We start from the raw sequence: 57,671 nt of genomic DNA, 5'->3' as shown, positions 1-57,671 counted from the left end.
AAAATAATCATGTTTTATTTTCTCTGACATGCTTTTTATAGACATCATTTCTGTTTGTTTCCTCATCAAGGATCCGATAACCTGCGGGCTTGATTTCAATGAGGCCAGATACAGAACGATATGATCGGGTATAGATGGTGGGTGAGTATCCTTAGTCTGCTTCTTATTCCATTATATGGATTGGCAGCAAAATCAGAGGCAGAAAAGCCTATTAGTTTTAGTAAGGCAAAGCAACTGGCTATAAATATCCACCGTGATACCAGTCAGAGTTTTTATTGTGGCTGCTCCATTCAGTGGTTCGGCCGTAAAGGCATCCCCGATCTGGAAGAATGTGGATATCAAATTAGAAAAAATGTTGAACGGGCTGGTCGTATAGAGTGGGAGCATGTAGTGCCTGCCTGGCAGTTTGGTCATCAGCGTCAATGCTGGCAAAATGGTGGTAGAAAAAATTGCACACAAGATCCGATATATAACGTAATGGAAACCGATCTGCATAATTTACAGCCTGCCATTGGTGAAATTAACTACGATCGCTCTAATTTTCAGTTTGGTCAGTGGAATGGTCCTGCCACCCAATATGGTCAATGCCAAATGAAGGTTGATTTTAAGAACAAAACTGTGGAACCACCGGAAAGAGCGCGAGGTATGATTGCCCGAACCTATTTTTATATGCGCGATCGTTATCACTTCCGTTTGTCAAAGCAACAAACAGAATTGTTTGAGGTTTGGAATATGTTTTATCCCGTGACGGAGTGGGAATGCAAAAGGAATCAACGCATATTAAAGGTGCAGGGTAATGACAATCCATATGTCTCGAAATTATGTGAAAATGCGAGATAAAATTACTTAAATGGCTTATCGATAGTGTTTAGTTTTTACTTTTAAAAACGAAGTAACATTTTGTTTTATTAAGCTATATTAAAAAAACAAAAATAGAATATCAGTGTGTTGCATTTTCTTTTTTGTCACGTAGTTAAAAACTACTCATAGATATTTTTTGGTGGTACAATTTGGGCTGAACAATCACGATGTTGTTCCAAGTTGTTGTTATTTTTATAATTAAATTTCAAGGAAATGAATAAATGAAACCTTCCCGCGTTCTTCTTTCTTCTGTTGTTGCTTTTTCTTTACTGGCTTTAAGTGGTTGTGGTGAAAAAGAGCCTGCTAAGGCTGCGGATAATGGTTTACCAGCTGAGTGTAATGAGTATGTTAATACCATTACTACTTGTGTAAACAAACTGGGTAAAGACAACAAGGCTATGGCCGATCAGTTTAAAACTCAGATGGATGCTGCAACTGAATCCTGGAAACAAATGAGTGACAAAGAAGCTCTGAAAAACAGCTGTAAAGCTGCAATGGATGCTTTCAAACCTACTCTGTCTCAATTAGGTTGTTAATCTAATTAATACTCACGCCGTAATGATATAATTACGGCGTGGTATTGTAGAAATTAATGACTTAATAGTTCTATTAATTCCACTTTCTTCTATCTTAAATCATCATATTTTTTATCGGTTTTTATATTTCAATTATACCGATTTAAAAGTCATTCCTTTAAACGTTCGTAGGGGATTTCCCCGTTCTATCTGATGATGGAACATACGGCGTTCCGCTTTTAATTCAGCTCCAGCTTGTTGATGCAACTGTTCCAGACGATGTGCGATCAATAATATTGCCAGTCGTTTATTAGCATGTTGACTTCTTTCTGATTGAACTTTAACACTGATGCCTGTAGCAAGATGAGTTGCCCGAATTGCTGAATCAGTCTTATTAACGTGTTGTCCGCCAGGACCTGAAGCACGCAATGACTCAAATTGAATTTCACTTTCCAGGTCTGGATTGTTTTGTTCAAATCGGGCAACACCAATAAACCAATTCTTACGTCCATGGTTAGATCGATAGGGGCTATTACATATCCATAATATCGAACCGCACCAGTTATCCGCTAACTGTACTGCAGCCGTACCTCTGAGGGAAATCAGTACCGAGCGAAATCCATCGGGTTGTCTGGCGGGTTCAGTTTCCAGACATTCAACCAGCACGTTTGCCGCATTAGCCTCTTTTATTAACTGTTTTAACGCCTTGCCAACGGCCAGACAGCATTCATCTGGCCCCTGAGCAGAAGAGATCTGCAATAGTATCATTCGCTTCTCCCTCCACTGGTTTTATAGGTTAAAACGGGTTTCAGGCGAGCCAAAATTTTGATTAATCCGGCTCCAACCATGCTATCAATTACAGTCTTAATCGATTTATAAGCTTGTGGCGCTTCTTCATAGATCAGTTGACGATCCTGACAGATAACCCTACCTCCTAATTCAGTACGACTTAACTGAACCGGAGATAAACGCTCAGACAAACGGCCTTTACATTCCGTTCGCATCCATTTTCTGCCGGCACCGTGAGCCAGTGACTGAAGACTGATATCTGATGATATTGGCATGACCAGATAGCTATAGTCCCCACGTGAGCCAGGTATAATCACCGCTCCCTTATTGGCTGGGCTGGCACCTTTACGGTGTAGCCAACCATCTATGTCATTAACCTGTGCGGGTTCAACCAGATTATGGTTAATATCTAACAGGCATTCTCCGGTCGTCTTTATTTGCTCCAGCAACCGCTGGGCAATAAGGCGACGATTTAGTTCGGCAAAGCATAGCGCCTGATGATGCTCTCTCAAGTATTCTTCTGCCTCAGGAGTACCCGCTATCAGCCCGCTATGGCTAAAACGTTCAACATGATGGCGTAAAATTGCCTGACCTAATCCTCGCGATCCGCTATGAACTAACAGTTGAAGCTGTTGTGGATTCAATCCTAATTGATTGACAGCATCAGGTTGATAAACCTGATCTACCTGTTGTAGTTCTGCAAAGTGATTCCCACCACCAACGGAGCCAAGTGAATCAGAAAAAACAGAGCCCATCATTTCATCAGGGAGGTGCTGCTGTAACCATTCTGAGCTGGCAAAATCCCCCATGCGAGAGATGCTTTTTTCTAATTTATCCAGATTCGGCCGTTTGATCGGTATGGCGGTTTGCCATAGACCCATGCCGCAGCCAATATCATTACCGACTAAAGCCGGATAAAAACGGTTGACCGAAAAAAATGCTGCACCAACCGGATAACCTCTACCGGGATGCAGATCAGGCATACCTACTACCTGAACCATATCCGGCAGTGAGGCGGTGGTGTTTAATTGCTGGATCGCGTTGCTTTCGATCCAGGTGTCATCCGACGCGATATAAGAGACGCGTTCAGATAAAGGACGAATAAAATTGCCCATATACCAATCCATATATTGGAGAAAAGATAAAATCGAATTGGCAGGCCGAAGCCAGGGAGTGTAACGGGTAGGGTTAGTCCTGGATACGCCTGCAAAGGGTATTTAATTGAATTTGTTGCATGATATACCTCCTTTGTCAGTGAATAGTGGGTTGAATAAAAAACGGCGGCATCATAGACCGCCGCCTAATAAATAGCAATATCTATTATTTTTAATTTATAAGGTTATTTCTTTCCCACTAGCGTTAAAAGCGGTGAGTCAAATATTGCATCGGGAGATATGACTGTCTCATCCAGTGGAATCGATGAGCCATATCGTTCTGCCAGTTTCTTTTTCACCGGGGAGGAGGTGAGATCAAACTCTCGTAATTTTTGCAGATTGCCAATTTTTATTCCAAGCGCATTAAAATAGATTTTCCACACCAGTTCAGAACAATATTGCCTTTCATCTGACCATGAAAAGCTCAAGTCATAGGGTGCATTGGCATAGAGCTGCGCGGTTTTTTGTATCTGTTGCTGCTGTGCGGTTGTTAACGGTTGCTTGAGTCTTTTTACTACATATTTACCGTTAGTACCTCGTTCAATCCATTGATTTAACGGCGTGTATTGCACACGTTTGGAGGCTTCATACACATAAGGTTTGTTATTCCTAAACAGAATAATTCCCATATGGCTATAAGGAGAATGAGTCGCTAACTGGATAGCCTGACTTTGAGATGAACGAGAGGTGTGAAATATGATGTCGCCTGACTGTGGCTGATAACCATAGCTTTTCGGTAGAAAGATAAACAGTGACGCGACAATGATAATGGCTAATGCTGTCAGTAAGATGGGAAGTCTGGTTCTGTTCATAGCTTAACGAGGGTCAGTAAAACGATAAGTTCAGCATAACGGGGGTTAATGAAGTGAGTGTGAAGTGATTTATGGGGCTTATAACCTGCCCAATGCAGAGAAATGTTACAAATTAAATTATGCTACAACATAAGTTCCGGATAGTTTTTGGTTGATTAGCATCAGGGGGTGCTGTAGCGTGACTCACACATAGTAAGGTGTTGCTTTTAGCGGTCACAGGGATTTATGACTCTATACGATCTTAAGCCACGGTTTCAGGCCTTATTGAGACCTCTGTTAAAACGTCTTTTTCGTGCAGGTGTAACGGCTAATCAGGTTACGCTGGCTGCCTTGATAGCATCGGTTGCTATTGGCGTTCTGCTCTTCTTTTTTCCTCGTCCCGCTCTATTTCTGATTCTGCCAATATTCCTGTTTATTCGTATGGCGCTAAACGCTATTGATGGGTTATTAGCTCGGGAATATAACCAAAAATCAAAGCTGGGTGCATTGCTAAATGAAACCGGCGATGTGATCTCTGATGCCGCGCTTTATTTGCCTTTTGCGTTATTGCCGGGAGCAACGCAGTGGCTGGTTTTACTGGCGGTATTACTGTCCATTTTGACCGAATTTTGTGGTGTACTGGCTCAAACCATTGGCGCCTCCCGGCGCTATGATGGGCCAATGGGAAAAAGTGACAGAGCGCTGATTTTTGGCGCTTATGCATTGGCTATTTTTATTTGGCCGGTATGTATGGAATGGAGTTGGATACTGTTTTCTTTGGTATCTGTTTTATTAGCATGGACCTGCCTGAATCGCTGTCGCAGAGCATTGGCAGAGGTTAACTCATAGTCGGGGAGCCATAATATGAGCCCAATCTTGATTCGTGCGTTAATCATCATGTTTGCGCTGCTGATTATCGCCAGTATTACCATTCGAGTAATGTCACTGCGTTCACCGGAACGTGACTGGACAGAACTGCGTCAGAGAATTAACACCTGGTGGTGGATTGTGATTGTCTTTGCCCTGGCAATTTCTACTCCCAGGGCAATTTCGCTGACAATTTTTGCCATTATTAGCTTTCTGGCGTTAAAAGAGTATCTGACGCTAATACCAACCCGACGCACCGATCATATGCCTTTGCTATGGGCTTATATTGCGATCCCGATTCAGTATTACTGGATAGGCATTGAATGGTACAGCATGTTCCTGGTATTTATTCCGGTTTATGTGTTCCTGTTCCTGCCGATGCGGATGGTGTTGATTGGTAATAATAAGGATTTCCTCCATTCAGCTTCGATGCTGCATTGGGGAGTAATGACTACGGTGTTTGCGATTAGCCACGTAGCCTATTTGACGGTACTACCCGGAAAGCCTGAAACCGGGCCTTTATTGGTTATTTTTCTGGTGGTTTTGACGGAATGTAACGATATTGCTCAGTACTTATGGGGCAAATCATTTGGCCGCATCAAAGTGATTCCAAAAGTCAGCCCGAATAAAACGCTGGAAGGCTTAGTGGGTGGGGTGGTAACCACCATGTTCCTGGCCTGGTTACTGGGGGGAATATTAACGCCGCTAAGTGGTTGGGAATCGCTGCTGGTTGGGTTATTAATTGGTATAACCGGCTTTATTGGTGATGTGGTGATGTCCGCGGTTAAACGTGATATTGGCGTAAAAGATTCAGGTAAATTGCTGCCGGGGCACGGTGGTATTTTGGACCGTCTGGATTCATTGATTTATACCGCGCCGCTGTTTTTTCACGTTTTATATTATTTACACTATTAATTCGCGATGGAGGTCAGAATGAACCGACTATTGCGTTTGCTGTTTGTGGTGTTAATCGCCTATCCGGTAGTGTTGGCATGGTTGGGGGTTTCCGTTGCCAATCGCAAACGACTGCCGATAAAAGGGCCGGGAATTATCATTGCTAACCATAATAGTCATCTGGATTTACTAACGTTATTAACACTGTTTCCTCTATCAAAGGTGCATCTGGTACATCCGGCTGCGGCAGCTGATTATTTCCTGAAAAACCGCTGGGTGGCTTGGTTTGCTACCCGAGTGGTTGGCATTATTCCCGTTGTGCGGGGGGGCGATCCAAAACAGAGCGACCCTCTGGCTGGATGTGTTCAGGCGCTGCAGGAAGGAAAAATATTAGTTTTGTTTCCTGAAGGTACTCGTGGGGAACCTGAACGGTTATCTGAATTTAAGTCCGGGCTCTGGTATTTGTGTCAGCAATTTCCAGAGGTACCGGTAACGCCAGTATTTATGCATGGACTGGGGCGCGCTATGGGAAAAGGGCAATGGATACCTGTTCCTTTTTTTATTGACGTCTATGTTGATGAGCCTGTTTATTGTCGCTCAGACAAATCAGTCTTTATATCGGATTTAAAACAGCGATTTGAATCGCTGCAAAATAATGCACAAGGGAGAGATTCATGAGTTTAGCGCAACCTCGTACTGCGACGGAGAATTGGTTTAAAACCTCTGATGGAACGGAGTTATTCTATCGTTGCTGGCCTCAGGATGAAGGAACAGCCGATAAAGTGATTGTGCTTTTTCACCGTGGACATGAACATTCTGGTCGTTTGCAACACATCGTTGATGAATTGAATATGCCAAATGTGCCTATGTATGCGTGGGATGCCCGTGGTCATGGTAAAACAGCAGGAGAGCGGGGCTATAGTCCAAGTATAGGAACATCGGTGCGGGATGTGGATGAGTTTGTTCGCTATGTTTCTGCTGATAGTGGTGTGCCGATGGAAAACGTGATTGTGATTGCACAGAGCGTTGGTGCGGTGCTGGCAGCCACCTGGGCCCATGACTATGCTCCAAAAATTCGCGGACTGATTCTGGCTTCTCCGGCGTTTAAGGTCAAATTGTATGTTCCGTTTGCCCGGGCAGGTTTGGGGCTGATGAAGAGTTTCCGCGGTTTGTTCTATGTGAACTCTTATGTTAAAGGAAAATATCTGACTCACGATCAGGAGCGGGTTGACTCTTTTAATCAGGATCCACTGATTACCCGTGCTATTGCAGTCAATATACTATTGGAACTGTACAGCACTTCAGAACGCATCGTGGCGGATGCCTCTGCGATTACTATTCCAACTCAATTACTGATCTCCGGGGATGACTATGTGGTGCATCATAAGCCTCAGCATCAGTTCTATCAGCAATTGAATACCCCGGTTAAAGAGAAACATATTTTGAGCGGTTTTTATCACGATACACTGGGTGAGAAAGATCGCCATCTGGCATTTGATAAAATTCGGGCGTTCATCGATAAGTTATTTACTATGGCACCTCAACGCCATGATTATAGTGAAGAGGATCGCTGGAGTGCTAATGCGGACAAGTATCGTGAGTTAATGGCACCATTGCCGCATTACTCGATAAAACGTTACTATTATCATGGGCTCACCTCTGCTATGTCCTCGTTGGGGAAAGCATCAAAAGGTGTACGCCTCGGTTTTGAAACGGGTTTTGATTCGGGCAGTACTCTGGATTATGTTTATCGTAATCATCCTGAAGGCAGCAACAGCTTCGGGCGCTTCATTGATAAGCAGTATCTGAATAGCATTGGCTGGCGTGGAATTCGTCAACGTAAGGCAAATATTGAAACCTTAATTCGCCAGGCCATTAGCGACCTTAAGCAGCGTAATATGCCGGTACGTATTGTCGATATTGCTGCAGGGCACGGCCGTTATGTGTTGGATGCGATAGGGGATGCACAGGATATTGAGTCCATCCTTCTACGGGATTACAGCGAACTGAATGTGGAACAGGGCAAAAAGATGATTGCTGAGCGTCATCTGTCAGAGAAGGCAGAGTTCGTTGTGGGTAATGCTTTCGACCGTCAGAGTCTGGCTGAGCTGAATCCAAATCCAACGCTGGGAATAGTTTCCGGATTATATGAGCTATTTCCTGAGAACAAAGATGTTCAGGCTTCATTATTAGGATTAGCGGATACCATTCCTGAAGGCGGCCTACTGGTATATACCGGTCAACCCTGGCATTCGCAGCTTGAAATGATAGCCCGTTCCCTGACCAGCCATCAGAGCGGAAAACCTTGGGTGATGCGCTGTCGTACACAGGGAGAGATGGACAGTATGGTGGAACATGCCGGATTCGAGAAAAAAATTCAGTTGATTGATGACTGGGGTATTTTCAGTGTTTCAATTGCGGTGCGGGTTAAATAGTCTTTAAATAATATTTTTTCTGAGGCCCTTATTTAAGGGCCTTTTTTATTGCTTAATGCTTATTTTTAATAAGTAATGGTAATTTTTATTGTTATTTGGCTTATTAGAATTAGGTGTTTATTCATTTCAATTTATTTGTTAAGACTATTATGTGCATAACTTAACAAAAAACATTATTTTGTGAAAAAATGTTTATCTTAATGTGCTTCATGTGTTAAAAAATAAATATACAAAACGAAGATTGCTAACTTAATTAAAAGAATTATTTGTTGGTTATATTTCCCTCAAATAATAACGGATGATTATTTATATTAGATAATCATTAATATTAAATAAATAGTTAGTAACTAAGATAGATCGCATACAGCGATTTTGTATATGAAAGGAGATTTACCATGAGAGAATTAACAGTAGCAGAAATTGAATCTGTATCCGGCGCAGGAATCTTTACTGATGCTTTTCGTGATTTTGGTCAGGGGATTGGCGATGCTATTGATATCGGTAATACTCCAGGAAATAAAGGTGAATACGGTGCCGCTATTGGAAGTGCAATTGGAGCATTAGCAGACGGTGGATTGAATTTAATCAAAGGTATTGGTGATTTTGGTGTGAATAGTATTGCTCAAGTAGGCGCACCCGTTATTGATTCGGTTTTCAATGGTATTGCAGCTATTATTAAAGCGATCAATCCATTAAAAATTGGGTAATTAAATAACCAGGACTCTCACCGGGGAAATGTTTTTTATTTCCCGGTGGGGGCAAAATAATATTTTCCTTTCTCTTATTACTTTCTTTTTATGACGATGTCAATTCTGTTATTTTTCATTTTTTTCTTTAATTTTACGTAAGATATTATTGTTATAAATAATATGTACCATCTTTCATTCCTAAAGTTAAAAACAGAATATGATGCTATTGAGATGATAGCTGCGTGAAATATTTTCTGACAAAGCAAAGCGATAAACATTATCGAAAGCACTTTCTAAATCAGCGTGATTAGTTATGATAACGTCAGAACAACGCGATAAAAGCGTTGAGAATGCAAACGATAGTGCCGGATGACGGCGTATCATGGACTGAGTGCGTCGAATGAATGAACTAACGTTAAATCCTGATTCTCGCCGGCAGCTTTGGTTAAGGGCTGGTATCTGGCTGCTATTTTTAGCACCTTTCTTCTTTTTAACCTATGGACAGGTGAATCAATATACAGCAACACGGGATGATGTTGCTGTACTGGCATTTAGCTGGGAGTCATCAATTCCTTTTTGGCCATGGACCATTGTTCCTTACTGGAGCATCGATCTGTTGTATGGCATTTCACTGTTTATTTGTACTTCTCGTCGAGAGTTAATGGTGCATGGCTTGCGTCTGGCCGTTGCTTCCGTTGCCGCTTGTGTCGGTTTTTTGCTTTTTCCATTAAGATTTAGTTTTATCAGGCCAATAAGCGACGGTATGTTCGGCTGGTTGTTTCAGCAACTGGAGATGTTCGATCTTCCCTATAATCAGGCGCCATCGCTGCACATTATTTTGCTTTGGCTACTCTGGTTGCGTTTCTATCCCCATACTTCTTCAAAGTGGCGTTGGCTGTTACACGGTTGGTTTACCTTAATCGGTATCTCTGTGTTGACCACCTGGCAGCATCATTTTATTGATGTAGTTACCGGATTATTTGTTGGCATTATTATTAGTTATGCCTTGCCTGTGGCTACCCGTTGGCGCTGGCAACCAAGTCAGGATCCCTTTGCCCGGCGGTTAGCGCTTTACTATTCTTCAGCCGCCTTGGTTTTAGCCGCTCTGGCTTACTGGTTGGGAAGTGGTTTTTGGATACTGATATGGCCTGCGGTTGCATTGCTGATGGTAGCGTTAGGTTATAGCGGGTTAGGGAGTGCGATTTTTCAAAAGAATGCAGCGGGTAATATGTCTCCTTCAGCGCGTTTTCTGTTAGCGCCTTATCAAATTGGTGCATGGTGCTCATTCCGTTATTTCAGTGCTAAATACGATCGAAATAATCAGATTACGGAGGGTATCCTTCTAGGCAGTTACCCACGCCATGCGGTATCGGTAAAGGCGGTACTGGATATGACTTCAGAATGGCAAAGGAGCACTCGTATTCCTGCTGTTGCTTACATTGCCTGCCCACAGCTTGATTTACTGGCGCCGAGTGAGGAGGAACTACAGCATTCCGTACAGGCGCTCAATGAGTTATGTTCCCATGGGCAAGTGTTAGTTCATTGTGCATTGGGATTATCGCGTAGTGCGATTGTGGTGGCGGCCTGGTTGTTACAGCAGCAGCGAGTGACCAGCATTGAAGAGGCTGAAGCGATGATTCGTCAGGCTCGTCCAAAGATTATTTTTAGAGAGTCTCATCTGAAAGCCCTGAATTGCTGGGCTAAGCGTTACTTAGTTTAATAACCAGAAAGGGAACTGAATGATAACCGAGCATCCGATCGCCGGAAAAGTGTTAATCGCTACGCTGAATAGCTGGCGTTATTTTGCGGCGCTTTCTGCATTTGCCATGTTATTTGCATTGCTTATGTTATTTTTCGCTGACTATTCCGTGGTGATGCTGGCTGTTTCTTTAATGCTTGGGCTTGCATGTCACTACTATTGCTGGCGCTTGTGGATGGACTCTCACCTGTTCAATATCCTTTATCGTTTTCCCGAAAAAACTGAGATTTTTGATACGGCGATCAATATGTGCTGGGGGAAGAAAGGGGAAAATAACCGTAGTCTGGATTCTCGCTGGGCAGGTGCTCGTCAATTGCTGCATCGGGCTGGACTTTCAGTGTTGGTACAGTGGGGCGTGGTTATTCTGACGGTGTTATTTTCGGGTTTTGAGTAAATATCAGCAAGTTGATAAGTATGGATTGTTTTAATCTGTTACATTTCAAAATTGTGCTTGTCTGATATTTATCGTACAAAGAAAGTAGGGTTAATTATGTCGAAGAAATCGACAGCAGATAAAGTAAGAAGGTTTATATGGCTGGTATAAGCATTACTAAATTGTTGATCATCGGTGCGCTGATCGTTCTGTTATTTGGCACGAATAAGTTACGTACTTTAGGTAGTGATTTAGGCGCGGCAATTAAAGGTTTTAAAAAAGCGATGGATAATGATACGCCATCCACAGATGTAACCAATGAAGCTGCTCCACAGGTAGAGAATAAAAAGTAATTATCTGATTAGCCTGCTTTCCAGGTTTAATAAATGAAAAAGCGTGCAATGAACTGCACGCTTTTTTATGAAATTAATTTACTGGCTAAATACAGCAGGTTCTTAGTTCAGTTATTTTACTTCTTCACCTTTTGCTTGCATGTCGGCATGGTATGACGAGCGAACAAAAGGCCCACAGGCTGCGTGAGTGAACCCCATAGCCATGGCTTCAGCTTTCATTTCATCAAACTCAGCAGGGCTAACATAGCGCTGAACCGCGAGATGGTGGCGACTTGGCTGCAGATATTGTCCCAGAGTTAACATCGTGACGCCATGAGCGCGTAAATCACGCATGACTTCGATGATTTCCTGATTAGTTTCTCCCAGACCTACCATCAATCCTGATTTAGTTGGAATATCAGGGTGGGCTTGTTTAAAGCGTTCTAACAGCTTTAGTGACCAGCTATAGTCAGCGCCCGGACGTACCTGCCGGTAAAGACGCGGGATATTTTCCAGATTATGGTTGAACACATCTGGTGGTGTTGCGGTAAGTATGTCTAATGCCCGATCCATCCGGCCGCGGAAATCAGGGACCAGCGTTTCAATCTTAATGGTTGGGTTTTTATCACGGATAGCGCTGATACAATCAGCAAAGTGTTGTGCTCCACCATCCCGCAGATCGTCACGGTCAACTGAAGTGATAACCACATAACGTAACCCCATATCCTGTATGGTTTGCGCCAGCTTCTGTGGTTCATTAGCATCCGGTGCCATTGGGCGACCATGGGCCACATCGCAGAAAGGGCAGCGGCGAGTACAAATTGCGCCGAGAATCATAAAGGTTGCAGTGCCATGGTTAAAACATTCGGCCAGATTAGGGCAGGAAGCCTCTTCACAAACGGAATGTAATCCGTTTTTGCGCATTGCGGCTTTGATTCCCTGAATGCGGCTTGAATCTGCGGGTAACTTAATTTTCATCCATTCAGGTTTGCGTAGCATCTCCTGACGCTCAGTCTCCACCGACTTCACCGGGATTAGTGCCATTTTGTCGGCATCACGATATTTGATGCCGCGTTCCATCTGAATTGGTTTACTCATAGTCGTTAATATTCCAATAGCTTGGCTCGGGGAGTTGATAACCGAGTAATTGTGTAAATTCCTGTATCAGAACAGGATGAACATGTTCAAAGCGGACTGATTCAGCTAACTGTTTTACCTGCGTCATTTGCATACCGGCATAGCCACAGGGATTAATGCGGGTGAATGGCTCAAGGTCCATATCAATATTCAGGGCTAATCCATGTAAAGAGCAACCCCGACGGATGCGTAATCCGAGAGAACAGATCTTATCATGATTTACATAAACACCGGGAGCATCCGGGCGGGCCTTTGCCTGAATATCAAAGTGAGCCAGCGTCCTGATCACTGTCTGTTCAAGGGCGGTAACTAACTCTCTGACACCCATCTTTTTTCGCTTCAGATCAATCATGATATACATCACTTGCTGGCCTGGCCCGTGATAGGTGACCTGGCCCCCGCGATCGCTCTGAATTACAGGAATATCACCGGCAGCCAGAACGTGCTCGGCTTTGCCGGCCTGACCCTGAGTAAATACTCGCGGATGCTGGACCAACCATAGCTCATCAGATGTCGTACTTTCTCTACGATCGGTAAAGGCATGCATCGCCTGAGATACGGGCAAATAGGGCTGTACCCCAAGTTGACGTAATATAATGGTGTCTTGTTGCAAGGAGGTCATCATAACGTTGCAAAAATGGTAAAAACATTATACCCACCGTTTCAGGAGACCACCAGACGAAATCGGAAGATTCAGTCTTTTAAAGCAATAGGAGAGAGCCACTCTATTGAAGTGTTGGATATCATTGATGTTAATACGACACCAATCAGGTGCCGATTTCGCTCATTATCATCCAGCCAACGCCATACCGGTCGGTGAGCATGCCAAAACCACTGGACCAGAAAGTGCGTTGAAAAGGCAAGTTAACCTTTCCCCCGGAAGCGAGTGACTTAAACAAGCGTTCAGCATCGATCTTACTGTCCGCTTTCAGAGAGAGGCTAAAACCGTTGAATTCAGGATGTATGCGGTCACACTGACCATCCGAAGCCATAAATTGAGAATGGCCTACGCTGACGTTGGCATGCATAATCTTATCTTTCCATTCATCGGGAACCGGGGTAAGTAGCGCGTCGGGCGATTCGCTGTAACGCATGATCATGGTGATTCTGGCACCAATGCTACGCTGGTAAAACTGCAATGCCTCTTCACAGTTACCGGCAAAAAACAGATAAGGTTGGACTTCCATCATATAGCCTCTCTCTTAATAATCGGAAGTAAAACGGTCGATGGTTTTCCTTATTTCAAGAATAGTGTCGACGACCCAGTTCTGCCACTGGCAGCTGAAGTAGCCATAACAAGATATTTAACAGAGTAATAAAACACTTAATCTGAAGGCGGAGGGAAATCGTCACGAAGGGTTACACAATGGATTATTTAGACCAATAAAAAACGGACAGAAGAAATCTGTCCGTTTTATTTATTACGTATTTTTGTTGGCTAATTACAGCACCATACGCACAATTTCGATATCACCCAGCTCTTCATATAGCGTTTCTACTTGCTCAATATGCGTTGCGTTAATAGTGATAGAGACGGAGTGGTAGTTTCCTTTGCTACTGGGTTTAACCTGAGGGTTATAATCGCCAGGCGCATGGCGTTGTACCACTTCCACTACCTGGTCGACCAGCTCAGGTTGTGCCTGGCCCATCACTTTATAAGTAAAAGAACATGGGAACTCGAGCAGTTCATTCAGTTTCGTTTTCATGGTTGCTCCAACAAAAATTAAAAAAGAGTATGGCCTATAAAAATTATAGCTCCCACAGTGAGGGGAGCTATCGATCATCAGGCTTATTTATTAAATGGGGCCTGAAATTTGTTTTTCAAGGGGACTAGCCAAACCAGCGATGGAACAGCAATTTGATATGATCAACCATGCGACCAAAGAAACCGCCTTCCTGTACTTCGTTTAATACCACCAATGGACGTTGTTCGATGGTCTTGCCATCCAGTTGGAAATTAATGGTACCAACCGCCTGTCCTTTCGCCAGAGGGGCATTAATTTCACTGTTAGTCAGCGTATAACTGGCCTTCAGATCGTTAAGACGTCCGCGAGGGATGGTTAATGAGGCATTTTTATCGACGCCTAATTGAACGCGATCGGTATCACCGAACCAGACAGGTTCTGAAGCAAACTCTTTACCTACCTGTAGAGGAGTAACGGTTTCAAAGAAACGGAAACCCCAGGTCAGCAGTTTTTTACTTTCAGCTTCACGGCCTTTAAAGGTACGTCCACCCATAACCACCGAGATTAAACGCATATTGCCTTCGGTGGCAGAAGCCACCAGATTATAACCTGCCGCTGAAGTATGGCCGGTTTTTATACCGTCAACATTCAGGCTGGTATCCCACAGTAAACCATTACGGTTTGGCTGTTTGATATTGTTGAAGTAGTACTCTTTCTCTTTATATACCGCATACTCTTCCGGTACATCACGAATCAGCGCCTGACCGATGATGGCCATGTCTCTGGCTGAGCTAAACTGACCGGCAGCATCTAAACCATGTACGGTACCAAAGTGGGTATTTTGTAATCCCAGCGCCTTTACGTAGTTGTTCATGATATTAACGAAAGCATCCTGACTGCCGGCGACATGTTCAGCCATGGCTACACAAGCATCATTTCCTGATTGAATAATAATGCCGCGATTAAGTTCAGAAACTTTAACCTGAGTACCAGGTTGTAAAAACATCAGAGAAGAACCTTTAAATACTGGGTTTCCAGTAGCCCAGGCTTCCTTACTGATGGTGACATTATCATTCAGGCTGATTTTTCCCGCTTTAATGCTTTGACCGATAACATAACTGGTCATCATTTTAGTCAGGCTGGCTGGGTCCCTGCGGGTATCCGCATTCATTTCTGCCAGTACCTTACCTGAGTTATAGTCCATCAGGATATAGGCTTCAGCATCAATTTGCGGAACGGCTGGAATGATAGTAGTAAGATTTACATCATCAGCTTTAACGACGGAAGTCGTACCCAGAGCGATGAATGCGCCCAAAGTCAGACTTTTGAGCAGAGTATGGCGAAATGGTTTTGTAGATAGCGTCTGTTTCATAAGCGGGACAACAATATCCGTAGAAAGTTAATAACGGCCACAGTATAACAGGTGGCCAACCAAGGGGCACCCAACGCGTGTTGTTTTATGGGTATCCGGTGCCGCTGAATTTTTCCATGTCTGTGAGACGAAGAGGTGACGACTCGCTTATTAGCGCGCTGCCACCAAAATAATACTATTAGGCTGTCCCTGGCTTGCTAAACGTTGTTGCAATTCTTGAGCTTGTTCTCTGGTACTGAAAGGGCCTAACTGGATACGATAGTACGCTCCGCCATCAGACACCATTCCAGGTACGTTCAGTTGACTGCTTAATCTTTTTTGTACTTCAATGGCTCTCTGGCGGTCATTCACTGCACTAACCTGAACCAGAAAACCGGTAGATGTTGCGTTGACCGATTGCGCATTATCCCTGTCGGGAGAGGCTGGCACACTGACGGTTGAATTTGGCGTCGCGGGAATATTTACCCTTTCAGCCTGGCTTGGTGCACTGAGCAATACATTATGGTTATTATCTGCGGGGGTAGGTATTGCTATCCGATTGTCCGGTTGTGCAGGAATATTTACGCGCACTTCTTGCTGAGCGCTCAGGCTTTGTTGGGGAGTAGATATCACCTGATTGCCAATTAATGGACGACTCTGGAGCTCATAAGAGCGCTTTGCAACGGTTGAACCGATAGTTCCCGGGCCTGATAGTTGACCGTTTGGTGACACAACGATCGCATCCAGTCTCACTTTAGTCTGGCCGGTAATATTCAGGCGATCGGCAGCAGCTTTGGATAAATCGATGACCCGGCCTTTGGTAAAGGGACCACGATCGTTCACGCGTACTACTAATTGACGACCATTACTTAAATTAGTCACACGTACATAACTGGGAAGAGGCAGAGTAGGATGAGCTGCACTTAACTCGTAGGCATCAAAGATTTCGCCGGTTGCCGTTTTATTTCCATGTAGCTCCTGACCATACCAGCTTGCCAGACCCTCTTCGCTAAAGTTTTCAGGCTGAGTGATAATACGGTAGCTTTTTCCTCTCACCTTATAATCTTTCATCGTGCCAATATTATAAGGTTCATAACGGGGTTCTACACCGCTAATTTCAGTTGCCGGTCCGGAATGAGGTAAAGGTGGCAATGTTGGTGTTTTAGGTGGGGGAGGCGTTGACTCACAAGCCGCCAGCATGAAACCCATTGCACAAATCCATAGCCACTGTTTACGCATCAACTCGTCCTTAAACGTTTTTCGAAAGTAGTTTTCTGTGGGTATGTATTGACATAACAATACCCATCCCGGCCATCAGCACAATTAATGCTGAACCGCCATAACTGATGAACGGTAACGGTACGCCAACTACTGGCAAAATTCCACTAACCATACCGATATTGACAAAAACATACACACAGAGAATCATCACTATTCCGCCAATCAGCACTCGGCCAAAACTGGTCTGGGCATGGGCTGCCAGCATGAAACCACGGATAATGACGCATAAATAGAGTGCTAATAGTACCAGTACGCCAATCAACCCCAGCTCTTCGGCCAGAACGGCAAAAATAAAGTCGGTGTGGCGTTCAGGTAAAAATTCTAATTGTGATTGTGTTCCATGTAACCAGCCTTTGCCCCACAAGCCACCGGAACCAATGGCAATTTTCGACTGAATAATATGATATCCGGCTCCCAGAGGGTCGCTTTCCGGATCGAGTAACATCATTACTCGCCCTCGCTGGTAATCATGCATCAGGAAGAACCAAAGAACCGGAATAAAAGCGGCTACGCCAAGGGCTGCAACAAAGATCAGTCGCCAACTCATACCTGCCAGAAACAAAATAAATAACCCGGATGCGGCAACCAGTATTGATGTTCCTAAGTCAGGCTGAGCAGCAACCAGCAGAGTAGGGAAGAAAATGATTACCAGAGCAATACCGGTATTTTTCAACGAGGGGGGCAAGAGTCACGGTTTATATAACGGGCAACCATCAGTGGAACCGCTATTTTAGCAATTTCCGATGGTTGAAATCGTACTACACCTAAATCTAGCCAGCGCTGTGCCCCTTTGCTGATCTGGCCAAATACATCCACCAGAATCAATAAGATAACACAAAAGATATACAGATACGGAGCCCAGTTTTCATACACTCGGGGAGGAATTTGAGCCATGACCAACATCACGCCAAATCCAAGGATAGTCTGGCTGATTTTACGCTCCATCATCTCCGGGTCTTGCCCACTGGCGCTCCACAGTACAAAAAAACTATAGGCGAGCAGAACCATCAGAAAGAAGGTCATAATGGGGTCAATATGGATTTTGGTCCATATGGTTGGTTTTTTGTTATCGCTCATGGGTTATTCATCAGCCACTGTCAGTCACCATCACTGTGTGATGCATTAAGTTCAGGCATTGCTGTGTTCTGATCGTTCAGCAATATATGGTCAAGAATGCGGCGTACAATTGGACCAGCATTACCGCCGCCACCGCCGCCGTTCTCAAGAATCATGGAAACCGCGACTCTCGGGCTGTCATAAGGGGCAAAGCCAACAAACAGTGCGTGGTCACGCAGGTGCTCTGAAATCTTTTTAGCATTATAGACTTCATTTTTCTTCAGACCGAAAACCTGCGCGGTTCCTGATTTACCCGCAGCTTTATAAGGCGTACCAGCAAATACACGACGAGCCGTACCGTTAGGGCGAGACACCACACCATACATACCGTCTTTAGCAATTTCCCAGAAACCAGATTTTATGTCGCCAATATGAATGTTTTCTTTCTGCTGATAAGGCACCAATTTACCATTAATCTTTGTACCACTAAGCAAATGAGGTGTTTTAACTAAACCATCATTAATCAGCGTCACCAGTGATTTGGACATTTGAAGTGGAGTGGCGGTCCAGTAACCTTGACCGATACCAACCGGTATAGTATCTCCCTGATACCATTGTTTTTTGTGGCGCTTCATTTTCCACTCGCGAGTAGGCATCACGCCAGGATACTCTTCAGCAATATCAATGCCGCTATATTCACCATAGCCAAATTTTCTCATCCAGCCTGATAAACGATCGATTCCCATATCATAGGCGACCTGATAGAAATAGGTATCTGCCGATTCTTCCAGGGCACGGGTAACATCCAGATGACCATGGCCAGAACGTTTCCAGTCGCGATAGCGTTTGTCGGTGTTAGGGAGTTGCCACCAGCCGGGATCGTAAATTGAGGTTTTCTTGGTGATAACCCCTTCAGATAGTGCAGCAACGGCAATATAGGGTTTTACCGTTGACGCAGGAGGGTAGGTACCCTGAGTGGTACGGTTGATAAGGGGTCTGTCCGGATCGTTTAACAGTTTTTGATAATCACTGTAGGCAATACCATCAACAAACATATTCGGGTCATAGCTTGGACTGGAAACCATCGCTAATATTCCACCATCGCGTGGGTCGCTTACTACCACGGCCGCACGGCGAGTACCCAGTAATTCTTCAATATATTTTTGCAGACTTAAATCGACAGTCAGATAGATATCTTTACCCGCCTGAGGAGGCTGTTCATTTAGCTGGCGAATCACCCGTCCACGGCTGTTAACTTCGACCTCTTCATAACCGGGTTTACCATGCAGTACTTCTTCGTAATACTTCTCAATACCCTGTTTACCAATATCGTGTGTAGCGGAGTAATCTTGCAGCTGGTTGCTGGCAGCCAGACGTTCTAAATCTTGTGTATTTATCTTTGAAACGTAGCCAACAACATGGGTTAGGGCAGAACCATAAGGATAGTAGCGGCGCTGATATCCTTTTATCTCAATGCCTGGGAAACGATATTGATTAACGGCAAAGTGAGCAATTTGTAACTCTGTAAGCTTAGTTTTTAATGCAATTGGTGTGAAACGACGTGAGTTCTTACGTTCTTTTTCGAAGTTGGCAATATCATCATCATCTAAATCAACAATTGAACGCAACTCTTCCATTGCGCCTTTCAAGTTGCTGATTTTTTCTGGTACCAGTTCAAGCTGATAGATCGTTCGGTTTTCTGCCAGCACCACACCATTACGGTCATAGATTAATCCGCGAGTAGGGGCAATAGGGACCAGCTTGATACGGTTATCGTTAGAACGGGTCTGATAGTCTTCAAAACGTTTAATTTGGATGTTATAGAGGTTAGCAATAAGAACAGCAATAAGAATAAGGACGCCAACAAGAGCAACCAGTGCCCGGCGTATAAATAAAGCAGATTCTGCCGTGTGGTCACGGAAGGCGTTAGGTTCTTTTTTCATCCAAAAACTATTTCATTCAATTTGCTATTCACGGTGATAAGGATGATTTGTTGTGATGCTCCATGCACGATAGAGACTCTCAGCCACTAAAACCCTCACTAATGGATGAGGTAAGGTTAATGGTGATAAAGACCAACTTTGCTCGGCAGCACTTTTACAAGCGGGGGCTAAACCTTCCGGCCCACCAATCAGTAAACTCACATCGCGTCCATCCTGCTTCCATAACTCCAACTGTTGTGCCAGTTGTGGTGTCTCCCAAGGCCTGCCGGGAATGTCTAACGTGACAATCCGGTTACCTTTACCCACAGCAGCCAACATGAGTTCACCTTCTTTTTCCAGAATGCGTTTAATATCCGCATTTTTACCGCGCTTTCCAGCGGGGATTTCTATTAATTCAAAGGGCATATCTTTGGGGAAACGACGAATATAGTCATTAAATCCAGTCTGCACCCAGTCGGGCATTTTTGTCCCTACTGCGATAAGCTGCAGTTTCACCCGTTAACTCCAGAGTTTTTCTAGTTCATACAGCTGGCGACTATCAGCCTGCAATACATGAACTATGACATCGTCCAAATCGACTACAACCCAGTCACCGGCATTTTGACCTTCAATACCAAGAGGTAGCATACCCGCCTGACGAGCAGATTGAACAACATGATCGGCAATAGACTGAACGTGTTTGCTGGAAGTACCAGTACAGATAATCATACAATCAGTAATACTGGATGTTTTACTGACGTCAATTCTGACAATATCCAGACCCTTCAGATCTTCTATTTTATCAATAACAAATGATTGGAGCTCATTACCTTGCAAAGGTTCCCCTCCTGATAAAAATCTCTTCATATTATACGGAACATTTTACTATCTTACGGACATGACAACATCAGTGTTAATCACCGCAATATAATAAAGTGAATTTAACGAATTTTTGTGTTTTTAACCGATGGCGGATAATAGCATGATTCCAGCCTTAGCGGTATAAGCCCTGTTGTTCTATATACTGTTGTACCGTTGGTGGTAATAGATCATCGAGACTGATGCCATTATGCTTGCGTCGGCGAATATCGGTGGCTGAAATATCCAATAGCGGTGTATGGGCAAGATAGATCAAACCGTTGGCTTGTTGTTTCAAATCATCAATATTGGTGGTGCGATGCTGTTCCAACCAACTCTCCAGTTCTGGCGTGTCCAACTTATCGGTATAGCCTGGACGGGCACACACTAAGAGATGACAATAATCCAGTAGTGATTGCCAGCGGTGCCAGTAGTGCAATGTCAGCAGAGAGTCCTGGCCAATAATAAAGGCTAACGGAATCTTTTCCCTTTGCTCCAGGCGAATTTCTTCCAGAGTATCAATGGTATAAGATGGGGCGAGTCGATGTAACTCTCGCTCATCAACGGAAAACAGTGGGTTACCTGCTACTGCCAGTTTAACCATTTCCAGTCGTTGTTGAGTATTCGCTTCTGGCTGTGGTCGATGAGGCGGTACATGGTTAGGTAATAACGTAATACGATTAAGACCGACTTCTTTAGCTAAAGCTTCAACCGGTTTTAAATGCCCGTAATGGATGGGATCAAAGGTACCACCAAATAAGGCGTGAATAGCCTCACCGCTTTCTATCCTGTCAGACATCTAAACGCGCCTCAGATAAAGGTTTGCCACATAGCAGCATCATAAGACTTTCCAGACCATCCCAGATAGACTGACCAAAGTCCTGTTTTACGATTAACTCAAGCTGGGTGAGCAGGGCAACGGCCTGATTCAGTTGAACCGCCGTTAACCGTTGTAACGCTTGCGTTAACAAAGGGCGCCGATTTTGCCATATCTTTTGTTGATCGAATAGTGTTCTGAGCGGGGTTTGTCGCATTTTTCTTTGTAAATTCAGAAGATGCAGCAATTCTCGTTGCAAGGTACGAATCAAAATCAAAGACTCAGTCTCTTCCAGACGTAACTGGTGGAGAATATGAAACGCTCTTTTGGCTTTTCCGGCCAGAATTGCATCAATCCAATGGTAGGGGGTAAAGTGAGCAGCATCGTTAACCGCCTGCTCAACCCTTGGCAAAGTGAGCTTTCCATCGGGGTAAAGCAGAGAAAGGCGTTCAAGTGCCTGAGAAAGTGCCAGCAGGTTACCTTCATAGCAGTAACACAAGAGTTGTATGGCGGCTTCATCGATTGTTAGCTTAAACGTTTTTGCTCGTTGAGCAACCCAGCGAGGTAAATGAGCCTGCTCTGGCGTTAAACAACTGACATAAACGCTATGTTCTCCCAATGTTTTAAACCAGGCGCTGTTTTCCTGAGCTTTGGTAAGCTTAGGCCCGCGTAAAATAAGTAAAATATCAGGATTTAATAACGTTGCTAATTGTTTTAGCTGCTCACCAATAGCGGCATTAGCGCCGTTTTCTGGAAACTGAAGGATAAATATTTTTCGGCTGGTGAAAAGACTAAGAGACTGACATTCGGTGAAGATAGATTCCCAATCGGTCTGGGGGCCAAGGTCGTAGCTAAAGCTTTCACTGAAGCCTTGCGCTAATGCCGCCCGGCGGATGGCATCCTGGCTCTCTTCCAGCAATAAGGGCTCGTTGCCGTACAGTTGATAGCAACTGCGCAGCTCCTCATGAAGCTGCGCGTTAAGTTGCTCAGGATAGAGTCGAATCATTGAACCGTAACAGCACCGTGAGCCGGTACGACAGGCTGGCTGTCTGATTCCTCTTCAGGCTGTTCGGTAGTTTGAACCGTAATCAGTTTACGTACCAACTGTTGTGCCAGCTGTTCTCTCATTTCCTGATAAAGCATCTCCTGTTCCGCATCTTTTGCCAGTGCAGTTAATGGGTTATCGAAGAAAGAACGGAATACTTTTGCTCCAATCGGATAAATGCCTTTTCCTGGGATCATTACTTGAGCATTTGCAGCCATAACCATTTGATACTCAGCGGTGGTACCATTTTGGAAAATAGAAACAGTATCCTGACTTGAAGCTACTCCACCCAGCCGTAATGATGGTGTAGTTTTTAACGTTTCTTTGTCAGTCGTTGAACTATCAACAATGGTCACACCACTCTGGCGTAACTGACTACGTACAGCCCTGGTCATTGGGCCATAAGGGTCGGATGTATCCAGAATCAGCGTATTTAACTCGCCAGGAACACTGGTAGTACCGCGTAAGTTAAAGCCGCATCCAGCAGTGACCAGCACTGCCATAGCAACGATGATTGTTACAATAGGATGTCGCACATATACTCCTTGGCTTAACCTACAACCAGATTTAAAAGTTTTCCTGGAACATAAATCACTTTACGAATAGTGACGCCATCCAGATATTTAGCAATTTGAGGATCGGCCATCGCAATCGCCTTAACCTGTTCTTCAGTAATATCGGCGGCTACGGTGATTTTGCTCCGGACTTTACCATTAACCTGAACCACTACCAACTTCTCGTCTTCAACCATAGCGGCTTCGTCCGCAACTGGCCATGGAGATGAATCAATATCACCCTGACCACCCAACGATTGCCATAGAGTGAAACAGATGTGTGGAGTGAATGGGTAAAGCAAGCGAACAACCGCCAGTAGTGCTTCCTGCATTAGCGCACGATCTTGTTCGCTCTCTTGCGGCGCGCGGGTTAACTTATTCATTAACTCCATCACGGCAGCAATCGCAGTGTTAAAAATCTGACGGCGGCCAATGTCATCATTCACTTTAGCGATAGTTTTATGCAGGTCACGACGCAGTGCTTTTTGCTCATCGTTTAGAGCGGTAACATTCAGTTCGGACACAGCACCTTTTGACAGATGATCATACGCCAGACGCCATAAACGTTTCAGGAAGCGGTTAGCACCTTCAACCCCAGACTCTTGCCATTCCAGTGTCATTTCTGCAGGTGAAGCAAACATCATGAACAGACGTACGGTGTCAGCACCGTATTTTTCAACGATATCCTGCGGATCGATTCCGTTATTCTTAGACTTCGACATTTTAGCCATGCCACTGTAGACCAGTTCACGACCCTCTTTATCAAAGGCTTTAATAATACGCTGTTTATCATCACGTTCTACGGTGACTTCACTTGGAGCAATCCAGATACGCTCACCGGTACCGGAGGTGTAGTAGAAAGCATCAGCCAATACCATTCCCTGACACAGCAGTCGTTTAGCCGGCTCATCAGAGGTAACCAGACCGGCATCACGCAGCAGTTTGTGGAAGAAACGGAAATACATCAGGTGCATGATGGCGTGTTCAATACCACCAACATATTGGTCAACTGGCAGCCAATAGTTTGCTGCAGCCGGATCCAGCATACCTTTATCATATTGTGGGCAGGTATAGCGCGCGTAATACCAGGATGATTCCATAAAGGTGTCAAAGGTGTCAGTTTCACGCAATGCTGGTTGACCGTTATAGGTTGCTTTTGCCCATTCAGGATCGGCTTTAATCGGGCTGGTGATACCATTCATGGTGACATCTTCCGGCAGAATAACCGGCAGTTGATCGTCTGGCGTAGGTACAACCGTACCATCTTCCAGCGTCATCATTGGAATTGGTGCCCCCCAATAACGCTGACGGGAAACGCCCCAGTCGCGTAAGCGATAATTGATTTTACGCTCACCGACGTTCATGGATACCAGTTTATCGGCAATAGCATTGAAACCGGCATCAAAGTCCAGTCCGTCAAATTCACCGGAGTTAAACAGTACGCCTTTTTCAGTGCTTGCCTGTTGGCTTAAGTCTGGTTCTGTGCCTTCAGCGGTTAGAATTACTGGCTTGATCGGCAGGTTGTATTTGGTAGCAAATTCCCAGTCACGTTCGTCATGGCCCGGAACCGCCATAACGGCACCGGTACCGTAATCCATCAGTACAAAGTTAGCGATCCAGACAGCCAGTTTTTCACCGGTTAAAGGATGAATAACATAAAAACCGGTAGCGACCCCTTTTTTCTCCATGGTTGCCATTTCAGCTTCAGCCACTTTGGTATTGCGGCATTCATCAATAAATGCGTTCAGAGATGGGTTGCTTTGTGCTGCGCGTGCAGCCAGTGGGTGACCTGCAGCAATAGCCACATAGGTCACGCCCATAAAGGTATCCGGGCGAGTGGTATAGACAGACAGGCTGTCATCCGAACCATCGACAGCAAACTTGATTTCCACCCCTTCGGAACGGCCAATCCAGTTGCGTTGCATGGTTTTAACCTGCTCAGGCCAACTTTCAAGGGTATCCAGATCGTCTAACAGCTGATCGGCATAGGCCGTGATTTTAATAAACCACTGAGGGATCTCTTTACGCTCAATCGGCGTATCACAACGCCAGCAGCAGCCATCAATAACCTGTTCATTTGCCAGTACGGTCTGGTCGTTTGGACACCAGTTTACCGCAGAGGTTTTTTTGTAAACCAAGCCTTTTTCATACAGTTTGGTGAAGAACCATTGTTCCCAGCGATAGTAATCAGGATCGCAGGTGGCCAATTCACGACTCCAGTCATAGCCAAAACCTAACAGCTTTAACTGGTTCTTCATGTAGGCAATATTTTCGTAGGTCCAGGGTGCCGGAGCGGTGTTGTTTTTAACCGCTGCACCTTCAGCAGGAAGACCAAACGCGTCCCAGCCAATTGGTTGCAGTACGTTTTTGCCCTGCATACGCTGGTAACGAGAAATTACGTCGCCGATAGTGTAATTACGCACGTGGCCCATATGTAGTCGCCCCGAAGGGTAAGGCAACATGGAGAGGCAGTAATATTTTTCTTTCGTTGGATCTTCAGTGACCTGAAAGGTTTTGTTTTCTTGCCAATGGTTTTGTACGTGAGATTCAATATCTTCCGGGCGGTATTGCTCTTGCATGGCGACGCATCGTCCTTCTGTTTTAATTTGCTAAATGACTAGCAGTAGCATTTATTTGCAATTGGGAAATAGATCCCCATAGGATAGCCGATAAGCGCCAGCCTCAACAATACTCAAAAGCATGGTAAATGATTTTTATGTTAAATATTTATCGCAAAACAGGGGATAGCCTTCAGTTATGAGGTTCTGAAGATGAATTTATTGGTGGTGTACGTTGTTCACGATAGTAAAACAGGCTGGAAATCAGACAGAGAGAGTAACCAAATAGCTCAGCACCTTCTTCAACGGCTGCTTTGACGTTATACATTAAGAAGCGCGACTCTTCCGGATGCAGGTTGTACCATAAGAATTTCATGCCAAACAGCCGGGAAAAAATCAGAATACATACCAGACCAGAGATCATAAAACCGTAGTTGGGTGAGCGGGTAAAATTGGCCAGTTGTACCAACGTGATTTTAATATTGAAAGAGACATAAAACAGACAAATGGCAGTGACCAGTAAGGCAGGGTAAAGCCAGAAGCCGTGATGGATCATGTCCAAAACGCTATCGAACTCGCGGATAAACATACAGCTAAAAAAGCCAGCAATCAGCACACTTGAATTTCTGATATCGACTCTTTTCCATGCCAGTCGCAAAAACAACAGAATGCAAATCAGAAGCATGGTTTCCTGAGAAATCTCAACAAATGAGAGCTCATCCAATTGATTACCGACCAGCGTAACGTCAAGAAACATCATTCCTGTCGCTATCGCGGCAGCCAGCGAATAAAGCAAAAATTGCTGTATGGCACGATACAAGATTGAGAGTTCAGTTTGCATAGACAATGACAATCATTAATAGACTCTTTGGCACAATAAAAGAAGGTGGGAAGTGTATCAAAATAGTGTGTTTATACAGGACTTAATGTGCTGTTGCCTGAGTTTTGTAGATTAATTGTACAAAGGCTCTGCAAATTGCAGAGCCTTTGTACAGTGAACGACAATATTAATATTAGTGCAGAATTTTCGCCAGAAAATCTTTGGCACGATCGGATTGGGGATTATTAAAGAAGTCATCCTTTTTGGTGTCTTCGATGATTTTACCTTCATCCATAAACAGAATCCGATGCGCTACTTTTTTGGCGAAGCCCATTTCATGAGTAACCACCATCATGGTCATTCCTTCGTAAGCCAGTTCAACCATAACATCCAGAACTTCGTTAATCATTTCCGGATCGAGTGCAGAAGTTGGTTCATCAAACAGCATAGCAATAGGGTCCATGCATAAAGCACGGGCAATGGCTACGCGTTGCTGCTGTCCGCCAGAAAGTTGGCTTGGGAACTTGTTAGCATGGCTGGTTAATCCAACGCGATCCAACAGCGCCAATCCTTTCTTTTGCGCCTCATCTTTACTGCGATTTAGTACTTTAATTTGTGCCAGCGTCAGGTTTTCAATGATTGACAGGTGGGGAAACAGTTCAAAGTGCTGGAATACCATACCAACCCGGGCACGCAACTGTGCCAGATTAGTTTTAGGATCGTTAACCGCAATACCATCAACCAGAATGGTTCCCTGTTGAATTGGCTCAAGGCCGTTAACCGTTTTAATCAGAGTAGATTTACCGGAACCGGAAGGGCCACAAACTACGACCACTTCACCTTTGTTCACTTCGGTTGTGCAATCTGACAACACCTGAAAACGGTCATACCATTTAGAAACATGTTTTAAGGAAATCATCAAACTGTCGTCCTTTTTTTCAAATAAGTTACAAGTAAGGAGGCGGATAAACAGACAATAAAGTAGACGAATCCGGCAAATAAAACCATCTCAATTTCGGTACCGGAAGTCTTACCAACGTTAGTCGCGCTACGGAAGAAGTCCGCCAGCCCGATAACGTACACCAGTGCGGTATCCTGAAACAGGATGATGCCCTGAGTCAGCAATAATGGTGTCATGGCTTTAAACGCCTGAGGCAGAATAATCAAACGCATGGATTGCCATGGTGTCATGCCTAATGCCAGTGCAGCGGAGTTTTGCCCACGGGCAACGCTTTGTAAACCGGCACGAATAATTTCTGAGTAGTAAGCGGCTTCAAACAGCGAGAAGGCGATAACGGCAGAAATAAAGCGAATATCCGTTTGTGGTGACAGACCCAAAAACTTTTGTAGTATCTGAGGCACAATCAGGTAAAACCACATCAGTACCATAACCAGCGGTACGGAACGGAAAGTATTAACGTAGGCCGCAGCAATCCAGCTGATCCAGCGGAAAGGTGGTGGTGCCAGACGGAAAATTGCTAATGCAGTTCCCCATGCGATACCAAAAACAATCGCGCTGATAGCAATTTTCAGCGTTACCCACATGCCCTCTAAAAGATAAGGCATGCTTGGAATAATGGTACTCCAGTCAAATTCAAGCATCATTATCCTCCAAAGGTGCCAGGCAGACGGGTTTTCTTCTCAACCAATTTCATCAGTCGCATAACGACGATGTTAATCAACACGTAAGCGATGGTGACGGCAAGGAAGGATTCATAGGCGTAGCCGGAATACTCCAGCAGCTTATTGGCCTGTGCGGAAAGTTCAATCAGACCAATGGTTGATGCCACGGCGGAGTTTTTCACCATGTTAAGCATTTCAGAGGTCAACGGTGGAATAATAATGCGGTAAGCGTTAGGTAACAGCACATGACGATACGCCTGAGGCAGGGTTAGCCCTAATGCCAGCGCAGCACCTCTTTGTCCACGAGGAAGTGACTGAATCGCGGTTCTGACCTGTTCACACACGCGAGCACCGGTAAAGAAACCCAGACAGCAGACAGAGACCACAAAGAATTGGATATTGGGATCCAAGTCCCCTTTAAACCAATCACCAATAGATGCCGGTAATAATTCAGGCACCAACAGATACCAGATAAAAAATTGTACAATTAATGGCACGTTGCGAAATAGCGCAACATACAGGGTTCCTATTCCGGAAAGTACACGGTTAGGAACAGTACGTAAAATACCAAACAGCGATCCCAGAATAAACGCCAGAATCCATGAGCATATGGATAGTGCTACCGTGACCTGAAAACCGGCCCATAGCCAATCCAGATAGGTAGTATTTCCAAACGGGGCTTGTTCTAAGAATATTCCCCAATTCCAGTTTCCAAACATAACTTAGCCCTTATTATTTCTTTTTATCGGCATCCCTTTACGCCAAATTGAGCGTAAAGGGAGCCAACCTAGAGCCGATAACTGCGATGTAACTCTGTTAGTTCAGGGCTTTATCGTTCGGTGCTTTAAACAGTTTTTTCATATCTTCTGACAGTTCGAAGTTCATGTTCAGATTCTTCGGTGGAATAGGCTGTTTGAACCATTTGTCATAAGATTTTTCTGCTGCGCCAGAGGTTTGCGCTTGAGCAATGGTTTCATCCATCAGCTTTTTAAACTGCGCGTCGCCTTTACGTAACATACAGCCGTAGGCTTCAAATGATTGTGGTTTGGCAACAATTTCCCACTGATCGGGTTTTTTCGATTTTGCTCTTTCGCCCGCCAGCAGTGCATCGTCCATCATAAAGGCGACAGCACGGCCACTTTCCACGGTACGGAATGCATCACCGTGGTCTTTCGCACTGATGATTTTCATGTTCAATTTGTCGGAGTCGTTCAGCTTGTTCAGAATAGTTTCTGAGGTAGTGCCTGACGTGACCGCGACGTTTTTATCTTTCAGATCGGCAAACTCTTTAATGCCAGAATCTTTTTTGGTCAGAAGACGAGTACCAACCACAAACAGGGTGTTAGAGAAATCAACTTGCTTTTGACGTTCTGCGTTGTTGGTGGTTGAACCGCATTCAAAATCAAAAGTGCCGTTCTGTAACAATGGAATACGGTTTTGCGAGGTAATAGGAATTAATTTGACCTGAAGGTTTGGTAAGTCCAGTTTCTTTTTAACCGCGTCAACAATCAGATTAGAGTAGTCTTGTGAATAACCGACAACATTCTGCTGATTATCATAGTAAGAGAAAGGAACAGAAGATTCCCGGTGGCCAACGGTGATGACGCCCGTGTCTTTAATCTTCTTCAGTGTACCGTCCAAATCCTCTGCGTGGAGCGCCGTACTTGTCAGACCCATTAAAACTAGCGGTAGTGCTAACTTGCGTAATTGCATGACTTACTCCTTCGTTGTTATCAGTATGATGTTGTAACCGTTTTTTGTTGCCCATCAGTCAGTCTGAAGACCGCCAATGATGTAATTAAAATGTAGTTTAATGCTGTGTTTGTGTAAAACAATTAACACCTTGTTTACCAGTAATTTGCACCATTAGTGAGCGAATTCACAGATATGCTTGCTTTTAGTGCAAATTTGCACCCTATTGGTGCACTCCGTCCTTAACAACCAGAAATTTCAGGATTATTTTCACCTTTTATCCGGCTTCAATAGATATGTAGCAAGGTGCGTGCCAAGTCTGAGATATGTTAAATTTTTGTTTAATAAAGCCGCAACGGGTAAGAATCATTAGAAAAGAAGGGGGGAACAGGACATATATCAAAGTAAAACTGGTCAATATCTGAGCTGATATATGATGTACTGAGATATCATATATCAGCTTGAGCACAGAGAGGTTTTTTCAATTAGTTTGGTATCTCATTTCCTGACAATAAGAATGAGGATAGTGAGGTATTTACCGTACGGGCTAAATGATTATTGAGTGATGTTGCAGAATAGCGGGCTACAGAAATGATAAACCTGTAGCCCACCGAGGCATTCTATTTTGAACGGCGAGACAGCAGCCAGGAACTACCGGCCAACAATAAAGTGATTAGCCATACCGGTAACGAACCCCAACGGGCATAAGGCGTCATACCTGTCGTTGGCGCTACTTTTACTTCCAGTACCTGACGTTTAAACTGTGGAATTCGGTCTATTACATCACCGTTAGCATTAATTGCCGCCGTCACGCCATTGTTGGTGCCGCGCAGCATTGGACGACCCAGCTCTAATGCTCTCATGCGTGCCATTTGGAAATGCTGTAGCGGGCCAATAGAGTCACCAAACCAGGCATCGTTAGAAATAGTCAACAGAAAGTCAGTATCCGGCGTGAAGTTATCTCTCACTTGCTGACCAATGATCACTTCATAACAAATAACGCTGGTGATTTTATATCCGGCAACATCAATCGGAGCTTGCAGATAATTACCTTCGCTGATTGATGACATTGGCAGATCAAAGAAAGCCGCCAGCGGGCGAAGAATCGACTCAAAAGGAACATATTCACCGAAGATAACCAGATGGTGCTTATTATATCGGTTAGCGCCGCCATACTGATAAGGTTGCTGGTTGCCTAATACGATCAGGGTATTGTAGTAATCTGAACGTTGGGGCGTGGTTCGATAATCAATAATCCCGGTAATCAGCGCTGAGTTATTTTCCCGGAAGTTCCTATCCAGCATGGATAAGAACGAAGCCTGTCTGGTTTCGATATCAGGAATAGCCGCTTCTGGCCAAATAATAATTCGGGATTTGCCGATATAAGGTCTGGATTCATTAACATAAGCTTCCAGAGTCGGTAGCAGATGGTCAGGACTCCATTTTAATGACTGGGCGATATTTCCCTGGACTAAAGCCACATCAACGGCACGCTCTGGCTGTTCGGTAAACCACTGAACCTGCTTGAGGGGCCAGGGTAGCAGCATGCAGAGCACAGCAATAATGCCGGGCAGAATACGACGCTGACAAATAGCAAATACCACCAGACCGCTAATGGCGATCATCAGCATATTGATAGCATCAACACCCAGCAGCGGAGCAATTCCTTTCAGCGGCCCATCGACCTGACTATAGCCGAACTGTACCCATGGAAAACCGGTGAAAACCCAACCACGTAAGAACTCAGTAACCTGCCAGAGCGCGGGAGCCGCCAGTGCCAGACGCCAGATGGTGGTCTGTGGCCAAAAGCGGGCCAGCAACCAACCAAACAGCATCGGATAAAGGGACAGATAGGCAGCCAGCAGTAATACCAGCCCGATACTGATTGGCATCGGCAGACCACCAAACTGGTCAATGCTGACGTAAACCCAGTGAATACCGGACAGAAACAGACCGAGCCCCCACCAAAAACCAACCGACATGGCTTGCTTAGGCGTACGGTTCAGCGTTAGGGCTAGTAAGCCACAGAGCGAAACCAGCGCCATTGGCCACAGGTCAAAAGGGGAGAGTGACAGGGTGCCACAGGCACCTAAAATTAACGCCAGTGGCAATCGAATCCGCTGGCGATCAAAAATATGGGCTACAGCCATGTGATAATTAATCTTCTAACTGTGGTTGTGGCGATTCATTAGGAATCGTGACGTGTACCTGAATAATGCGCCGGCTATCCGCCATAGCGACCTTAAACTGGTAACCCTCAATAGAGATGATCTCTCCCCGTGATGGCAGATGACCAAAAGCCTGCATAACCAGACCACCGATAGTATCAACCTCTTCATCACTGAAGTTGGTAGAGAAGACTTCATTAAATTCTTCTATCGGTGTTAAGGCTCTAACGGTGAAGGTGTGACGGCTTAGTTGGCGCACATCCCGGTCTTCCACATCGTCATATTCATCCTCGATTTCACCAACAATCAATTCAAGAATATCTTCGATAGTAACCAGACCAGAAACGCCGCCGAATTCATCAATCACAATGGCCATATGGTAGCGTTGTGAACGGAACTCTTTTAGCATGCGGTCAACACGCTTACTTTCAGGCACCACAACTGCCGGACGAAGAACCTGATCGATAGTGAAAGGCTGAGAGTCTTTACTCATAAATGGCAATAAATCTTTCGCCATTAAAATGCCTTCAATATGGTCTTTGTCTTCGCTGATCACCGGGAAGCGGGAGTGGGCTGATTCGATAATCACATCCAGACACTCTTCCAGCGGCTGATTACGTTTTAAGGTAATCATCTGGGAACGAGGGATCATAATATCGCGGACGCGTTGCTCTGCGATATCCATGACACCTTCCAGCATATCGCGGGTATCGGGATCGATAAGATCGTTTTGTTCTGAATCGCGGATAAGTTCGACTAAGTCGCCGCGGTTTTTAGGCTCGCCATGAAAAAACTGGCCAAGAATCAGTGAAAAGAAGCCCTTTTTGGGTCCAGGGCTATCGTTACTTTGTGAATGATCGTCGCTCATGCATTCTTTATTAGTTAGTTAGACTGCGTCTTTTTCTGAGGCATAGGGGTCAGGATAACCTAACTCTTGCATAATCTCAGTCTCTAAAGACTCCATTTCTTCCGCATCATCATCAATGATGTGATCATACCCTAACAGATGGAGGCTACCATGGACAACCATATGAGCCCAATGTGCGAGTAAAATCTTATTTTGTTCATCCGCTTCTTTTTCTACAATCTGACGGCAGATGACCAAATCCCCCAACAGCGGCATTTCCATGCCGGGGGGAGCCTCAAAGGGAAATGATAACACATTCGTCGGTTTATCCATTCCCCTATAGGTATGATTAAGCTGGTGGCTCTCTTCTGTATCCACCAGACGGACGGTGACTTCCGCTTCCCGTTGGAAAGGAAGTACCGCCGCATCCAACCAGCGTTGAATCTCCTGCTCATCAGGTAATCCCTGAGTATTCTCACAGGCTACCTGTAAATCTAAAATCACGTGGTCCATATCAGCCTTCAATTATTGCGCGCCGGACTCAGAGGTTTGCTGATATTCGCGTTTGCGTTGCTCTGCCAGTGCATCTTTACGTTTTTGGTCTTCAGCTTCCCATTCTTCATAGGCGATAACGATACGGGCAACCACCGGGTGTCTGACCACGTCTTCGCTATGAAAGAAATTAAAGCTGATTTCATCAACGTTGGATAATACCTCAATTGCATGACGTAAGCCGGACTTTTGATTACGTGGCAGGTCAATTTGCGTTACGTCACCGGTGATCACCGCTTTAGAGTTGAATCCGATACGGGTCAGGAACATCTTCATCTGTTCAATGGAGGTGTTCTGGCTCTCATCCAGAATAATAAATGCATCGTTCAAGGTACGGCCACGCATATAGGCCAGAGGAGCCACTTCGATAACGTTGCGCTCCATCAGCTTCTCTACCCGTTCAAAGCCCAACATTTCAAACAGCGCGTCATATAACGGGCGCAGGTAAGGGTCGACTTTCTGGCTTAAATCACCGGGCAGAAAACCCAGTTTTTCACCGGCTTCAACGGCAGGGCGGGTGAGCAGTATTCTGCGAATTTCCTGACGTTCCAGTGCATCCACTGCCGCCGCAACCGCCAGATAGGTTTTACCGGTACCCGCAGGGCCGACACCAAAAGTAATATCATGATCGAGAATATTGGCAATGTATTGAGCCTGATTTGGCGTGCGCGGTTTAATCATCCCTCGTTTAGTTTTGATGATGACTGCTTTGCCGTACTCTGGTACCGAATCGGCAATTTGCTCTAAAACGCCAGATTCTTTAATTGCTAAATGTATTTGGTCGGGTTCAATATCAGGAATGATCCCGCGTATCGGAGCGGTATCAACATAAAGCGTGAGAAGAATATCTTTAGCCACCTCAACACAGGAGGCTTTTCCAACCAGAGTGAATCGATTATCGCGACGATTGATTTCAATACCAAGGCGTCGTTCCAACTGTTTGATATTGTCATCAAATGGACCACATAGGCTTTTCAGGCGCTCGTTGTCTGCGGGTTCCAGTGAAACTTCCAAAGTATCAATTTTCAAGTAGTACCTCTTAATCTCGCGATGTGATTAATGAATAAGAATGTTTTTTGTACAGCGCTATTTATCTTTAATTATAGATAACTTACATCATTATTCATGTGGGATCTCAAATTCGCAACTATTGAGATAAATTCGATGAAATCACGTTTAGGGGGAGGGGAATAACTCAGTGAGCGCCGCCGGTAGCCGCAATACATTGATAAAGGAACCAGCCAACCGAACAGGCGGCCGCCGCAGCCAGAATAAACAGAATGATAAGCACAGGGGATGAACGTTTATTGATATAGAACAGCAGAACGCCCAGAATCAGCAGCAAAATACACAGCAAGCCAATGGTTGGTAGAATGATCATGCCCATGTTTTACTTTCCCTGTGTCTGATGAATATTAATCTCAATGAAGCAGTAATCTGTGTTTTATAACATCATGATAAACAGAGTCTGCTTATCATGATGTTTTAATATGAAAACGGCCTTATTGAGGCTGGTAAACGCCTACGCCTAAATCATCTTCCTTACGGGTACGCGCGATCACCTCTTCCGGTGAAGCCTGAACCCGCAGGTTCATCTGGTCTTCGGTTCTTACCAGCTTGCCACGCAGGGAGTTGGTATAAACATCGACAATTTCTACGTCAACGAATTTACCAATCATATCCGGAGTGCCTTCAAAGTTAACCACACGGTTATTCTCGGTACGACCGGACAGCTCCATAACGCTTTTACGTGATGTACCTTCCACTAAAATACGCTGGATGCTGCCTTGCATACGACGGCTATATTGCATCGCCTGCTGATTGATTCTTTCCTGCAGAATATACAGGCGCTGCTTTTTCTCATCTTCGGATACATCATCGACCATATCGGCCGCTGGTGTTCCCGGTCGGGCAGAGAAGATAAAGCTATAGCTCATATCGAAATCAACATCGGCAATCAGCTTCATGGTTTGTTCGAAGTCTTGCAGAGTTTCACCCGGGAAACCAACAATGAAGTCAGAACTGATTTGCAGGTCCGGACGTGCTGCACGTAATTTGCGAATAATGGCTTTATATTCCAGTGCAGTATGGGTTCTGCCCATCATATTTAAAACGCGATCAGAACCGCTTTGTACCGGTAAATGCAGGAAACTCACCAGCTCAGGGGTATCTTTATAGACTTCAATGATATCGTCAGTAAACTCAATTGGATGGCTGGTGGTGAAGCGAATACGGTCAATACCATCAATACTGGCCACTAAACGTAGCAAGTCTGCAAAAGTACAGATACCACCGTCAAAAGCGGGTCCACGGTAGGCGTTAACGTTTTGGCCCAGCAGATTTACTTCCCGTACGCCCTGAGCTGCAAGCTGGGCTATTTCGAATAGCACATCATCGCTTGGGCGGCTCACTTCTTCACCACGGGTATAAGGTACCACGCAGTAAGTACAATATTTATTGCAGCCTTCCATAATGGAAACAAAGGCGGTAGGGCCTTCGGCTTTAGGTTCCGGTAAGCGGTCGAATTTCTCGATTTCCGGGAAGCTGATATCAACCACCGGGCTACGTGTGCCGCTGGCTTTATTGATCATCTCCGGCAGGCGATGCAGGGTTTGTGGCCCAAAGATGACATCGACAAACGGCGCGCGTTGACGAATGTGATCGCCTTCCTGAGACGCCACACATCCACCCACACCAATAATAATATCGGGTCTGGTGTCTTTAAATGATTTCCAGCGACCAAGCTGATGGAATACCTTTTCCTGCGCTTTTTCACGAATTGAGCAGGTATTCAGCAATAGAACATCCGCTTCTTCAGCATCTTCGGTCAGCTGATAGCCATGGGTACTTCCCAGTAAATCGGCCATTTTAGATGAATCGTACTCGTTCATCTGACAGCCCCAGGTTTTTATATACAGTTTCTTGGTCATAGATTCGCTACTCAGTACAGGTTAAAACCCTATGCAGGGCGCGTATTGTAATGGTTTGTTGTTCCCGTGACCAGCTTAAGCATCGCTTCGACGCTGAAGGAATTGTAAAAATCCGGTACACTCTGTGGTAGTAAGGATTAGCGCGGTGTGATAACAACATGAAAAAAACAATAAAACAGTATGATGCCATTGTTGTCGGCGGTGGAATGGTCGGCGCAGCGGTTGCCCTTGGGTTAGCTCAAGAGGGCTGGTCGGTAGCGGTAATTGAGCATGATAGCCCGGCAGTTTTTTCCGCCGATAGCGAACCTGACGTGCGAGTTTCAGCCATTGGTTGTACTTCGGTTAATCTGCTAAAACGATTGGGTGCATGGGATAGTATTGCATCAATGCGAATTACACCTTACCGCAAGCTGGAAACCTGGGAATGGAATGAATCTAAAGTGGTTTTTGATGCTGCTTCACTGTCATTACCCGAATTAGGTTACATGGTAGAGAATCGTCTCATTCAACTGGGGTTATGGCAACAGTTTGAGCACTGGCCATCATTAGCTCTGCATTGCCCAGCACGCTTAGTTTCCGTTATTCCATCAGAGGTTGATGCTACATTAAAGCTGGTGACATTGGACAATGGCGAATGCCTGAGTGCGCCATTAGTCATTGGTGCGGACGGTGCAGATTCTGCGGTAAGAAAGTTTGCCGGTATTGGATTAACCGGTTGGCAATATCGTCAGTCCTGTATGTTGATAACCGTTGAGACGCAACAACTTCAGCAAGATGCAACCTGGCAGCAGTTTTATCCTTCAGGACCTCGTGCATTTCTGCCGCTGTTTGGACAATATGCTTCTCTGGTGTGGTATGACTCACCGTCTCGTATTCGTCAGTTACAATCACTCTCTCTGCCTGAACTGGAAAAAGAAGTATTGCGTGAGTTCCCGGAACGTTTGGGAAAGGTAAAAGTGAAAGCCGCAGGATCGTTTCCATTAATTCGTCGTCATGCCCAACGTTATTATCATTCTGGCATGGTGTTGGTGGGGGATTCGGCCCATACCATTAATCCTCTGGCTGGCCAGGGAGTTAATTTAGGTTATCGTGACGTGGATTGCTTATTGCAGGTGCTGCTGGAGGCTCGTAAGAAAGGAGAGGAGTATGGTTCTGATAAGGTTTTAAGTCGTTATCAGCGCAGACGCTACCCGGATAACTTACTGATGCAATCTGGTATGGATTTGTTCTACAAAGCGTTTAGCAACCAACTACCACCGTTGCGTTTGGTGCGCAATCTGGCGTTAATGGCGGCGGAACGTGCAGGTAAGCTTAAGCAATGGGCATTGAAATATGCGCTGGGGTTATAATTAGCCGCTTAACAATGCCGAACGACAGACATAAAAAAACTCGCTGATGCGAGTTTTTTTATGTCTGGAAAACCATACTCAATAAGAGAATGGCTGGGGTACCAGGATTCGAACCTGGGGATGACGGGATCAAAACCCGTTGCCTTACCGCTTGGCGATACCCCACCAGTAATATTGTCGCTGAAGGAAAATGGTGCGGAAGGCGAGACTTGAACTCGCACACCTTGCGGCGCCAGAACCTAAATCTGGTGCGTCTACCAATTTCGCCACTTCCGCAAAATGGTGGCTACGACGGGATTTGAACCTGTGACCCCATCATTATGAGTGATGTGCTCTAACCAGCTGAGCTACGTAGCCAAATACTTTTTGCTTAACCTTCAACGGCGTTAAGGAGCGCATTATGCGGATATGTGTCGTTTTCGTCAAGGTTTTGATCTGCTCATCGGGCAGAAAACAGACAGATTTGGAGTTTAAGCTATTTGTTTGATGACTTTTTGAACGATAAGCAAAGAAAAGGATGGGAGAGATGGAAACGGTAAAAAATCTGAGAATAAAAAGGGAGAGAAGGAAATGGCTGGGGTACCAGGATTCGAACCTGGGGATGACGGGATCAAAACCCGTTGCCTTACCGCTTGGCGATACCCCAATAGGAGATAATTTCCAAAATAGCTTATAAGTATAAGCAGAAAAATGGCTGGGGTACCAGGATTCGAACCTGGGGATGACGGGATCAAAACCCGTTGCCTTACCGCTTGGCGATACCCCACCCGAGCATTGTCATTGAAGGAAAATGGTGCGGAAGGCGAGACTTGAACTCGCACACCTTGCGGCGCCAGAACCTAAATCTGGTGCGTCTACCAATTTCGCCACTTCCGCAAAATGGTGGCTACGACGGGATTTGAACCTGTGACCCCATCATTATGAGTGATGTGCTCTAACCAGCTGAGCTACGTAGCCAAATACTTTTTGCTTAACCTTCAACGGCGTTGCGGGGCGCATTATGCGTATCTGTGCCACGATCGTCAACTAGTTTTTTCTCATAAAGAGCACAGTTTTGTCTGATTGTTTGGCTAATAACCGATATGTCGATAAAAGCGACAAAAAAAGCATCAATTTGATGAGAGAAGGCGGGAGTTTTTTATTTCCATAGCAAAACGGGCCGAAGTGGCCCGTTTTTTAAACCGCATATTAGCGAGTCGCTTTATACAAGCAATTAGCTTTTATAAGCCGATTGGTGAACACCTACTGCGCGACCTGATGGGTCATCCAATTTCTTGAAAGATTCATCCCATTCAATCGCTTTAGCCGAAGAACAAGCCACAGAAGGGCCACCAGGAACGCATTCTGCAGCGCTAGGTAGTGGGAAAAGTTCTTCAAAGATTTCACGGTATAAATAGGCCTCTTTAGAGGTTGGCGTATTATACGGGAAGCGGAAACTGGCATTTTGCAGCTGTTGGTCGCCGATTTGTTCGGCGGCAGTGGCCTTCAGGCTGTCAATCCAACTATAGCCAACACCGTCGGAGAACTGTTCTTTCTGGCGCCACGCCACGCTGGCAGGAATATAAGACTCAAAGTTCTTACGAATAATATACTTTTCCATCTTACCGTTACCGCACATTTTATCTTTTGGATTAATGCGCATAGCAACATCGAGGAATTTCTTATCCAGGAAAGGCACCCGAGCTTCTACACCCCAGGCTGCCATCGCTTTATTGGCACGGGCGCAGTCATACATATGCAAAGCCAGAAGTTTGCGTACGGTTTCTTCATGGAACTCTTTTTCGTTTGGCGCTTTATGGAAGTAGAGGTATCCGCCGAACACTTCATCGGCACCTTCACCGGATAACACCATTTTGATACCCATGGCCTTAATTTTACGGGCCATCAGGTACATTGGTGTTGAAGCACGAATGGTTGTCACATCATAGGTTTCGATGTGATAAATCACATCACGAATGGCATCCATTCCTTCCTGTACAGTGAAGTGGATTTCATGATGAACCGTACCTAAATGGCGCGCGACTTCCTGGGCAGCGGCCAAGTCAGGTGAACCTTCCAGACCAACGGCGAAGGAGTGAAGCTGAGGCCACCAGGCTTCGCTACGTTCGTCATCTTCAATACGGCGAGCGGCGTATTTTTTGGTAATTGCCGAAATAACGGAGGAGTCTAAACCGCCAGACAGCAACACCCCATAAGGAACGTCGGACATCAGGTGACTTTTTACCGCCTCTTCCAGCGCGTTACGCAGTTCGTATTCATCAGTAGTATTATTTTTAACGTTATCAAATTCCATCCAGTCACGCTGATAATAGCGCTGGATTTTATGGTTGGTACTGGACATATAGCTACCGGCAGGGAATTCTTTAATTGTTTTACAAACGGGCACCAGTGCTTTCATTTCGGATGCCACATAAAAGTTTCCGTGTTCATCATGACCGGTATACATCGGGATAATACCAATATGGTCACGGCCTAACAGGTAGCTGTTGTTGGTGCTGTCATACAAAATAAAGGCAAACATCCCCTGAAGGTCGTCCAGAAAGTCGATGCCTTTTTCCTGATACAAAGCCAGAATAACTTCACAATCTGACTCTGTCTGAAATTCATACTTATCTTTTAGCTGGCGGCGCAGTTCCTGATGGTTATAAATTTCACCGTTAACTGCCAGTACATGAGTATGCGCTGCGTTATACAGAGGTTGTGCGCCATTATTGACATCGACAATGGATAAACGTTCGTGAGCGAGTATTGCCGTGTCAGATGCGTAGACGCCGGACCAGTCAGGACCACGATGACGCATAAGACGAGACATCTCTAATGCTTTTTTACGCAGCTCAATCGGATCGGACTTAATATCGAGTACACCAAATATTGAACACATTGTTATCTCTCTTATTCCGTTGTCATTGAAGTTACTTAAATTCGGTCATATTAACTTAAGCAAGAATTAAGCCAGATTTTTAGTCAGATAGCAGAGCAAATACCGCCTTATTCAGGACGATACTTTTTAGCATAGCAGCAGATTTGCACCAGGTTAGTGCGATGGAAGGTTTATTTCAGTGCAATGCCTTTAAATAAAACATTACACTGATTTCAAGATGATGTGACAGGTGATAGGTGAAAAAACTTTTTTATAGGCAATTAATATTAGTCGTTACTGTCGCCCAGCAAATGCTGTAACAGAACACCATTAAGCATTGAGCGTTTTACCAAAGCAAAAGAGCCAATAGCAGAGCGATGGTCTAATTGAGTCGTTACCAACGGTAAGTTTTGTCGAAAGTTAATCAAAACCTGATTATCAATACAGCGTTGAATAGAGGACAACAGAACTTTTTGTGCTTCCGTGATATCGCCGGATATAACCACTTTTTGTGGATTAAACAGGTTAATGGCAATAGAAATCGCTTTACCTAATTGATGGCCGACATAATCAATCACATTAACGGCCAAATCATCACCTTTATTCGCGGCTTTGCAGATAGCAGAGATGCTGCAGTCATCCAGCGTTAGCTTACTGTTATAACCTTGGCTAAGAAGGTTACGTACCCGTTGTTCAATGGCAAAGTTTGACGCGACAGTTTCCAGACAGCCGAAATTACCGCAATAGCAGCGTTCACCTAATGGGTCGATCTGAATATGACCGATCTCACCAACGTTACGGTTTTTTCCCAGGAAGATTTGACCGTTGATAATAAAACCAGCCCCGGCTCCACGGTGAACCCGGATAAGCATTGAGTCTTCACAATCCTGAGTTGCGCCAAAGTAGTGTTCAGCCAGCGCCAGACTACGAATATCATGGCCAATAAAACAGCTGATATTAAATCGCTCATGGACAACTTTGCCCAGTTGCCAGTCTGATACTGAAATATGTGGCATATATTTCACTACGCCATCTTCAGGATCCACCAGACCGGGTAGGGAGATGGCAATAGCAATTAATTCACGGATTTTATTACTAAAGGTGTCAATAAAGTGGGCAATGGCCTGAAGAAGACCTTTTTCCAGCGCTTCCTGAGTGCGTTCAGGAAGAGAGTAGGGTTCTTCTATCAGAGCTTTACCACTGAGATTATACAGCGTAATGGTGGCGTTATTGCGCCCTAAACGTACAGCTACGGTATGGAAGTTTTTGTTTTCAGTAACAATAGAGACCGCCCGACGTCCTCCGGTTGAAGCCTGTTGTTCAACTTCTTTAATCAGACCGCGATCCAGAAGTTGTCGGGTGATTTTGGTGATGCTGGCAGGGGCCAGTTGGCTAAGTTCAGCGATCTGAATACGTGATATAGGACCTTGTTGATCGATTAAACGATAAACGACCGCCCCATTTAACTGCTTTACCAGATCGATGTTACCAATTTGACCGCCTGTCGTCATCGTTACCTCTGTTGCTATTGCTGGGTTATGGTTACTGTTTTTTCAATAAACCATTAACCCATGTATGTGTGATTTTAAAATCATGAGTAAACGCGGTGAGATTGGCAACCTTACCGGTTTCAATGCTGCCTAATGCGTTGGAGACACCCATTGCCCTGGCAGGGTAGAGCGACGCCATACGAAGTGCTTCATCGAGAGGTATACCAATAAATTGAACGCTGTTGGCTACAGCTTCAATCATGGTTAAAGCGGAGCCGCTTAAGGTTCCATTTTCATCTACGCACATTCCGTTGCGGTAATATACTGGTTTACCTGCGAAAATAAAATGATCAATGTTGGCACCGGCTGGTGCAGTCGCATCAGTGACCAGTACCAGTTTGTCACCTTTCAAACGCTTAGCGTTACGAATACTTGCCCAGGCTACGTGGTGACCATCAGCAATAACACCGGTATAGATTTCAGGCGTATCAAAGATAGCCCCCATCAAACCAGGTTCACGACCGGTAATGTAAGGCATTGCGTTATACAGATGGGTGGCAAAACTAATGCCGGCAGCAAATCCGGTGCGAGCCTGATCGTAATTAGCGTTTGAGTGGCCGGCAGAAACGATAATTCCGGCTTCAGTAAGCTGGCGAATAACCTGAATGTCAACCTGCTCTGGTGCCAGAGTAACCTTAGTAATGACATCTGCATTTGCACACAGATAATCAATCATTGCGGCATCAGGTTTACGGATGAAGTCAGGGTTATGCGTCCCTTTCTTCGCTACGTTAATATAAGGACCTTCCAGGTGGAGGCCTAATGCCTGATGACTACGCTGACTAAGATAGCTACGCATTACCTCAATGGCATGTTTCATCATCTCATCACTGGAGGTGATAAGTGTCGGCAGGTAGCTGGTACAGCCTGATCTTTCGTTAGCCTGCTGCATAATTTCAAGGGTTTCAACAGAAACAGCATCCATAGAGTCGTTAAACTGAACGCCGCCGCAGCCATTAAGCTGAACGTCAATGAAACCTGGTGCCAGTAGGGCACCTTGTAGATCCTGAACTTCGATATCTGATGGCAACTCACTTTGCGGGCATACACGCTGGATCAAACCATTGGCAATAATAACCGCGTGGTTATCCAGGATATCGTGGCCGGTATAGATCCGGCAGTGGGTTAAAGCATACATCACACACCCTCGCAGTAGTGGCTTAAAGAGCTTTAATATTTTCCGCCTCTAATTCACGGAAATATTTAACAGTTTTAATTTTCAGTTCCATCGTGGAAGGCTCATCGCAAACCATGATGGCTTTTGGATGTAATTGCAGAGCAGAAACGGTCCATAAGTGATTAACACAACCTTCAACAGCGGCCTGCAGCGCTTGAGCTTTATTCAGACCGGTAACCAGAATCATCACTTCTGCCGCATCCATCAGGGTACCAACACCGATGGTTAGTGCATATTTTGGTACTTTGTTCATATCGTTTTCGAAAAAACGAGAGTTAGCAATGCGGGTATCTTCCGTCAGAGTTTTAATTCGGGTACGAGATGACAGGGAAGAAGCAGGTTCATTAAATGCAATGTGACCATCATTACCCACACCGCCCATAAATAAGTTTATCTGACCATATAACTTAATTTTATCTTCATAACGCTTACATTCAGCCTGAACATCGCTGGCGTTACCATCTAATAAGTTAATATTCTCTGGTTGAATGTCGATATGATTAAAGAAGTTATTATGCATAAAGGAATAATAACTTTGTGGATGATGTTTCTCTAAGCCAATATACTCGTCCATATTAAATGTAACGACATGTTTGAAGCTAACTTCGCCGGCCTTATATAGTTCAATCAGACGAACATAGGTGCTCAGTGGCGTGCTTCCTGTTGGCAAGCCTAATACAAAAGGGCGATCGGCGGTGGGTTTAAACGCATTAATGCGGTTTACTATATGGCGGGCGGACCATAACCCAACGTCTTTTGCACTTTCTAGTGGAATAAGTCTCATGTCAAAACCTCTTGGTTACATAACACTGGCTATACTCATACGTGAAGGATAACGTGACATATTGAAATTAATGACTATAACTATAACGCACGTTAATGCAACACGCCTCTGATACTCTGTGAAGCTGATATTTTATATGATAAAATAAGTTGCGGTGTATAGCTAGTATTGTCATCCTGATATTAATCTTTTTGGTGATAATTATCACAAATCTGGAGGTTTTAATTTGCGATGCGAAATATATTTTTTACACTATGAATTAGATTGTGCATGAGTTGTGTCTTGTCTATCGACGGTAGCAGAGTTGTACGGTAGGCGCCTTATTGTTGAGTATAAAAAATAAGTCCTTTATTAAGGACATGCAGGGGGAAACAAGGTGAATATACTTGGATTTTTTCAACGACTAGGGCGATCGTTACAGCTACCGATCGCCGTATTACCCGTAGCGGCATTGATGTTGCGCTTCGGTCAGCCCGATCTACTGAACCTGGCGTTTATGGCTCAGGCCGGTGCGGCAATCTTCGACAACCTGGCGCTGATTTTTGCTATCGGTGTGGCAGCAACCTGGTCTAAAGACAATGCGGGTTCTGCGGCATTGGCTGGTGCGGTTGGTTTCTTCATTTTAACTAAAGCAACAGTTACCATTGAAGCCACTATTAATATGGGTGTGTTAGCCGGTATTATTTCTGGTCTGGTTGGTGGTGCTGTCTATAACCGCTGGTGTGATATTAAATTACCAGACTTCCTGTCATTCTTCGGCGGTAAACGTTTCGTTCCTATCGCAACGGGATTCTTCTGTTTGATTCTGGCAGCGATTTTCGGCTATGTATGGCCTCCAATTCAGGCGGCTATTCACAGCGGCGGTCAGTGGATCGTTGAGCAGGGCGCATTAGGTTCTGGTATTTTCGGTTTCGTTAACCGTCTGTTAATCCCAACCGGTCTGCATCAGGTTCTGAATACCATTGCATGGTTCCAGATTGGTGAATTCACTAACGCAGCAGGTCAGGTATTCCACGGCGATATCAACCGTTTCTATAATGGTGATGGCACTGCCGGGATGTTCATGTCAGGCTTCTTCCCAATCATGATGTTTGGTTTACCAGGTGCTGCACTGGCAATGTACTTTGCTGCAAAACCTGCGCGTCGTTCAGCGGTAGGTGGTTTGTTACTGTCAGTTGCATTAACCGCATTCCTGACCGGTGTAACTGAGCCACTTGAATTTATGTTCATGTTCCTGGCTCCACTGCTGTATTTAGTACACGCCATTTTGACAGGTATCAGCCTGTATGTTGCTACCGCTTTAGGTATCCACGCTGGCTTTACCTTCTCAGCAGGTGCAATCGACTATGCGTTAATGTTTAAACTACCGGCAGCCAGCAGCAACGTATGGATGCTGTTAGTGATGGGCGTAGTCGCATTTGTTGTCTACTTCCTGCTGTTCTCTTTCATTATCCGCGCATTCAATCTGAAAACGCCGGGCCGTGAAGATGAAACTGAAGAAGAAGTTACTCCGGATAACAGCAATACCAGCGAAGGTCTGGATGCTTTAGCCAGCAGCTACATCGGTATTATCGGTGGTAGCGATAACCTGACCGGTATCGATGCCTGTATTACCCGTTTACGTTTAACGGTAAAAGATTCAGGCATTGTTGATAGCGCAGCCGCTAAACGTTTAGGCGCAGCAGGCGTTGTTAAGCTAAACAAACAAAGTATTCAAATTATCGTTGGTGCTAAAGCGGAATCTATTGCTGACAGCATGCGTAAAGTGATTGCTTCAGGTGTTGCGCCAAAGTTTCAGGCAGCAGCAACAGCCGCCCCTGTTCAGGCAGTAGCGAACAAACCGGTTGAAGTGAAAAAAGAAGCTTCAGTAAGTACGTTGATTTCCCCTATTACCGGTGAGATCGTGGCATTAGAAGCGGTACCTGATGAAGCATTTGCCAGCAAAGCAGTAGGTGATGGTATTGCGGTTCGTCCAACCGGTAAAACCGTCGTTGCTCCAGCCAATGGTACTCTGGTTAAGATTTTCGGTACTAACCATGCATTCTGCCTGGAAACTGAAAACGGTGCCGAAGTTGTGGTTCATATCGGTATTGATACCGTTAAGCTGGATGGTAAAGGCTTCACTCGTTTAGCTGAAGAAGGCGCAACAGTGAAAGCGGGTGACCCGGTACTGGAGTTAGATCTGGATTATCTGTCAGCTAACGCTGCCTCCATTATCAGCCCGGTAGTTGTCAGCAATATTGATGACTTCTCTGGTATCTCTGATGTGGCGACGGGCACGGTGGTTGCAGGACAGACTAAGCTATTTGATATCAAAGGATAAGATTAGATTCTTGTCTGCAAGTAGTTAAATCTGAAGCGGGAAGGTGAATAACCTTCCCGTTTTTTATTTGTACCGATTTTAATGTAAAATGGTCCGCATTAATGCGGCGTATAACCTCTTTAATTCAGCAGCTTCTGTTCTGAAGAGGGATTCATGCAACTAACAGTTGTGTCCTGCGTGCGGTTGTTAGAAGATAACAGGTTATACGTTGTGAACGCTTTTGCATTTTTGCATAGAGGAAAAAGTAAATGAGTGAGGCTGAAGTTCGCCCGACTAATTTTATTCGTCATATTATTGATGAAGATTTAGCATCAGGTAAACACACTACCATAGTGACCCGTTTCCCACCTGAGCCAAACGGATATCTGCATATCGGTCACGCGAAGTCTATCTGCCTGAATTTCGGGATTGCACAGGACTATCAGGGTCTGTGCAACTTGCGTTTTGATGACACCAACCCGGTTAAAGAAGATATCGAATATGTGGAGTCAATTAAGCACGATGTTGAGTGGTTAGGCTTTCACTGGGATGGCGCTGTTCGTTACTCATCTGATTACTTCGATCAACTGCATCAATACGCCGTTGAACTGATTGGTAAAGGACTGGCTTATGTGGATGAACTGTCTCCTGAAGAGATGCGCGAATATCGCGGTACGCTTACTCAGCCTGGCAAAAATAGCCCTTATCGTGACCGCAGCATTGAAGAGAACCTGGCCTTATTTGAAAAAATGAGAAACGGTGAGTTTGCTGAGGGTAAGGCTTGCCTGCGAGCTAAAATCGATATGGCGTCCTCATTTATCGTGATGCGCGATCCGGTGTTATACCGTATTAAATTTGCCGATCACCACCAGACGGGCGATAAGTGGTGCATCTATCCGATGTATGATTTTACCCACTGTATTTCCGATGCATTGGAAGGAATCACTCACTCTCTTTGTACTCTGGAATTCCAGGATAACCGCCGTCTGTATGACTGGGTTTTGGATAACATCACTATTCCATGTCATCCACGTCAGTATGAGTTCTCACGCCTGAATTTAGAGTACGCGATTATGTCTAAGCGTAAATTAAATTTACTGGTGACAGAGAAAGTGGTGGAAGGCTGGGACGATCCGCGTATGCCGACGATTTCCGGCCTGCGTCGCCGTGGTTATAGCGCTGCCTCTATTCGTGAGTTTTGCCGTCGTATCGGTGTGACCAAACAAGACAATAACGTGGAAATGGTCGCGTTGGAAACCTGCATTCGTGAAGACTTGAACGAAAATGCCCCAAGAGCGATGGCGGTTATCGATCCGGTTAAAGTGGTGATTGAAAATCTTCCACAGGGTCACGAAGAGATATTAACGGTAAGCGCACATCCAAATAAACCAGAGATGGGAACCCGTGCCGTACCATTCAGTCGCGAAATTTATATCGACCGCGCTGATTTCCGTGAAGAAGCCAACAAGCAGTATAAGCGTCTGGTGTTAGGTAAAGAGGTTCGCCTGCGTAATGCTTATGTGATTAAAGCTGAACGGGTAGAAAAAGACGATCAGGGCAATATCACGACTATTTATTGCCATTACGATAGTGAAACTCTGGGTAAAGATCCGGCTGACGGGCGCAAAGTGAAGGGCGTGATTCATTGGGTATCCGCACCTCATGCGTTACCGGCAGAATTTCGTTTATATGAGTGCCTGTTTAACGTGCCAAATCCAGGGGCCGCAGAGGATTTCTTATCTACCATTAACCCGGAATCACTGAAAGTGGTGCACGGTTTTGTAGAGCCAAGTCTGGCGCAGGCTAAACCTGAGTTTGCTTATCAGTTTGAACGTGAAGGTTACTTCTGTGCAGACAGTCGCCATTCATCATCAGAGCATTTAGTGTTTAACCGCACCGTTGGCCTGCGTGATACCTGGGCTGCTCAGGCAAGCTAATTTTTAGTCTTGATTGAAAACGGTTAATCTCAGAAGCCTGTCAGAGCAATCCGACAGGCTTTTTTAACTTAAAATGGATCTATTTTATACGGAGATGTTATGGGACAACTGGTTGTCGTTGCTCGCTACTCTTATCCCCTTGAGGCCCAGATAGCAAAAAGTAATCTGGAAGCCGCAGGGATTAGTGCCCATATAGCCGATGTACATACCATCAATACTAACTGGCTTTACTCTGATGCTTTGGGCGGGGTCAGGCTGATGGTTGACAGTGATAATGTGCAGGAAGCGGAAGAAATACTTCGTCAGGACTTTTCTCAATCGGTGATGGAAGAGGCCGGGGAAGATGAAGAAGAAACCTCACAATGGCGCTGTTCTCATTGCGGTAGTAGTAATGTCATCCCTTTTACTAAAGGTAAGCGACCTGCATTTGTGGTGTTTATTTTGTTAGGTTTCCCGTTGTTTAAGTATCAACACGGAATAAAGTGTAATGACTGTGGGGAGTTTACCCAAAAATAATGCCAGCAGTGGTTAGCTGCTGGCATTATTTAAATCTGAAGTTGCTAAAACAACTTATTTAGTATCGTGTAACGTATCGTCTTTACGGCAATCACCAGAGCTGCACTTGCCATACAGATACAAACTGTGGTTAGTTAACTTGATGTTGTATCTTTCAGAAATTTCACGCTGGCGCTGTTCAATAAACTCATCACTGAATTCAATTACGCGTCCACAATCCAGACAAATTAAGTGGTCGTGGTGATGTTTTTGCGTCAGTTCAAATACTGATTTACCGCCTTCAAAACTATGGCGAGTTACGATGCCGGCATCATCAAACTGGTTCAGCACGCGATATACGGTGGCCAGTCCAATCTCTTCGCCCATATCAATCAGTCTTTTATATAAATCTTCCGCGCTAACGTGATGGTTATCAGGCTCCTGAAGTATTTCCAGAATTTTAAGCCGTGGGAGCGTAACTTTCAGTCCAGCCTTCTTCAGTGCGATATTGTTATCAGTCATGCAGATGTGTTCCTAAATTCGGGGCGCCATGAATCGCTAGCGAATGATTAACATAATTATAATATACCATTATAGAGCCAGACATATGAAATGAAAACCTCAGGGAGTCAGTTCAAATTCGATAGAATCGATAGGCAGAATCATAATTCTGGCGATATTCAACCGTTACTCGATCTGTTATTAGCTAATGGCATTTGAAGCAGCCGTGGCTAAAAACTCATTTCTTAATGTCTCAACAGGTAAATTACGCCCAATAATAACTAACAGTGTCTTACGAGACTCTTCCTCAGTCCATTCGGTTCCGTAATCAAAACCAACAACTTTGTGCACACCCTGAACAATCAGACGACGAGGTTCGCCTTCAATTGCCAGAATGCCTTTATAGCGTAGCATGTCATTGCCATATTTTTCGATGGCAGTTTCCATAAAGGCGCCAATTAGTTTTATATCAACTTCCCCGGTTTCAAAAACTTGAGAAGTAATATCATCATTCCATGAACGGGCAAGGGGTTTGGATGTTTGATTTAAAGGTCGGAAGTTTGTTGGTGCCTGCGAAGGCGCAGTAGAGGCCACAAAAGTGCCATTAAGATCAAAAGAGTCATCCAGATTAAATGCCTGAATACCAATCCAGGCGGCTTTCTCCAGCTTACCGTGCTGAGCCTCACACACCAGAGCTCTGGCGTTAATGTTACGTAAACGCTCCAATAGCAGCGTTTTTGCTTCACTATCGATGCGGTCTAATTTGGTTAAAATAAGTCTGTCGGCAAAACCAACCTGAGAAACCGCAACCCGATGTTCGGTTAGTTGTTTCTGCGCATGCTCACTGTCAACCAGAGTAATAATGGCGTCTAATTGCAGACGTTCACGCAAGACATCATCAACAAAGAAAGTTTGGATAACCGGAGCTGGGTCGGCTAATCCTGTGGTTTCTAGCAGCAGTCGATCAAAATTAAGCTGACCCGCATCCCGCTGCTCTAACAGGTTTTTTAAGGCTTCTGTCAGCTCACCGCGAACGCTACAACATACGCAGCCATTGGTTAATTCAATAACCTCAATACCGCTGTGTTGCCCCAAGAGCCCGCCATCTACACCAACGGCACCAAATTCATTTTCAATGATAGCGATTCGCTCACCGGGATAGTTTTCTAACAAATGGTTAATCAGGGTAGTTTTGCCTGAGCCGAGAAAACCGGTTAATACCGTTACCGGTAATTGAAGTGGGGTGGTCATAACATGTTGCCTTTTTTACTTTAACCATACGCATTATTGCGTTGGTAAAATATCTGGTGTATCACAAAAAGAATTAATGCCTAACAGCACGAGCCATTGCCGCTGCCGTAGCGGGCCTGCTGACGCTCACGAAAGAACTCTTCATAAGTCATCGCTTCCTGATCCGGATGGGTAATGCGCATATGCTGAACGTAGTTATCGTAGTCAGGGACGCCAACCATCAGGCGAGCCGCCTGACCAAGATAGCGGCCAACTTTTGCTAAATCTTCAAACATAAGTGACTTCCCTTAATCAGGATGGCAGTAACAGGTGAATCAATAACCCGATACTGCCATCTTTTTACTATTAATGTCTATCTAACATCAGCGATTACTTAACCGTTGCCGATGCAGGCATTGGCTCATAAGGAACTTCGTTTGCTGTAGGTGATGGATTTGAACGTGCTTTAAACGCAGTACGTAAACCAAACACCACCACACTAATCATGACTAACATAAACAGTATAGTCAGACCTGCATCCAGCTGGTTGTTAAATATCAAGGCACTCATTTGATCCAGAGACTTAGCCGGAGCCAAAATCTGTCCCTGATCCAGAGAAGCCTGATACTTCTTAGCCAGAGCCAGGAAGCCAACACGTGGGTTATCATCAAACACTTTTTGCCAGCCGGCAGTCAAAGTACAAACCAACAGGAAGATAGTTGGTACAACGGCAACCCAGGCATATCTTTCGCGTTTCATTTTGAACAGAACAACAGCACACAGGGTAAGCGCAATCGCTGCCAGCATCTGGTTAGCAATACCAAACAGAGGCCATAGGGTATTAATACCACCCAGTGGGTCAACCACGCCTTGGTACAAGAAGTAACCCCATGCAGCAACACATAACCCTGTTGCCGTAATATTGGCAACAAAAGAGTCAGTACGCTTCATGGATGGAACGAAAGTACCCAGTAAGTCTTGCAGCATAAAACGACCAGCACGGGTACCGGCATCAACGGCGGTCAGAATGAACAGTGCTTCAAACAGAATGGCAAAGTGATACCAGAAAGCCATCATCGTCGGGCCGGTCAACTGGCTCAGAATATGTGCCATACCGACGGCCAGAGTAGGAGCACCACCGGCGCGTGAAACGATCGTGGTTTCGCCAACGTCTTTCGCGTATTGAACCAGAACTTCTGGCGTTACGGTAAAGCCCCAGGAGCTAACAACACTGGCGGCTGATTCAACCGTTGGACCAAGAATAGCCAGCGGGCTGTTCATCGCGAAGTATACGCCAGGGTCGATAACCGATGCAGCGATTAATGCCATGATGGCAACGAATGATTCCATTAACATGCCGCCATAACCGATAAAGCGAGCATGGCTTTCATTTTCCAGCATCTTAGGTGTGGTACCGGAAGAGATCAGCGCGTGGAAGCCAGAGATTGCACCACAGGCAATGGTAATAAACAGGAATGGGAATAGATTACCTGCCCAAACAGGACCAGTACCATCAATAAACTGAGTGGTTGCCGGCATTTCCAGACTAGGGGCGATGATAACAATACCGATAGCCAGACCAACGATGGTACCAATTTTCAGGAAGGTTGACAGGTAGTCACGTGGAGCCAGCAGTAACCATACTGGCAGAACAGAGGCGATACCACCGTAAATAATCAGTGCCCAGGTCAGCTGTACGCCATCAAGGGTGAAAATAGGTGCCAAAGCCTCACTCTTAGCGACTTCACCGCCATAGATAATTGCCAGCATCAGCAGAATGAAACCAATAATTGAGATTTCACCGATTTTGCCCGGACGGATATAGCGAGTATAAACACCCATAAACAGTGCAATAGGAATGGTCACACCAACGGTAAATGCACCCCACGGGCTATTAATCAGAGCTTTAACCACGATTAATGCCAACACCGCCAGGATGATAATCATAATCATAAAGGCGCCAAACAGAGCAATAATACCCGGTACGGTACCCAATTCACCTTTCACCAGGTCGCCCAAAGAGCGGCCATCGCGACGGGTGGAAACAAACAGAACCATAAAGTCCTGAACGGCACCGGCAAGAACAACCCCGGCAAGAATCCAGATCATACCCGGCAGGTAACCCATTTGCGCAGCCAGTACCGGACCAACTAAAGGACCTGCACCGGCAATAGCGGCGAAGTGGTGACCATAAAGTACGTATTTGTTAGTTGGAACGTAATCCAGACCATCATTATGGCGATAGGCTGGTGTCATTCGGGTTGAATCAAGGCCAAGCACTTTATTGGCAATAAATTTGCTGTAATAGCGATAGGCAATCAGATATACCGATACGGCAACCACAACGATCCAAAGAGCATTAACTTTTTCACCATTGTTTAACGCAATGATGGCGAGCCCACAGGCGCCAAGAATAGCGACAGCGAACCATATAATATAGGACGCTATGCTGCGCATAAGCGTTCCTCCTCATTTATTAGAAGATAAATATTAAGTAGGGAATTATTATCGGGCACCCTAAAACGGACATTTATATGATGAATCAATAAAGTCGATATAAGCATTGTGATTAGACAATGCAGGGCTCTATTTTAAATAATATGTCGTATCAGTTTATCCCCTCTATTTATTATGGTTATGCATTGTATATAACGTTAATTTGTTATATTCCAGTATTTGCCGTATGAGCTATTTTCTATTTATATTAATAAGTTAGAGATAGTTTCTGGTATGCAGTAACAGTGTCATCAAATATTTTATTTATGTCTGATGGCAACAGCCTAATTATAGTAATGAATTTGTAATGTTTTCCAATGAGTTTAACAAATTGACTTTGCACTCGATCACAGGTTGATGAAATATTTATTTTGATATGTGATTTATATCCACATTAATTTTACGGAGTTAAATTTATTAAATTATTAGGAAGGTAAAAATATAGCAGAGCATAATAACCACCAGTACAGTTCTGGTGGTTATTATCTATTTGATTATTTGGTGTTATGTATTACTTGTTTTTATTAAGTAATACAAAAGCAGAAGGGGACAGAATTAAGCAAGATTCATTTCAGCAGAGATTTGTTTAACCCAAGCGGAGACGCGCTCAGCGGTTAATTCTGGTTGACGGTCTTCATCGATGGCTAACCCAATAAAGTGTTTATCATCGGCTAAACCTTTAGAGGCTTCAAAATGATAACCTGCGGTTGGCCAGTTACCGACGATAGTTGCGCCATGAGGCTCAATAATATCGCGTACGGTGCCCATTGCATCACAGAAGTACTCTGCGTAGTCTTCCTGATCGCCACAGCCAAAAATAGCTACCAGCTTACCTTCAAAGTCGATCTCTTCCAGCGTAGGGAAGAAATCATCCCAGTCACACTGAGCTTCGCCATAATACCAGGTTGGAATTCCCAACAGCAGCGTATCAAAACGCTCAATATCTTCTTTACTGCTTTTCGCAATGTCGTGAACTTCAGCAACTTCTTTACCAAGCTGCTTTTGAATCATTTTGGCAATGTTTTCAGTATTGCCAGTGTCGCTACCAAAGAAAATACCTACGGTTGCCATAACGAGTTACACCTTTAATAAATATTAATACGTCGTATTCAATAATATATCATTGTTGATGCTGGTTGGCATCGTTAATCTGTGCTGCCTGGCACAAGGGCCGGATTGCAGTTCATCGATTTTATGACGATTTGGTACGCTGTTTCTTATTCTCATTTAACAACAAGATTTCTATCAATTCACTGCGATTGATTCCCTGTCGGTCAGCAAGCTGATCCAAAACATCAACGGCATCCTGCGACAGTTTCAATTCCACACGCTTCAACCCACGAACCCTGTCACGTCGCAGCTGATTGCGTTTGTTGATGCGCAATTGTTGATCGCGGGATAGCATGCTGGTTTTAGGACGACCCGGACGGCGTTCATCAGCGAAAAGATCCAGCGTGGTACGATCTAATTGTTCTTTTGCCATAAAATCAGAATACGAAACCAGATAAAAATAAGTTTAATCATTCAGTTTAGGTGACAGTGGTAGTTACAGCAAAACTCACTTCCTGCCATGTCACGTCGCCGCGGATGATAACGCAGTAGAATCTGTCAGCCAATGGTTAACCCGGTTAATTCAGCAAATAATTCACTTTCTAACTATCAGATATCATCACGGCTGCAAAAATTTACGCACAATGCGAATAACGTGTTGTGGTTTTTCTGCGTGAACCCAATGACCACTTCCAGCCACAACATAAGCACGGGCGGAAGGAAACTGACGGGCGATTGCCTGACGATAGCTGTCCTGAATATAGGGGGAAAGCTCTCCGCGAATAAAAATCATCGGATGTTCCCAGGCAGGAACCTCATGCCAGCCAATAATTTCCGCATAGCGTTGTTGTAGCACGGGAACATTGAATCGCCATTCACCTTGATGAAAAGATTTAAGTAAAAACTGAATGACTCCTTCATGTAAACCTTGATTTCGCATGATTTCTGCCGCATCCGTTCTTTGAACGACACCTGACTGTGTCACGGCATTCAATGCAGCAAAAACGTCATCATGGTGATTCTCCTGATAAGCGACAGGGGCAATATCTATAACAACTAACTGAGAAATTCGTTCAGGCGCGATTTCCGTCAGTTTCATTGCCACTTTTCCGCCCATGGAGTGACCGATTACTACAATGTGTTGCAGCTCGAGCTCATCAAGTAAAGCCAGGATATCCTCAGCCATTGCCTGATAACTCATTTCATCACTGCGGGGGATAGTCCATGATTACGCAGATCAATTTGTAGGGTTTGATAATCTTGCTGAAGGTCGCGAGCCAACACGCCAAGATTATCCAGACTGCCAAACAGGCCGTGAATCAGCACAATAGTTTGACCATTTCCCTGAAGGCGATAGTTTAATTTCATAACAATGTCACATATTGGGTTGCTTTGCGTTAGAGTATCACGAGATGAACTTGTATAATTCCCCATGAATAACTAGCAAAGAATTATAGGACAAAGATGAAAACTATCGAAGTTGATGAAGAGCTTTATCGTTATATTGCCAGCCACACGTTGCATATTGGCGAAAGCGCTTCTGAAATTTTACGTCGGATGCTTAATTTATCTCCGACAGTGGCCGCTTCAAAACAGGAAGCAGAAACAGTCATCCCGGTAGCGGTAACTGCACAGGCCGATCGTGTTCACGATGTTCAAGAATTACTCGATTCCGGAGAACTGGTTGCCCAGAAGAAAGCCGTGGATCGTTTTTTACTGATATTGTCTACGCTGTACCGTGTTGATAGAACCCGTTTTGCTGAAGCGACAGAGTTATTGCATGGCCGCACCCGCGTCTATTTCTCTCATTCACAGCAAACACTGTTAAAAAATGGCAAACATACTAAGCCTAAAAGCATACCGGATACGCCATATTGGGTGATTACTAATACCAATACTGAACGTAAGCGCACTATGGTTGAACAGATTATGCTATCAATGCAGTTTTCGGCTGAGCTGACAGCCGCTATCTGCCTAACTATTTAATTTCTACTGAACTTCAGGGAGAGTGTGATGGGTAACCATTCAAGAGCCGGGCAATTAGCCCGTCAAAGCGATCTGATTAATGTTCCGCAGTTGGTTTCTGAATATTATGTTTTACAACCTGACTGTGATAATCCTGCACACTCGGTCAAGTTTGGGACTTCCGGACATCGCGGTAGCGCTTGTCGTCAGAGCTTCAATGAAGCGCATATTTTAGCCATTGCTCAGGCAATTGCAGAGAATCGGGCGGCTAATGGGATTACCGGGCCTTGTTATGTTGGTAAAGATACCCACGGTTTATCCGAACCCGCTTTTGTTTCGGTACTGGAGGTATTAACTGCCAACGGTATTGATGTGATTGTGCAAGAAAATAATGGTTTTACTCCGACCCCAGCTATTTCTCATGCCATTCTTTGCTATAACCGCACGGGAAAAGCGCAAGCAGACGGTATTGTTATTACGCCATCACATAACCCTCCTGAAGATGGCGGCATCAAATATAACCCGCCAAATGGCGGCCCGGCAGATACAAATCTTACCCAATGGATTGAAAATCGGGCTAATGACTTGCTGAAGAATGGCTTGAAGGGCATTAAGCGCCAAACGCTGGCGGCGGCCAATAAAAGTGGTCATATCCACGCGCAGGATTTGATTCAACCTTATGTTGAACAATTGGTGCATGTTGTTGATATGCCCGCTATTCAGAATGCTGGGTTAGCCATTGGCGTTGATCCACTGGGTGGTGCTGGCATTGAATACTGGCAGCGTATTGCTGATGTATACAAACTGAATCTTAAGCTGGTGAATGATGCGGTAGACCCTTCTTTCCGTTTTATGCACCTCGATCATGATGGTGTGATCCGGATGGATTGCTCATCAGAGTATGCGATGGCAGGGCTTCTGGCGTTACGGGATAAATTTGATTTAGCTTTTGCTAACGATCCTGATTACGATCGCCACGGTATTGTGACCCCGAAAGGATTAATGAACCCTAACCACTATCTGGCTGTAGCCATTAACTACCTGTATCAGCACCGTCCACAGTGGAGCAAAGATATGGGGGTTGGTAAAACGTTGGTTTCCAGTGCAATGATTGATCGGGTGGTCGCCAGTATCGATCGTAAACTGGTTGAAGTTCCGGTTGGTTTTAAGTGGTTTGTTGATGGGCTATTTGACGGTACTCTGGGTTTTGGTGGCGAAGAGAGTGCAGGTGCCTCTTTCCTGCGTTTTGATGGTAAGCCATGGTCAACGGACAAAGATGGTATCATTATGTGCCTGTTAGCGGCTGAAATTACCGCAGTAACCGGTAAGAACCCACAGGATCATTATGAGCAATTAGCTCAGCGTTTTGGCGCTCCAAGCTATAACCGTATTCAGGCTCCGGCCACTCATGCTCAAAAAGCTATTCTTTCCCGCCTGTCTCCGGAAATGGTCACTGCCGACACGTTGGCGGGAGATAAGATTACAGCGCGTCTGACAAAAGCTCCGGGTAACGGTGCTTCAATTGGTGGCCTGAAGATCATGACCGATAATGGCTGGTTTGCTGCCCGACCTTCAGGAACTGAAGAAGCCTATAAAATTTATTGCGAAAGCTTCCTCGGT

53 protein-coding genes, 7 tRNA genes and 2 pseudogenes (1 of these 62 only partly in view) are annotated in these 57,671 nt (G+C 44.9%); 16 read left to right on the top strand and 46 right to left on the bottom strand.

Going from position 1 to position 57,671, the window contains the following annotated elements; all coding sequences use genetic code 11:
• Window positions 1-156 precede the first annotated feature (156 nt).
• Both endA and EKN56_RS11055 read left to right on the top strand, forming a co-directional pair.
• Window positions 157-840 (top strand): deoxyribonuclease I, encoded by a 684-nt coding sequence (endA, locus tag EKN56_RS11060; RefSeq protein ID WP_407656553.1) that lies wholly within the window; start codon window positions 157-159, stop codon window positions 838-840.
• 242 nt (window positions 841-1,082) lie between these two features.
• Window positions 1,083-1,397, top strand: a complete 315-nt coding sequence (locus EKN56_RS11055; protein WP_130591832.1) for a hypothetical protein — start codon at window positions 1,083-1,085, stop codon at window positions 1,395-1,397.
• 132 nt (window positions 1,398-1,529) lie between these two features.
• On the opposite strand, the gene prfH is transcribed toward EKN56_RS11055, so the two are convergent.
• The 3 genes from prfH to EKN56_RS11040 form a co-directional block, all read right to left on the bottom strand.
• The gene (prfH, locus tag EKN56_RS11050) at window positions 1,530-2,144 is read right to left on the bottom strand and encodes a peptide chain release factor H (RefSeq protein WP_130591831.1); all 615 of its coding nucleotides are present in this window, start codon (window positions 2,142-2,144) and stop codon (window positions 1,530-1,532) included.
• On the bottom strand, window positions 2,141-3,280 hold the full coding sequence (locus EKN56_RS11045) for an RNA ligase RtcB family protein (protein ID WP_130591830.1): 1,140 nt from the start codon (window positions 3,278-3,280) through the stop codon (window positions 2,141-2,143). The genes prfH and EKN56_RS11045 overlap by 4 nt, the downstream gene beginning before the upstream one ends.
• A gap of 224 nt (window positions 3,281-3,504) precedes the next feature.
• The gene (locus tag EKN56_RS11040) at window positions 3,505-4,131 is read right to left on the bottom strand and encodes a YiiX family permuted papain-like enzyme (RefSeq protein ID WP_130591829.1); all 627 of its coding nucleotides are present in this window, start codon (window positions 4,129-4,131) and stop codon (window positions 3,505-3,507) included.
• A gap of 225 nt (window positions 4,132-4,356) precedes the next feature.
• On the opposite strand from EKN56_RS11040, the gene EKN56_RS11035 reads away from it, so the two are divergent.
• The 8 genes from EKN56_RS11035 to tatA all read left to right on the top strand — a co-directional run bounded on the left by EKN56_RS11035 (window position 4,357) and on the right by tatA (window position 11,480).
• Window positions 4,357-4,959, top strand: coding sequence for a CDP-alcohol phosphatidyltransferase family protein (locus EKN56_RS11035; RefSeq protein ID WP_130591828.1), 603 nt, complete (start codon window positions 4,357-4,359; stop codon window positions 4,957-4,959).
• A 15-nt stretch (window positions 4,960-4,974) separates the two neighbouring features.
• Window positions 4,975-5,892: a phosphatidate cytidylyltransferase gene (locus EKN56_RS11030; RefSeq protein ID WP_130591827.1), complete on the top strand. Its 918-nt coding sequence runs from the start codon at window positions 4,975-4,977 to the stop codon at window positions 5,890-5,892.
• 18 nt (window positions 5,893-5,910) lie between these two features.
• Complete coding sequence (locus tag EKN56_RS11025) at window positions 5,911-6,549, top strand: lysophospholipid acyltransferase family protein (RefSeq protein ID WP_130591826.1); 639 nt, start codon at window positions 5,911-5,913, stop codon at window positions 6,547-6,549.
• Window positions 6,546-8,306, top strand: a complete 1,761-nt coding sequence (locus EKN56_RS11020; RefSeq protein ID WP_130591825.1) for a bifunctional alpha/beta hydrolase/class I SAM-dependent methyltransferase — start codon at window positions 6,546-6,548, stop codon at window positions 8,304-8,306. Before EKN56_RS11025 ends, EKN56_RS11020 begins: the two co-directional genes overlap by 4 nt.
• Before the next feature lie 395 nt (window positions 8,307-8,701).
• Window positions 8,702-9,013, top strand: a complete 312-nt coding sequence (locus EKN56_RS11015; RefSeq protein WP_130591824.1) for a hypothetical protein — start codon at window positions 8,702-8,704, stop codon at window positions 9,011-9,013.
• Between the two features lie 382 nt (window positions 9,014-9,395).
• On the top strand, window positions 9,396-10,715 hold the full coding sequence (locus tag EKN56_RS11010; protein WP_130591823.1) for a phosphatase PAP2/dual specificity phosphatase family protein: 1,320 nt from the start codon (window positions 9,396-9,398) through the stop codon (window positions 10,713-10,715).
• 19 nt (window positions 10,716-10,734) lie between these two features.
• The gene (locus tag EKN56_RS11005) at window positions 10,735-11,148 is read left to right on the top strand and encodes a hypothetical protein (protein WP_130591822.1); all 414 of its coding nucleotides are present in this window, start codon (window positions 10,735-10,737) and stop codon (window positions 11,146-11,148) included.
• Window positions 11,149-11,285: 137 nt separating this feature from the next.
• Window positions 11,286-11,480, top strand: a complete 195-nt coding sequence (gene tatA, locus EKN56_RS11000) for a Sec-independent protein translocase subunit TatA (RefSeq protein ID WP_130591821.1) — start codon at window positions 11,286-11,288, stop codon at window positions 11,478-11,480.
• A 111-nt stretch (window positions 11,481-11,591) separates the two neighbouring features.
• On the opposite strand, the gene lipA is transcribed toward tatA, so the two are convergent.
• The 25 genes and pseudogenes from lipA to miaB all read right to left on the bottom strand — a co-directional run bounded on the left by lipA (window position 11,592) and on the right by miaB (window position 36,355).
• Entirely contained in the window at window positions 11,592-12,557 is a 966-nt protein-coding gene (lipA, locus tag EKN56_RS10995; RefSeq protein ID WP_130591820.1) for a lipoyl synthase, read from the bottom strand.
• Window positions 12,550-13,221, bottom strand: coding sequence for a lipoyl(octanoyl) transferase LipB (gene lipB / locus EKN56_RS10990; RefSeq protein ID WP_130591819.1), 672 nt, complete (start codon window positions 13,219-13,221; stop codon window positions 12,550-12,552). Before lipB ends, lipA begins: the two co-directional genes overlap by 8 nt.
• A 142-nt stretch (window positions 13,222-13,363) precedes the next feature.
• Entirely contained in the window at window positions 13,364-13,786 is a 423-nt protein-coding gene (locus EKN56_RS10985) for a VOC family protein (protein WP_246019807.1), read from the bottom strand.
• A gap of 252 nt (window positions 13,787-14,038) precedes the next feature.
• Window positions 14,039-14,302, bottom strand: coding sequence for a DUF493 family protein YbeD (ybeD, locus tag EKN56_RS10980; protein WP_130591818.1), 264 nt, complete (start codon window positions 14,300-14,302; stop codon window positions 14,039-14,041).
• Window positions 14,303-14,426: 124 nt separating this feature from the next.
• Entirely contained in the window at window positions 14,427-15,653 is a 1,227-nt protein-coding gene (dacA, locus tag EKN56_RS10975) for a D-alanyl-D-alanine carboxypeptidase DacA (RefSeq protein WP_130591817.1), read from the bottom strand.
• Window positions 15,654-15,803: 150 nt separating this feature from the next.
• A complete protein-coding gene (gene rlpA, locus EKN56_RS10970; protein WP_130591816.1) occupies window positions 15,804-16,871 on the bottom strand; it encodes an endolytic peptidoglycan transglycosylase RlpA in 1,068 nt (355 codons plus the stop codon).
• Window positions 16,872-16,881: 10 nt separating this feature from the next.
• Window positions 16,882-17,990 (bottom strand): annotated as a pseudogene (gene mrdB, locus EKN56_RS10965) (peptidoglycan glycosyltransferase MrdB).
• A gap of 20 nt (window positions 17,991-18,010) precedes the next feature.
• Window positions 18,011-19,912, bottom strand: coding sequence for a peptidoglycan DD-transpeptidase MrdA (gene mrdA, locus EKN56_RS10960; RefSeq protein WP_130591815.1), 1,902 nt, complete (start codon window positions 19,910-19,912; stop codon window positions 18,011-18,013).
• A 24-nt stretch (window positions 19,913-19,936) separates the two neighbouring features.
• On the bottom strand, window positions 19,937-20,407 hold the full coding sequence (gene rlmH, locus EKN56_RS10955; protein WP_130591814.1) for a 23S rRNA (pseudouridine(1915)-N(3))-methyltransferase RlmH: 471 nt from the start codon (window positions 20,405-20,407) through the stop codon (window positions 19,937-19,939).
• A 3-nt stretch (window positions 20,408-20,410) separates the two neighbouring features.
• Window positions 20,411-20,728: a ribosome silencing factor gene (gene rsfS / locus EKN56_RS10950; protein ID WP_130591813.1), complete on the bottom strand. Its 318-nt coding sequence runs from the start codon at window positions 20,726-20,728 to the stop codon at window positions 20,411-20,413.
• A 157-nt stretch (window positions 20,729-20,885) separates the two neighbouring features.
• The gene (gene nadD, locus EKN56_RS10945; RefSeq protein ID WP_130591812.1) at window positions 20,886-21,548 is read right to left on the bottom strand and encodes a nicotinate-nucleotide adenylyltransferase; all 663 of its coding nucleotides are present in this window, start codon (window positions 21,546-21,548) and stop codon (window positions 20,886-20,888) included.
• Window positions 21,541-22,572, bottom strand: a complete 1,032-nt coding sequence (gene holA, locus EKN56_RS10940; RefSeq protein WP_130591811.1) for a DNA polymerase III subunit delta — start codon at window positions 22,570-22,572, stop codon at window positions 21,541-21,543. The genes nadD and holA overlap by 8 nt, the downstream gene beginning before the upstream one ends.
• Window positions 22,569-23,147: an LPS assembly lipoprotein LptE gene (gene lptE / locus EKN56_RS10935; protein ID WP_130591810.1), complete on the bottom strand. Its 579-nt coding sequence runs from the start codon at window positions 23,145-23,147 to the stop codon at window positions 22,569-22,571. Before lptE ends, holA begins: the two co-directional genes overlap by 4 nt.
• Before the next feature lie 14 nt (window positions 23,148-23,161).
• The gene (gene leuS / locus EKN56_RS10930; protein ID WP_130591809.1) at window positions 23,162-25,744 is read right to left on the bottom strand and encodes a leucine--tRNA ligase; all 2,583 of its coding nucleotides are present in this window, start codon (window positions 25,742-25,744) and stop codon (window positions 23,162-23,164) included.
• Between the two features lie 172 nt (window positions 25,745-25,916).
• Window positions 25,917-26,564, bottom strand: a complete 648-nt coding sequence (locus tag EKN56_RS10925; protein WP_130591808.1) for a hypothetical protein — start codon at window positions 26,562-26,564, stop codon at window positions 25,917-25,919.
• A gap of 172 nt (window positions 26,565-26,736) precedes the next feature.
• Complete coding sequence (locus tag EKN56_RS10920; RefSeq protein WP_108899792.1) at window positions 26,737-27,462, bottom strand: amino acid ABC transporter ATP-binding protein; 726 nt, start codon at window positions 27,460-27,462, stop codon at window positions 26,737-26,739.
• The gene (gene gltK, locus EKN56_RS10915) at window positions 27,462-28,145 is read right to left on the bottom strand and encodes a glutamate/aspartate ABC transporter permease GltK (protein ID WP_130593673.1); all 684 of its coding nucleotides are present in this window, start codon (window positions 28,143-28,145) and stop codon (window positions 27,462-27,464) included. Before gltK ends, EKN56_RS10920 begins: the two co-directional genes overlap by 1 nt.
• Before the next feature lie 2 nt (window positions 28,146-28,147).
• A complete protein-coding gene (locus EKN56_RS10910) occupies window positions 28,148-28,885 on the bottom strand; it encodes an amino acid ABC transporter permease (protein WP_130591807.1) in 738 nt (245 codons plus the stop codon).
• Window positions 28,886-28,982: 97 nt separating this feature from the next.
• A complete protein-coding gene (locus tag EKN56_RS10905; RefSeq protein ID WP_130591806.1) occupies window positions 28,983-29,879 on the bottom strand; it encodes a glutamate/aspartate ABC transporter substrate-binding protein in 897 nt (298 codons plus the stop codon).
• A 599-nt stretch (window positions 29,880-30,478) separates the two neighbouring features.
• A complete protein-coding gene (gene lnt / locus EKN56_RS10900) occupies window positions 30,479-32,008 on the bottom strand; it encodes an apolipoprotein N-acyltransferase (protein ID WP_130591805.1) in 1,530 nt (509 codons plus the stop codon).
• A 7-nt stretch (window positions 32,009-32,015) separates the two neighbouring features.
• Entirely contained in the window at window positions 32,016-32,894 is an 879-nt protein-coding gene (gene corC / locus EKN56_RS10895) for a CNNM family magnesium/cobalt transport protein CorC (RefSeq protein ID WP_130591804.1), read from the bottom strand.
• A gap of 18 nt (window positions 32,895-32,912) precedes the next feature.
• On the bottom strand, window positions 32,913-33,386 hold the full coding sequence (gene ybeY / locus EKN56_RS10890) for an rRNA maturation RNase YbeY (RefSeq protein ID WP_130591803.1): 474 nt from the start codon (window positions 33,384-33,386) through the stop codon (window positions 32,913-32,915).
• Window positions 33,387-33,398: 12 nt separating this feature from the next.
• Complete coding sequence (locus EKN56_RS10885; protein WP_130591802.1) at window positions 33,399-34,454, bottom strand: PhoH family protein; 1,056 nt, start codon at window positions 34,452-34,454, stop codon at window positions 33,399-33,401.
• A 166-nt stretch (window positions 34,455-34,620) separates the two neighbouring features.
• Window positions 34,621-34,812, bottom strand: coding sequence for a hypothetical protein (locus tag EKN56_RS10880; RefSeq protein WP_130591801.1), 192 nt, complete (start codon window positions 34,810-34,812; stop codon window positions 34,621-34,623).
• A 115-nt stretch (window positions 34,813-34,927) separates the two neighbouring features.
• A complete protein-coding gene (gene miaB / locus EKN56_RS10875) occupies window positions 34,928-36,355 on the bottom strand; it encodes a tRNA (N6-isopentenyl adenosine(37)-C2)-methylthiotransferase MiaB (protein WP_130591800.1) in 1,428 nt (475 codons plus the stop codon).
• A 158-nt stretch (window positions 36,356-36,513) separates the two neighbouring features.
• Here miaB and ubiF point away from each other — a divergent pair, with 158 nt between their 5' ends.
• On the top strand, window positions 36,514-37,704 hold the full coding sequence (gene ubiF, locus EKN56_RS10870; RefSeq protein ID WP_130591799.1) for a 3-demethoxyubiquinol 3-hydroxylase: 1,191 nt from the start codon (window positions 36,514-36,516) through the stop codon (window positions 37,702-37,704).
• A gap of 90 nt (window positions 37,705-37,794) precedes the next feature.
• Here ubiF and EKN56_RS10865 read toward each other — a convergent pair.
• The 11 genes from EKN56_RS10865 to nagB all read right to left on the bottom strand — a co-directional run bounded on the left by EKN56_RS10865 (window position 37,795) and on the right by nagB (window position 44,075).
• Window positions 37,795-37,869 (bottom strand) — tRNA-Gln (locus EKN56_RS10865).
• A 26-nt stretch (window positions 37,870-37,895) separates the two neighbouring features.
• Window positions 37,896-37,980 (bottom strand) — tRNA-Leu (locus EKN56_RS10860).
• A 4-nt stretch (window positions 37,981-37,984) separates the two neighbouring features.
• A tRNA-Met gene (locus tag EKN56_RS10855) sits at window positions 37,985-38,061 on the bottom strand.
• A gap of 214 nt (window positions 38,062-38,275) precedes the next feature.
• Window positions 38,276-38,350: transfer RNA gene (locus EKN56_RS10850), tRNA-Gln, on the bottom strand.
• Window positions 38,351-38,395: 45 nt separating this feature from the next.
• Window positions 38,396-38,470: transfer RNA gene (locus EKN56_RS10845), tRNA-Gln, on the bottom strand.
• Between the two features lie 25 nt (window positions 38,471-38,495).
• Window positions 38,496-38,580, bottom strand: a tRNA-Leu gene (locus EKN56_RS10840).
• Window positions 38,581-38,584: 4 nt separating this feature from the next.
• Window positions 38,585-38,661: transfer RNA gene (locus EKN56_RS10835), tRNA-Met, on the bottom strand.
• A gap of 256 nt (window positions 38,662-38,917) precedes the next feature.
• Entirely contained in the window at window positions 38,918-40,585 is a 1,668-nt protein-coding gene (gene asnB / locus EKN56_RS10830; protein WP_130591798.1) for an asparagine synthase B, read from the bottom strand.
• Window positions 40,586-40,851: 266 nt separating this feature from the next.
• Window positions 40,852-42,075 carry a DNA-binding transcriptional regulator NagC gene (nagC, locus tag EKN56_RS10825; protein ID WP_130591797.1) on the bottom strand — a complete coding sequence of 408 codons (1,224 nt, stop codon included), beginning with the start codon at window positions 42,073-42,075 and terminating at the stop codon, window positions 40,852-40,854.
• A 31-nt stretch (window positions 42,076-42,106) separates the two neighbouring features.
• The gene (gene nagA, locus EKN56_RS10820) at window positions 42,107-43,252 is read right to left on the bottom strand and encodes an N-acetylglucosamine-6-phosphate deacetylase (RefSeq protein WP_130591796.1); all 1,146 of its coding nucleotides are present in this window, start codon (window positions 43,250-43,252) and stop codon (window positions 42,107-42,109) included.
• 22 nt (window positions 43,253-43,274) lie between these two features.
• The gene (gene nagB / locus EKN56_RS10815) at window positions 43,275-44,075 is read right to left on the bottom strand and encodes a glucosamine-6-phosphate deaminase (RefSeq protein ID WP_130591795.1); all 801 of its coding nucleotides are present in this window, start codon (window positions 44,073-44,075) and stop codon (window positions 43,275-43,277) included.
• 376 nt (window positions 44,076-44,451) lie between these two features.
• On the opposite strand from nagB, the gene nagE reads away from it, so the two are divergent.
• The 3 genes from nagE (at window position 44,452) to EKN56_RS10800 (ending at window position 48,830) form a co-directional block, all read left to right on the top strand.
• Complete coding sequence (gene nagE / locus EKN56_RS10810; protein ID WP_130591794.1) at window positions 44,452-46,398, top strand: PTS N-acetyl glucosamine transporter subunit IIABC; 1,947 nt, start codon at window positions 44,452-44,454, stop codon at window positions 46,396-46,398.
• 248 nt (window positions 46,399-46,646) lie between these two features.
• A complete protein-coding gene (glnS, locus tag EKN56_RS10805) occupies window positions 46,647-48,314 on the top strand; it encodes a glutamine--tRNA ligase (protein ID WP_130591793.1) in 1,668 nt (555 codons plus the stop codon).
• A 99-nt stretch (window positions 48,315-48,413) separates the two neighbouring features.
• A complete protein-coding gene (locus tag EKN56_RS10800) occupies window positions 48,414-48,830 on the top strand; it encodes a putative signal transducing protein (protein WP_210405297.1) in 417 nt (138 codons plus the stop codon).
• A gap of 54 nt (window positions 48,831-48,884) precedes the next feature.
• Here EKN56_RS10800 and fur read toward each other — a convergent pair whose 3' ends face one another.
• The 7 genes and pseudogenes from fur to ybfF all read right to left on the bottom strand — a co-directional run bounded on the left by fur (window position 48,885) and on the right by ybfF (window position 55,454).
• On the bottom strand, window positions 48,885-49,331 hold the full coding sequence (gene fur, locus EKN56_RS10795) for a ferric iron uptake transcriptional regulator (RefSeq protein WP_130591792.1): 447 nt from the start codon (window positions 49,329-49,331) through the stop codon (window positions 48,885-48,887).
• 180 nt (window positions 49,332-49,511) lie between these two features.
• Window positions 49,512-50,561: a CobW family GTP-binding protein gene (locus EKN56_RS10790; protein ID WP_130591791.1), complete on the bottom strand. Its 1,050-nt coding sequence runs from the start codon at window positions 50,559-50,561 to the stop codon at window positions 49,512-49,514.
• Window positions 50,562-50,641: 80 nt separating this feature from the next.
• Window positions 50,642-50,836, bottom strand: coding sequence for a YbdD/YjiX family protein (locus tag EKN56_RS10785; RefSeq protein WP_130591790.1), 195 nt, complete (start codon window positions 50,834-50,836; stop codon window positions 50,642-50,644).
• 94 nt (window positions 50,837-50,930) lie between these two features.
• Window positions 50,931-52,997 carry a carbon starvation CstA family protein gene (locus tag EKN56_RS10780; protein ID WP_130591789.1) on the bottom strand — a complete coding sequence of 689 codons (2,067 nt, stop codon included), beginning with the start codon at window positions 52,995-52,997 and terminating at the stop codon, window positions 50,931-50,933.
• 594 nt (window positions 52,998-53,591) lie between these two features.
• Complete coding sequence (gene fldA / locus EKN56_RS10775) at window positions 53,592-54,107, bottom strand: flavodoxin FldA (protein WP_130591788.1); 516 nt, start codon at window positions 54,105-54,107, stop codon at window positions 53,592-53,594.
• A gap of 121 nt (window positions 54,108-54,228) precedes the next feature.
• Window positions 54,229-54,519: a LexA regulated protein gene (ybfE, locus tag EKN56_RS10770; protein ID WP_130591787.1), complete on the bottom strand. Its 291-nt coding sequence runs from the start codon at window positions 54,517-54,519 to the stop codon at window positions 54,229-54,231.
• 186 nt (window positions 54,520-54,705) lie between these two features.
• Window positions 54,706-55,454: pseudogene (gene ybfF / locus EKN56_RS10765) on the bottom strand (esterase).
• Window positions 55,455-55,550: 96 nt separating this feature from the next.
• Between ybfF and seqA the strand changes: the two are divergent.
• Together seqA and pgm are read left to right on the top strand one after the other, a co-directional pair.
• Window positions 55,551-56,072 carry a replication initiation negative regulator SeqA gene (seqA, locus tag EKN56_RS10760; protein ID WP_130591786.1) on the top strand — a complete coding sequence of 174 codons (522 nt, stop codon included), beginning with the start codon at window positions 55,551-55,553 and terminating at the stop codon, window positions 56,070-56,072.
• Between the two features lie 27 nt (window positions 56,073-56,099).
• Window positions 56,100-57,671, top strand: partial view of a phosphoglucomutase (alpha-D-glucose-1,6-bisphosphate-dependent) gene (gene pgm / locus EKN56_RS10755; RefSeq protein WP_130591785.1) — the 5' portion only. 72 nt of this gene lie beyond the right edge of the window; only the first 1,572 of its 1,644 coding nucleotides appear in the window; it begins with the start codon at window positions 56,100-56,102; its stop codon lies beyond the right edge, outside the window.

It is taken from the genome of Limnobaculum zhutongyuii, from assembly GCF_004295645.1.
Taxonomy (GTDB): Bacteria; Pseudomonadota; Gammaproteobacteria; order Enterobacterales; family Enterobacteriaceae; genus Limnobaculum; species Limnobaculum zhutongyuii.
This window is presented reverse-complemented; position numbering and strand designations above follow the sequence as displayed.

Excerpts from the sequence above, each read along its gene's own strand:
- lnt (WP_130591805.1), bottom strand. The coding sequence starts at position 32,008 with ATGGCTGTAGCCCATATTTTTGATCGCCAGCGGATTCGATTGCCACTG.
- dacA (WP_130591817.1), bottom strand. The coding sequence starts at position 15,653 with ATGAAACAGACGCTATCTACAAAACCATTTCGCCATACTCTGCTCAAA.
- miaB (WP_130591800.1), bottom strand. The coding sequence starts at position 36,355 with ATGACCAAGAAACTGTATATAAAAACCTGGGGCTGTCAGATGAACGAG.
- EKN56_RS10790 (WP_130591791.1), bottom strand. The coding sequence starts at position 50,561 with ATGACCACCCCACTTCAATTACCGGTAACGGTATTAACCGGTTTTCTC.
- lipA (WP_130591820.1), bottom strand. The coding sequence starts at position 12,557 with ATGAGTAAACCAATTCAGATGGAACGCGGCATCAAATATCGTGATGCC.
- EKN56_RS11010 (WP_130591823.1), top strand. The coding sequence starts at position 9,396 with ATGAATGAACTAACGTTAAATCCTGATTCTCGCCGGCAGCTTTGGTTA.
- holA (WP_130591811.1), bottom strand. The coding sequence starts at position 22,572 with ATGATTCGACTCTATCCTGAGCAACTTAACGCGCAGCTTCATGAGGAG.
- EKN56_RS11045 (WP_130591830.1), bottom strand. The coding sequence starts at position 3,280 with ATGGGCAATTTTATTCGTCCTTTATCTGAACGCGTCTCTTATATCGCG.
- ubiF (WP_130591799.1), top strand. The coding sequence starts at position 36,514 with ATGAAAAAAACAATAAAACAGTATGATGCCATTGTTGTCGGCGGTGGA.
- EKN56_RS10985 (WP_246019807.1), bottom strand. The coding sequence starts at position 13,786 with ATGATGGAAGTCCAACCTTATCTGTTTTTTGCCGGTAACTGTGAAGAG.
- EKN56_RS11040 (WP_130591829.1), bottom strand. The coding sequence starts at position 4,131 with ATGAACAGAACCAGACTTCCCATCTTACTGACAGCATTAGCCATTATC.
- nagB (WP_130591795.1), bottom strand. The coding sequence starts at position 44,075 with ATGAGACTTATTCCACTAGAAAGTGCAAAAGACGTTGGGTTATGGTCC.
- EKN56_RS10910 (WP_130591807.1), bottom strand. The coding sequence starts at position 28,885 with ATGTTTGGAAACTGGAATTGGGGAATATTCTTAGAACAAGCCCCGTTT.
- EKN56_RS10925 (WP_130591808.1), bottom strand. The coding sequence starts at position 26,564 with ATGCAAACTGAACTCTCAATCTTGTATCGTGCCATACAGCAATTTTTG.
- glnS (WP_130591793.1), top strand. The coding sequence starts at position 46,647 with ATGAGTGAGGCTGAAGTTCGCCCGACTAATTTTATTCGTCATATTATT.
- prfH (WP_130591831.1), bottom strand. The coding sequence starts at position 2,144 with ATGATACTATTGCAGATCTCTTCTGCTCAGGGGCCAGATGAATGCTGT.
- nadD (WP_130591812.1), bottom strand. The coding sequence starts at position 21,548 with ATGTCTGACAGGATAGAAAGCGGTGAGGCTATTCACGCCTTATTTGGT.
- seqA (WP_130591786.1), top strand. The coding sequence starts at position 55,551 with ATGAAAACTATCGAAGTTGATGAAGAGCTTTATCGTTATATTGCCAGC.
- EKN56_RS11020 (WP_130591825.1), top strand. The coding sequence starts at position 6,546 with ATGAGTTTAGCGCAACCTCGTACTGCGACGGAGAATTGGTTTAAAACC.
- EKN56_RS11025 (WP_130591826.1), top strand. The coding sequence starts at position 5,911 with ATGAACCGACTATTGCGTTTGCTGTTTGTGGTGTTAATCGCCTATCCG.
- EKN56_RS10800 (WP_210405297.1), top strand. The coding sequence starts at position 48,414 with ATGGGACAACTGGTTGTCGTTGCTCGCTACTCTTATCCCCTTGAGGCC.
- asnB (WP_130591798.1), bottom strand. The coding sequence starts at position 40,585 with ATGTGTTCAATATTTGGTGTACTCGATATTAAGTCCGATCCGATTGAG.
- EKN56_RS11005 (WP_130591822.1), top strand. The coding sequence starts at position 10,735 with ATGATAACCGAGCATCCGATCGCCGGAAAAGTGTTAATCGCTACGCTG.
- leuS (WP_130591809.1), bottom strand. The coding sequence starts at position 25,744 with ATGCAAGAGCAATACCGCCCGGAAGATATTGAATCTCACGTACAAAAC.
- fur (WP_130591792.1), bottom strand. The coding sequence starts at position 49,331 with ATGACTGATAACAATATCGCACTGAAGAAGGCTGGACTGAAAGTTACG.
- nagA (WP_130591796.1), bottom strand. The coding sequence starts at position 43,252 with ATGTATGCTTTAACCCACTGCCGGATCTATACCGGCCACGATATCCTG.
- EKN56_RS11030 (WP_130591827.1), top strand. The coding sequence starts at position 4,975 with ATGAGCCCAATCTTGATTCGTGCGTTAATCATCATGTTTGCGCTGCTG.
- EKN56_RS11055 (WP_130591832.1), top strand. The coding sequence starts at position 1,083 with ATGAAACCTTCCCGCGTTCTTCTTTCTTCTGTTGTTGCTTTTTCTTTA.
- EKN56_RS10880 (WP_130591801.1), bottom strand. The coding sequence starts at position 34,812 with ATGGGCATGATCATTCTACCAACCATTGGCTTGCTGTGTATTTTGCTG.
- EKN56_RS10780 (WP_130591789.1), bottom strand. The coding sequence starts at position 52,997 with ATGCGCAGCATAGCGTCCTATATTATATGGTTCGCTGTCGCTATTCTT.
- gltK (WP_130593673.1), bottom strand. The coding sequence starts at position 28,145 with ATGCTTGAATTTGACTGGAGTACCATTATTCCAAGCATGCCTTATCTT.
- ybeY (WP_130591803.1), bottom strand. The coding sequence starts at position 33,386 with ATGGACCACGTGATTTTAGATTTACAGGTAGCCTGTGAGAATACTCAG.
- ybfE (WP_130591787.1), bottom strand. The coding sequence starts at position 54,519 with ATGGCAAAAGAACAATTAGATCGTACCACGCTGGATCTTTTCGCTGAT.
- EKN56_RS10920 (WP_108899792.1), bottom strand. The coding sequence starts at position 27,462 with ATGATTTCCTTAAAACATGTTTCTAAATGGTATGACCGTTTTCAGGTG.
- nagC (WP_130591797.1), bottom strand. The coding sequence starts at position 42,075 with ATGACGACAGGCGGTCAAATTGGTAACATCGATCTGGTAAAGCAGTTA.
- EKN56_RS11035 (WP_130591828.1), top strand. The coding sequence starts at position 4,357 with ATGACTCTATACGATCTTAAGCCACGGTTTCAGGCCTTATTGAGACCT.
- lipB (WP_130591819.1), bottom strand. The coding sequence starts at position 13,221 with ATGATGACCTCCTTGCAACAAGACACCATTATATTACGTCAACTTGGG.
- mrdA (WP_130591815.1), bottom strand. The coding sequence starts at position 19,912 with ATGAAAAAAGAACCTAACGCCTTCCGTGACCACACGGCAGAATCTGCT.
- corC (WP_130591804.1), bottom strand. The coding sequence starts at position 32,894 with ATGAGCGACGATCATTCACAAAGTAACGATAGCCCTGGACCCAAAAAG.
- EKN56_RS10785 (WP_130591790.1), bottom strand. The coding sequence starts at position 50,836 with ATGTTTGAAGATTTAGCAAAAGTTGGCCGCTATCTTGGTCAGGCGGCT.
- EKN56_RS10905 (WP_130591806.1), bottom strand. The coding sequence starts at position 29,879 with ATGCAATTACGCAAGTTAGCACTACCGCTAGTTTTAATGGGTCTGACA.
- fldA (WP_130591788.1), bottom strand. The coding sequence starts at position 54,107 with ATGGCAACCGTAGGTATTTTCTTTGGTAGCGACACTGGCAATACTGAA.
- tatA (WP_130591821.1), top strand. The coding sequence starts at position 11,286 with ATGGCTGGTATAAGCATTACTAAATTGTTGATCATCGGTGCGCTGATC.
- ybeD (WP_130591818.1), bottom strand. The coding sequence starts at position 14,302 with ATGAAAACGAAACTGAATGAACTGCTCGAGTTCCCATGTTCTTTTACT.
- EKN56_RS11015 (WP_130591824.1), top strand. The coding sequence starts at position 8,702 with ATGAGAGAATTAACAGTAGCAGAAATTGAATCTGTATCCGGCGCAGGA.
- rlpA (WP_130591816.1), bottom strand. The coding sequence starts at position 16,871 with ATGCGTAAACAGTGGCTATGGATTTGTGCAATGGGTTTCATGCTGGCG.